Below are 57,671 nucleotides of genomic sequence, written 5' to 3' on the forward strand. Positions count from 1 at the left end.
AATGCAGCCGGGGACGCTCCGCGTTCCAACAAGATCGCAGCCTTCGGCAGCGCCTACAGGGGAAATGTGTTTATCGGCGGATGGCCGTATACGATTGCCGCAGGTCGCTGGCCCAGCCATCCAGCACCACTTTGACGTCGTCGGCAGTCAGCACCTGTTTGTCGTTCTCCAGCGGCACACCAGTGCCTTTGCGTATAACTTCGGCAATCACTTCGCCGGTCGAACCGTCCTCGAAAGACACCTCGGTGGCAACTTCACTGTCCTGATCACGGATGCCAGTCGCCGTGCTTACGCCCGCAGCGACGAGGGTGACGGGCAGCCACTCATAAAAGCGCAAACCCTGAGTGCTGGTCGCCACTTGGGTGATGGCGGGGCGCACCACCAGCGTATTCGGCCCCGGTTGATTGACCAGATGCATGACCTTGCCCAACTCCAGCCTGAGCGCGGCGTCGTAGTAGTCGGTGACCCCAGACAATGTGCTCAGCGGAATTCGCAGAGTCGGCTCGGCGCTCGGGTAAAACTGGCTCGGCGCCAGATAAACCTGCGTGTATCGACCCCGGGCGAGGGCCGGGCTGACCCACGCCAATACAGGCTGACCGGACGGTGACTGGCGCTCGCTCAACACGCTGTAGTCATGCAGAAAACCGCTGTGTTCGACCTTGTTACTGCTGCAGGCCGACAGGCTCAGGGTGGTGGCGAGGGCCAGCGACAGCGAATGCGTGCGGGTCATTAACGGGTTTCCTTGTGAGGTTGCGTGGCGATGCTATCCGAGCATTCGATGTGCAACTGGCCGTGGCTCATGATCCATTGGATCAGGTCGGCGGCGGCAATGCTGTGGACGTATTCGACCCAGTGCGCATTGGTCGGGCTGAATTGCTCGAAGTAGCGGCGCAGGACGATCCGGCTCTGATCGCTGGACACGCTCAGGCATGACTCCTGGAACACAATCGGCGTATCAGGGCCGAGCGCGGCGGTGCGCTGGCTGAGGATCAAGGGACGATTGCTGTTGTGCCCCCCGGCGCAATGGTTGTCGTTCAATAGCTTCATGCGAACCCCCTGGATTGGAATGGCCGCAGAATGCCCGCGAGGTTTTGCCAGAGAATGTCCGCTTGATGTCTGGCGGGTAGAAATGTTGCTCGATTGAAATAAATGACCCGGGCGGCGAAATGGCTTTAGATTGGCTTTTTTTGGTGCATGGATTCTGTAACTGTGAGCAGACTGCTGTTCGTCGACGACGACGTGGAAATTCTCGCGCTGCTGAAGAAGTTCTTCGTGCAGCACGCCTATGAAGTCGACGTGGCGCCGCACGGCGAGGCCATGTGGGCGGCGATCGCGCAGAACCGTCCGGACACGATCATTCTTGACCTGATGATGCCCGGCGAAAGCGGCCTGAGCCTGTGCCAAAAGGTGCGCGCGCAGCTGGGCATTCCGATCATCATGCTCACGGCCATGGCCGAGCTGAGCGATCGCATTGTCGGTCTGGAGTTGGGCGCCGACGATTACCTGACCAAACCGTTCGCCCCGCAGGAATTGCTCGCTCGCATACGTGCCTTGCAGCGCCGCGCTGGCGAACAGCGCAGCCCGGTCGAGCCTTCACGCCCGGTGATCGGTTTCGCCGGTTGGCATCTGGACATCACCTGTCGCGAATTGCGCTCGCCGGAAAACGTGATGATTCCGCTGTCCGGCGGCGAGTTCGATTTACTCGTGGTCTTCCTCGATCACCCGCAGCGCATTCTCACCCGCGAACAGTTGATCGACCTGACTCACGGCCACGGCCATGACGCCTTCGATCGCAGCATCGATGTGCAAGTCAGCCGCCTGCGCCGCAAGATCGAACCGGACAGCAAGCGCCCGGACCTGATTCGTACGGTGCGCAACGGCGGTTATCTGTTCACCGCCAAGGTCAGCCGCTGATGATCCGCCGACTGTTGCGCGGCGACACCCTGCGCCGGCACATCGCCCTGACCATCGTGGCCGCGATGGTCGCGTCTCTGGCGTTGAATGCGCTGTTCGTGCAAGTCGCCGGCATCTGGGCGCGGCCACCGATTGAACGCACCGGCCTGCTGGAACAGATTGCCGCGACCTCGCGGGTGATCGAAGCGGCCCCGGCCAACCTGCGCCCGCAACTGGCCGCCGCCGCGAGCAGCGCCATGCTGCACGTGTCGTGGCAAGCACAGCGCGCGGATTTCGATCTGCCCAATGACGGCCTTCGCCTGCCAGCGAGCAGGGTGCCGGTGCTGCAGCAACTGCTGGGCAATGATCGAAAAATCGAGGTGTTCAGCCCAGGCGACTGGCCGAACGGCAGTCCCCAGGCGCATTACGCCGCCGTCGTGCAATTGGTCGATGGCAGTTGGTTGTCATTTATCCCGCCGGAGCGCAGTTGGGGTCTGGAGTTTGGCGTGCGTATCGTGATCGTCATCGCGTTGGGACTGATTGCCACATTGCTCGTCGCCTGGGTCGCCACCCGGCAACTGGCCAATCCGTTGCAGCGTTTCACGCGTGCCGCCAGACGCTTCGGCACTGACCTGCGCGCACCGCCGATCAAACTCGAAGGCCCCGACGAAATTCGTCAGGCGATCATCGCCTTCAACACCATGCAGGCACAGATCCAGCACTTCATCGCCGAGCGCACGCACATGCTCGCGTCAATTTCCCACGACCTGCGCGCACCGCTGACACGCATGCGTTTGCGCAGTGAATTCATGGAAGACCTCGATCATCAGGGCAAATTGATTCGCGACGTTGAAGAGATGCAGTCGATGATCAACGCCGCGCTGGCGTTCTTCCGCGAAGACACGCACCGCGAGCAGACCACGGCATTCGATCTGTCGGAGCTGCTGCAAACCATCGTCGACGACTACCGCGATCAGCACATCAATGTCGATTTCGATGGCCCGGCGCATCTGGTGTACGAAGGGCGACCGCTGGGGATCAAACGGGTGATCGTCAATCTGCTGGAGAATGCGCTGAAGTATGCGCAGCGTCCGGGCATCGCATTGAAGTGTGATGAGTATTCGATCTGTATCGAGGTCAGCGACGAAGGCCCCGGTATCCCCGAAGCGGCGTTGGAGCAGGTGTTCGATCCGTTCTTTCGCCTGGAGGCTTCGCGCAACCGCGACACCGGAGGCGTAGGCTTGGGGCTGTCGGCGGCGCGGGCGATTGTGCGCGAGCAGGGCGGAGAACTGACGTTGAGCAACCGTAGCGGCCAAGGATTGCTGGCGCGGGTTGAGTTGCCGCGTAACGGATAGTTGCTGGCGTGAAATTTATTCTGTAGATTTTCATGAAATTATAAAAAGATAATTTCATGAGGTCGCGCATGTTTCAGCAATCCAGCCAGCACGTCGACAGCTATTACGCCCATAGTTGCGCGGATATTCTGAGCAACCGCGCTGTGCTGGAAGGCCAGCATGACGCTGACGTGGTGATCATCGGTGCCGGTTTCAGTGGCTTGCACACGGCGTTGCGTCTGGCGTTGGCCGGCAAACGCGTGGTGGTGCTCGAAGCCAGTCGCGTGGCGTGGGCCGCGTCGGGGCGTAACGGCGGGCAGGCGATTCTTGGTTGGTCATGTGACATGCCGCCGCTGGAAGCTGCGTTGGGCCATCAACGGGCCAGACGGCTTTGGGATGGCATGCGCTGGGCCGCCGGGGAATTACGCGACTTGCCCGGGCGGCATGGTTTCGATTGCGACTATCGTCCCGGGCATTTGTGGACTTCGGTGATGCCACGGCGGGTCAGTCTGCTCAGCGAATGGCAACACGAGGCCAGCCACAAATGGGGCCACGATGGGTTGCAGTTCATTCCCCGTGAACAACTGCCGGAATGGGTGGCCACTGATCGCTATCAGGCCGGGCTTTACGACCCTGAGGGCGCGCACCTCAATCCACTGAAACTGGCGCTGGGCCTGGCGGATGCCATCGAGCGAGCCGGCGGGCGTATCCATGAACAAAGCAAAGCGTTGAGTTATCAGGAGCAGCGCGACGGTTTCCGCGTCAACACCGAGCGCGGTGCGGTGCGCGCCGATGTGCTGGTGCTGGCGTGCAACGCTTACCTCGATGAACTCGACCCGCAACTGTCCAGCTGCATTCTGCCGGTGGGCACTTACCAAGTGGCCACCGCACCACTGACATCCGAGCAGGCCACCGCGCTGTTGCCGCGCAATGTCTGCGTGACCGACAACCAGTTCGTCCTCGATTACTTCAGGCGCACGCCGGATAACCGTCTGTTGTTCGGCGGCGGCTGTACGTATCTCGGTGGCATGCCCAAAGACATTGCGGCAGCGACCCGACCGTTTCTTGAGCGGGTGTTCCCGCAGCTCAAGGGCGTCGGTATCGAGTTTGCCTGGGGTGGGCATATCGACCTGACGATGAACCGCACACCCGATGTCGGCGGCGTGGGCAATCGATATTGGCTGCAAGGCTACTCGGGCCACGGCGTTCTGCCGACATTGGCCGCCGCGCGTGCGGTGTCCGATGCGATTCTCGGTGATGCCGATGAACTGGCGTTGTACCAGGGCCTGAGTAATGGCCGTTTCCCCGGTGGCAAACATTTCGCGGCACCGCTGGAGGCGATTGGCAAAGCCTGGTATCGCCTGCGCGACAGTATTTGATGAGACCTTTTTCGGAATCCATGGCATGAACAAGCAAGAAGAAATCGCCGCGCTGGCGATCCTCATCCACGACCTGCGCAAGCACAAGAAATGGACCCTGAAGGAACTGGCCGACAAGATCGGCCGTTCGGTGGGTTTCCTCTCGCAGGTCGAGCGCGGCTTGTCGCGGCCAACCGTGGCGGATCTCACCGCGATCAGTGAAACCTTCGGCGTGCCGACCACTTATTTCTACAGCCTGCCCAAGCCTAAAGAGCTGCCGTGGGTCACGCGCCCGGACGAGCGCCGCACGCTGTATTACGCCAACGGCATCACCGACATTCTGGTGTCGCCGCAGATTCGCGCCTCGTTCTCCATGCTCGAAAGTCATCTCGAAGCCGGCGCCAGCAGCGGTGATCGCCATCTGACCGACAGCTCGGAGCAGGGTGGTTACGTCCTCGAAGGCGAACTGACGCTGTGGCTGGGCGACGACGAAGAACCGACCACGCTGAAGGCTGGTGACAGCTTTCAATTCGACAGCCATACCCGCTGCCGCTACGGCAACCTCACCGAGCAGCTGACCCGCGTGCTCTGGGTCTACACCTGATCACAACAAAGGATGAACACGATGGACGCTGTCTGCGCTGACCTGCTCGCCGAAGTGCGTGCCTTTCGCCAACGCTACCCCGAGGTGCGTTATGTCGACCTGATTTGCCTGGACATTCCCGGGCACTTTTACGGCAAGCGTTACCCGGTAGACATGCTCGAAAAAGTCGCCGCCGGCAGCGTACTGAAGCTGCCGCAGAATTGCGTACTGTTGGGCGTGCAGGGTGGCTTGTTCCCGATTGGCGATTACTGCTTCAACGACGGCGACCCGGATGCCGTGCGCCGTCTGGTGCCGGGCACACTGAAACCGGTGACATGGGAAGCGCAGCCGCTGGGGCAGATGCTGATCACGTCGGACGGCACCGAAAAGCCGATCGAGTTCGAACCCCGTGAAGTCCTCGCGCAAGTGCTCAAGCGCCTGGCGCGCAAAGGCATTCACCCGGTGGTGGCGTTCGAACTGGAGTTCTACCTGTTCGACAAAAAGCTGCGCGATGGCTTGCCGCAATTCCCCCGCGACGACCTGACTGACGACGCCGATGATCAACCGAACCTGCACATCGAACGCCTCTCACGCTTCGCGCCGGTGCTGGATGAAATGGTCGAAGCCACACGGGCGCAGGGCATCGACGCCACGGTGATCACCGCAGAACTCGGCCCCGGTCAGTTTGAAATCAACTTCGGCCATCTCGATGACGGTTTACGTGCCGCCGACTGGGCGGCGTTGTTCTGCCGCAGCACGCGGGGCGTTGCGCTTAAACACGGCTACCGCGCCAGTTTCATGGCCAAGCCGTACTTGCAGCATCCGGGCAGTGGCATGCATGTGCATGTCAGCCTCTACGATTCGGCGGGCAATAATCTGCTAGCCGCGAATGAGCAGCAGCCGCTACGCCATGCAATCGCTGGATGCCTGGAGTTGCTGCCGCACAGCATGCCTATCTTCGCCCCGAACCAGAACTCGATGCGCCGTTTAGGCGGCACGGTGAACACCGCGACCAAAGCCAGTTGGGGTTTTGAGGATCGCGATGCGTGCCTGCGCATTCCGGAGTCGGACGCGAAGAATTTGCGCGTTGAATATCGGCTGGCGGGCGCGGATGCCAATCCGTATCTGGTGTTGGCGGCGATTCTGGTGGGGCTTGAACACGGGCTGGAGTCGGGTAAAGAACCGATCGTACCGCTGAATGAAGACCGCAACAGCGGGATCGATTTCCCCAAGGAGATGTTCGAAGCCGTGCGTGCGATGCAGCATCAGCCGCAATTGCGTGAGGGATTAGGCGCGGAGTTTGTCGATGTGTATTGCGAGAACAAACGGCAGGATCATTTGGCGTTTATGCAGGAAATCAGTGCGCGAGAATATCGCTGGTATTTGTGAGTGACGGGATCGTCACGAGGGCGTCAACAGTGGTGACGTTTGCAGCGAAACCCCCAGACATTCACCAGTTTGCGCTCCAGCGCCTTCCAGTCGGCATCAGACAAGTCGCCTAATTCAATCATCAGATGGCCATTTGCGGCTTGGAAGGTATTCATGGATTGGCGCCCGGGCGTGGAATATTGGATGGGGAGCACACAGTGATACAGGCCACTGACGTGCTTGTCAGCACTCTTGGGGCGTAGCGAGCCAAAGCGGGAAGTGTTCCAATTACGCAATTTCCCGACACTGACAGACAGGTAATCAGCAATGACCGATACGACCGATGATGCATTCTACGATCGCGCCGATGCGCATATAAACCTGTCGAACGAGCAGCTGAAAGTGTTCGAAAACCTTGGCAAAGTCAGCGCGTCGATGATGTTCGGCACCACTCGATTCAACGCCTGGGTGAGCGCGCGCAGTTTCAAGTCGGGCGAAGAAATGGCACAGGCTCGCGAAGCGATGTTGAAGTATTTCTGTGAGCAGTACCGGATGATGCTTGAGGATAACCTTGACGACCACATCAACAATTTCAGCCAGTACATGACCGCGAAAAACGTTTGACGGGTAGGGCGGGTCCTCAATCGATGAGGTACAGCCTGATCTCAATGGTCCTGATCGAAGGAGCGTTTGCAGTGAGCTGTCAAACCAGTGATATCGTGCCCGTCCACTGTTTGCACTCCAATCACGGATTGCGCCCCACCCGCATACTTGGTTTTTCAAACGCCAACTGGTAGCGTGCGCCACCTCGCTGTATTACCCGATCCTTGTCGTCATTTTGCCGGTCACTGGCAGACGTAAACGAGTCCCCGCTGCCCACTCGAGGGCGCCGACGCAGGATGCATCGGGCGATGCACAGTCATTCGCAAATGGAGTTCACAATGACGCAAAACAGTACCGTGCTGTCCGGCATCCAGCTGGATCAATTGATGGATCGTCTTGAGGTCGAGCATGAGGAGCACGGTGCCGACTATCTGCTGGACCAGTTGCGCGCCCAGCCGCTCAGGGCGGCCTCGCTGGAGTCGATTGGCCGTCTGCACGGGCTGTGGGTCAACGCCGGTGATGCTGACAGGGCCAAAGCGGTATTGGCCGACGACGGACAGGCACTGATCGAGATTACGCCTGACGACGCGCGCAACGAGCTCAAGGTCAATCTGCTGATTTACCAGCTGCGACTGGGCAACTACCTCAAAGACGAGCAGGGCCTGTTGCTGACGCTCGACACCCTCCAGCAATTGACCCACGAGCCCCTGCCGTTCGATATCGAGCAGTACCGGCGCTACCGCATTTTCGATGATCTGCAGCACGCCACCGTCGACGTCGCCCTCAAGGCTATCGAGGTGCGTCACACCTTGGCCCAGGTCAACCCGGACCGTCACGCCCTGCGGGCCTGGGACGATGCTGATCAGTACCGGCGCCGGGCGCAGGTGCTGGCCAACCATGAACGTGAGGAAGAGGCGCGCGAAGCCGCGCTGGCGGCAATTGCCGCATTGCGCACCGCTGACGAAGAGCAGGACGTCGACGCTAACGACTGGCTGTGGCTGGGCAATGCGCTGATCGAAATCGTGCCATTGCGTCTGGCGATGTTCGAGCAACCGGTGGTGCGCTTGATCGCCGAATTGTCGCTGCCCCAGCGCCGGGAATGGGAAGTGCGTCTGGCGCGTCTGGCCGCGCGCTCCCTGCAGGCTCAGGGCAACCTGGCCGGCGCATTGGCAATCTGTGAAGTGGCAACCCTGAGCCTGGAATCCAGCGGCGGTGACAACTTCGTTGATTTCCATCTGCCCTGGCTGCTGGAAAACGGCCAGATCGAAGAGGCCGGGCAACGTGCGTTCATGGAAATCTATGAAATGCGCGGCGAATTGTGGCCGGGCACGGCCTATTGGGTCCACGATCGCCTGCTCGATGCCGAGGATCAGTCCGCGTGGTGGCCGTTGTGCGTGATGCGTGCCTGTGACGATCAAACGGTGCTGGAGCAGTTCCTTTCCGGCCTGCCGTGGCGTGACGAGTCGACACCGTCGCTGGGCCCGTTGCTCGATGCTCTACATGCTGCGCGCAATGACCTTGAACAAATCGACAACGTTTTCGACCAAGCGCTGGCAGAGACCGAACGCCGCTCGCCGAACCACCCATGGATTACCCGCCTGATGGCGGTGCGCGAACATCAGGCCGGTCGCATCGACGCCAACACTCAACTGACGATGCTGCGCGAGGCCGTCTCGGCCGGCGCTATGCAGGACAACCGCAGCGTCTTCAGCCTGTTCAGTGCCCACGCCGATGTGCACGGCATTGCCGATGCCCTGCGCCAGCCTTTGCCGCCCATGGCCGCTGGCATGTACTACTACCAGTTCGCGAATGCCCTCGAGGACCTGGTCGAAACGCATGTCGAGGATCTCACGAGCGAGGAGGCCGAGCCGACCTGGTGGCGGCTGCGCGAAGTCCAAAAACTTGCCTATGAACTCGGTCAGGCCCGTATGGAGCAATGCTTCGCCAGCGGCCGCGGACATCGCTTCGATGCCTGCGCGCACCTGTACTCGATGCTGTGCAACAACCTCGCGATCAATTACCGCTGCTACAACGAACAACTCGTTGAGCAGGCCCTTGAGTTGCATACCCGCGGCATCGCCGCCAGCTCGTTCGCCGAACATTATCAGGGCATCCTCCGCAACCGCATCGAACTGAAGGATAACCAGGGCATCGCCGACGCCGCCGAACAGCTTTGGCACTACGCGGCCGACTACGGCTATAGCCGTCACGATCCAGAAGAATACATACAGGACGTCACCCGCGCCCTGTACTGGCTGGACCGCGAACGCGAGATTCCGGTCTGGCTGGAGCGCATTCTCAAATGGCAGGAAGAGCGCGAAATCAGCGACAAAGAGCTGGAGTATTCGCCGCTGTTCGCACGGATGAAAATTGCCTTTTACCTGTCGTACTGCCTGCCGGAGGCGGCCACCAGCCTGTGGTTGCGTTACGCGCAGCTCATCAACGAAGGCGACGAACCAACCCTGCTGGGCTGTGCCGGTGATGTGCTCAAGGGACTCGGGCGCAAAGAAGAGGCCGTGGCCTATTACCAGCGCGCGATCCTGCGCAGTGATCCGAACAGCCAGGTGGATCAGGGCAACAATGAAAAGTTTCGCCAGTTCATCGCCGAACTGCAGGCGCCGGCAAAATCGGCCCGCAAGGCCTGGTGGCAGATATGGAAGTGACACCTGCGCAGCGCCAGTCCGGTTACGCCCCGCGCAACGCACTCAATGCCGATCAACTCAAGCGCGGCATTGCCGAGCGCAGTAAGGCTCGCGGAGATACGCCAGAGGTGAGCAAATGGTTGCTCAACCATTTCTATCGTCATCTGGTCGGTAACTTCGAACCTGCGCGGCGCATCCTGACGTTGGAGCAGGCTGTCGAGGCATTGGGCGCCGAGCCGCCGTCCTGGGTGGCCAAACATTTAAGCGACGCCGGCAAAGCTTCGCAGCAGGCGTTCGCGCCGTTGGTCTGGGTCGATCCGCAGCAATCGCCGCTGCTGGCCGAGGAGACCTTGCTGGTGGAGTTCCTGACCTCGCGTCAGGGCACCGCGCTGGCAGGCAAGCTTGACCGGATCAACTGCCCGCAGGCACTGGCGCTGTGGCAAAAGGAGCATGCGCAAATGGCTGCGCGGGTCGAGCAGGGCTGGTGTCAGAGCCAGCCTGAGGCGTTGCTCACGCGAGTGACCACCGCTGAGCACGTATTGCAGGAGCTGCGGCCCGAGAGTGATTTGCTGCGTGCGGAAATGGCCTTTGAAAGTTACGTGATGCGCCACTGCCTGGGCCAGTTTGCCGATCGCCGCGCCTTGACCGGCGGCTACGGTGAACGCTACGCCGAAGCAGTGGAAGAGCAGCGCATGCGCGTGTTCAGTCTGCGCGACGGCCAAGGCCAGCCGCACATTACTATCAGCCTGATCGTCCAGGACGACGGTACGTTGACTGTCGAGCAGGTCAAGGGCAAGCAGAACCGGCCGCCGGTCGAGCGTTATTACCCGGACCTGCTTCAGTGTCTGAATGCCCTGGACACCGACGAGCAGACGCCCGCCGACTGCATCGCCATCGGCATTGTGCGCACCGACGCGGGCTGGCTGCGCATCGAAGAGGTCAACGACCCGACCGCCCAGACTCGGCTGGTGGCCCGCTATCCGCAATTGTACGAGCGCCTCGATGCGCCTTCGGCCATGGTCGAATGGCTGGTGGCCGGACGTCAGCCGCAGCAGTTCTTGCAGGTGGCCCCGCAAGCGGTATCGGTCAGGTACGCGACCCGGCATATTTTCAGCAAGCGCATTGAGCATCAGCCGAATGACCCGCAGTACCTGACCGAAGGTGTGCCGTGGCCGGACATGTCCTCGCGGCTGGTGGAGGAAATCCAGGCCTGGCAGGCGCGGGCAAGGTAAGGAAACCGACATGTTTTTGCTTATCACAGTGGTTGTTTCAAGCTGGTTGTTGTGGCGAGCGTTCAGACCTCGCGGCGCCTCATTGTTCAGCCCGCGCAAACACTGGTCGCTGCTGCTGGCCCGGCCCATGGTCGATGCGATGGCCGTCGAGGGTTTCTACTCCCCGGCGTGCGATCACTTCACCGAGCAATCGCAGACGATCCTGCGGGCAGCGTTGCTGCACCAGGCCGGGATCCGCAGCAACAGCAATGACGAGGCGGTGCGGGCGCACTTCAGTGCGACGCTCGATCAGCAGTGGTTTGGCCTCGATTTGCAGGCGCTGACAGCCACCGATGACCCGCGTGCGGCCATGGCTTTTGCCTGCGTGCGGGTGACGTTTCTGGTCCGGTGTGCGCTGCTTATGCGTTGGCTCGAGCCTGACCTTGCCTGGCGCGTGCTGCTGCTCAATGCGCAGCGGGCGCAGGACTGTTTCGACAGTTGGGAAGATTTCGGCAAGGCCTATCAGTCGGGGCGCAAGCAATGGGTCGCGACGTTTCGCGTCGACTCGCTGGGCGAAGCGTTTGACGAGCCGCAACTGCGTCAGCTGCTGGCGCCCGGCGGTGGGGCTTGGGCTGACGTAACCTGGCGAACGCCAGCAGCGTTGAACCCGGTTCTGGTGAGGTAACCCCGACTACTCCTTCAATGACATCGGCCTGTCCCCGCCCGGCGGCAGGCCAAACAGCTTGCGCACGCCGTTAAGAAACGCCCCATAAGGTCGCCCCAGCACGAGCATCATCACCGCCGCGCCAAGCGTGCCACGCAGCAGGCCGGCTCCTGATGCACCACTGAAGGCAATGATCGCCGCATAGATAGGCACCTGAAAACTGACGAGGGCAACACTGTCCCAGAGCACTCTGGACAACCGACCCTCACTGGCTCGCGTCATCACCCAATCGCGCCATAGGCCGTAAGGTCGCGCGACTGGAATCATCAGCACCGCGCCCAGCAGGCGCGCCTGGAGAACCTGATCCCAGGTCATGCCGGCAATGAAACGTTCATTGATGATCCCGGTGGTGGTGAAAAACAGGATCAGCGCTGTGGTGTCTGCAATAAATGCAGTCCGACGCGTTGGCTGTTGCAGGCGTTGCGGCACCTCAATTCTCCTTTCATGGCTTCAGCTTTCTTCAGTTAAACGCCGGCGCTTCATCGTGATGTGACAGCGGCTGCACCGCGAGGTGCGGAGATTCGCCGAAGTACTCGATCAGCAGTTCGGTGAGCACGCGGATCTTGCGCGCGGGATGCGGGCCTGGCGCGCGGAGGAGGTAGGCTCCGGCAGGGGGCGGTGGATGGTTGGTCATGATCGGCACGAGTGCACCCGTGGCGATGTGCTCGTGGGTGAGGCAGTCGGGCAAGTAGGCGACGCCGAGGCCGGCAGTCGCGGCCGCGGCGAGGGCAGTGCCGTTGTCAGCCTTGAAGCGTCCTTGCGGGCGGACTGTGATGACCTTGTCAGCCGCCATGAATTGCCAGGCTTCGGTGCCTTGCATGAGAGCCTGATGGGCTTGCAGTTCGTCCGGGGTTTCGGGGGCGCCGTGGGCTTTGATGTAGTCCGGGCTTGCGACGAGCTTGGTGTAGACCGGGCCGATACGCCTTGCGATCAAGTTGGAGTCCTGCAGATAACCCACGCGAATGGCGCAATCGTAGCCCTCGGTAATCAGGTCAACGAAGCGATCGCTGTAGCAGGTCTGCATGTGCAACTGAGGGTGACGGCGAGCCATTTCCGCCAGCACCGGGGCGAAGTGCGTCGGCCCGAACGACAATGGCACTGCTACTCGCAGGCGGCCACGCAGGGCGCCAGCGGGCAGGATGGTTTCCCTGGCGATATCGATTTCGCTGCAGACTCGGGCGGCGTAATCGCGGAACGTCGCGCCGGCCTCGGTGAGCGATGCGCCGCGCGTCGAGCGTGCCAGCAGTTGCACGCCCAGTTCTGCTTCAAGCCGGGCCAGCCGGCGGCTGACGATTGATTTCGAGACCCCGAGCCGCAGCGCAGCCTGTGAAATACCTCCGGCATCCGCCACTTCGACGAAGGTCTGCAGTTCTTCGATATCCATTTTTGCGTTCCCCTTGGCGCGACACAGTTCGCCTCGGGATGCTACTACTGCCGCGAATAGGGGAACAGCACAATGGGTTTTCCAGGCACGGCGTCACTCGCGTGCGTTCTGGAATCACAAACCGCACGGGCTCCGGTCGATTCACCCACGTGCGTTACCCAGACAAAAGGACCTGCAAATGGCAAGCGAAGCAATCCGCAACCCCCACACCGATCAACTGCTGACGCCCGAGAATTCAGCATTGATCGTCATCGACTATCAACCGGTTCAGGTGTCTTCGATCCGCTCGATGCCTCGCGATGAACTGGTCTTCAACATCACCAGCGTTGCGAAGGCGGCGGTCAACTACAACCTGCCGATCATCCACTCGACCGTGAATGTCGCGACCGGGCGCAACAAACCGCCGATTCAAGAGTTGCAAGCGGTGCTCGGCCATCTGCCCACCTATGACCGCACGTCGATCAACAGTTGGGAGGACACCGAGTTCAAGCAGGCAGTCAAAGCGCTCGGGCGCAAGAAACTGATCATGACCGCGCTGTGGACTGAAGCCTGTCTGACCTTCCCGGTGCTCGACGCGATCCAGGAAGGCTATGAGGTTTATGTGCCGATCGATGCGGTGGGCGGCACGTCGCTGGCCGCGCACGAGGCGGCGTTGCGCAGAATGGAACAGGCAGGTGCGAAGCTGATCAGCCGGGTGCAGATGTACTGCGAACTGCAGCGCGACTGGGCGCGAGAGGTGACCGTGCCGGGCTTTATGGGCGTGTTCGAAAACTTCGAAGGATTCAATGCTGAAAAGGCGCTGCAAGAGGCTGGCAACAAGGCCTGAGTAACGGGCCGTTGTTAAAGGTGGCGCTGGCAATCGCCGGCGCTGCCTTCATTTGGCCTGTTTCGAACGCCTGAAAATAATCTGAACCGCTGTAGGACCTGCTCGCCTAATGATTAGCTTGTGGTCAATCGCACAGGCGATGTGCCAATTCCGGCACACTCCGAGAGGTGGTCAACGTGGCTAAAGACGAAAAGAAAAGCAAAGACAAAGCTGACGCTTCGAAAGCCAGCAAGGATTTGAAGGACAAAAAGTCGTCACCTGCGAAGAAATCAGCAGCGGCTTCGGCGCTTTCGAAGTCCTCCGACAAGGACAAGAAAGACAAGAAGAAAGACGCCGAGCCGAAGAAATCTGCCAAGAAAGCCGATAGCAAGCCTGAGAAGGCCAAAGATTCGAAGAAGGCTGACAAGCCGGCTAAAAAGAAAAAGTGATCTTGAAGACAATAAAAAACCCGGCATTCGAACCGGGTTTTTTATCGCCTGTAATCGGAAAGTCAGAGCGCCGCTTTCACCTGCAAACCAAACACTAACGCATTGTCGATGTCCTGCCCGGAAAACGCGCCCGGCTCGATGATGTACTGCACATTCGGGCGCAGGGTCAGCCAAGGCGTGGCCTGATATCCGTAGCCGAGTTCGATCAATTGCTCGGCGCTGTCCAGGTTCGGGAACGCTGTGCCGTTGTTCAATGCAGCGTCTTGCAGCACGTCACGGCTGCGCGGGTTTGGCACGGCGCGTCCGTAACCCAGGGCGACGGTGTCACGCGGGCGACCTTCGAATGGTTTGTACAAAACCACCCCGGTGCCATACCACTTGCTGAACGGCGAAGCCGCTTCGCTGGCCGCCGAGTATTGGCCGAAGGCATGCAGGCTGCGGCCCTCGGACGTCGGCGAGTTCCAGACCGCCTGATCGATCAGCAAATAATGACCGCCACGACCGGACACTTCGTCGTCGCTGCCAATGCGTTTTACATCAGAGCTGTCGTAGTAGTAGCCGACTTTGTACTCACCAGGCAGCTCACCCGCATGTTTGTACACCAGCTCAATCGGCACCACGGTGCCGGTGGTGTGTTTCGGGCCAAGGTGCCAGGCGCGGCTGGAGTTGCCGTTGCTTTCCGGATCGACGTTGAACGCGGCCACGCGCAGTTGCCAAGAGGACGACAGGTCGTATTTCACCCGCACGCCCAAATGGGCATTGGGGTAGTTGGTCCAGCCGCTGCCGCCGGACATGTTCAGCGGATGGCCGCAGAAACCGGCGTTCATGAAGTTGCACAGAATGCCGCTGTCGAGGCCGCCGAGGTCGTTGCCCATGGCCATGTAACCGAGCTTCACGTTGAGCGCTGGGGTAAACAGGCTGCGCTCGTAACTCAGTTCGGTCAGGCGCGTGTACAGGCCACCGTAGTTTTCCTGGATCGGCAGACGGTTGCCGACCAGATCTTCTGAGGCGCTGTTGCCACGACGGTCGTTGATGGTCAGCTGGACCTTGCCGGCATTGTCGACGTCGTACAGTTTGCTCAGATCGAACTGCACGCCGAGTTTGATGTTCTGCGAGTAGCGCGCCGAGCGATGCAAACCGCCATCGGCGTTGTAAGCCATTTCACCGCTGTAATCACCGGTGAATTTGACGCCTTGTTCATCCATCTGGTGACGCAAGCCACCCCAGTCACCGGTGAGGGTGCTGCGGGTCAACAGATCGGAATCGTTGTCGGCCAGCGCGGGGAGGGTAGTGGTGCACGCGACGCCCAGCAACAGGCCTTTGAACAGGTCGGAACGGGAAAAACCAACAGCCGATAGCATGTAAATCTTCCTGCAGAAAACTTGAGCAATAGGGGGGAAAGCAGCGCGGCACCCGAAGGTGCCGCGCTTAAAGCAAGCGTCCGCGTTTAACGTGGACGCAGTGGTTTACGGCAGGGCGTAAGCCATCACGTAGTCGCCGCGATCGGTCGACTGACGCGCACCACCGGCGGTGATGACGATGTATTGCTTGCCGGTTTTCGGCGAAACATAGGTCATCGGGCCGCCCTGACTGCCGACCGGCAGACGTGCTTTCCAGACTTCTTCACCGTTGCCGCTGTTGAACGCACGCAGGTAGAAGTCCTGAGTGCCGGCGATGAAGATCAAACCACCTTGGGTCGACAGTGTGCCGCCGAGGGTTGGCAGACCGATCTTGATCGGCAGGTGCATGCGGATGCCCAGTGGACCGGTGTCTTCAACAGTGCCGACCGGAACCTGCCAAGCAACTTTCTGGGTCTTCATGTCAATGGCAGTCAGCGTGCCGAACGGCGGCGCCTGGCAAGGAATGCCGGCTACCGACAGGAAGCGGTTTTTGTTCACGGCGTAAGGCGTGCCTTTCAGCGGTACGGCGCCCATGCCGGTGTTCAGTGCTTCGCCACCGCCAGCGGCCTGGCCTTTGTTTTGCGACGGGATCATCTGAATCCACAGACCCAGACGCATGTCGTTAACGAAGATGAAACCGTGCACCGGGTCAGTGGAAATGCTGCCCCAGTTCATGCCACCCAGCGAACCCGGGAAGCTCAGCGATTTATCGGTGCCTGGTGCGGTGTACAGACCGTCGTAACGCATGCCTTTGAAGTCGATGCGGCAGAGCAACTGATCGTACGGAGTGGCGCCCCACATGTCCGATTCGGTCAGGTGCTGAGCACCGATTTCTGGCATGCCTACCGATTTCGGCTGAGTAGGCGAGTACGGTTCGTTCGGGATGTTCGCCGCTTTGACCGGCACTTCTTTCACGTCGGTCAGCGGTTTGCCGGTTGCACGGTCGAGCACGTAAATCTGCCCGGCCTTGGTGCCAATGACCAGCGCCGGAATGCTTTTGCCGTCTTTGGTGAAGTCGATCAGGCTCGGCTGCATCGGCAGGTCGAAGTCCCAGAGGTCGTTGTGCACGGTCTGGAATACCCAGCGTTCAGCGCCAGTCGTGGCGTCCAGCGCGAGGATCGAAGCGCCGTAGGTGTGATCGAGTTTGCTGCGCTCGACACCATAGATGTCGGTCGACGAGCTGCCCATCGGCAGGAAAACGGTGTTGGTTGCCGGATCATAGGACATCGGCGCCCAGCTGTTCGGCGTGCTGCGCACATAAGTGCTGCCGTCGGCCGGTGCGTTTTTATCCTGCGGATTGCCCGGGTCGAACGCCCAACGCATGGCGCCGGTCATCACGTCGAAACCACGGATCACGCCGCCGGGCATGTCGGTTTGCACGTTGTCAGCTACGCGACCGCCAACTACCACAGTGGTACCGGCCATCAGCGGCGCGGACGACAGCTGATAGTAGCTGTCCGGGACATCACCCAGGCCAGCCTTCAGATCTACCTGACCGTTGTTGCCGAAACCCTGGCAGAACTCGCCAGTGTCAGCATCGACCGCGATCAAACGGGCATCGATGGTGTTGGTCAGCAGACGACGCTGGCAGTTGGCGGCCGGCGCAGGCTTGGCTTCGATGATCGACGAGTTGCTCGGCTGAGCAATCGCTTTGGTGGCGTCGAAATAGGCCATGCCACGGCAACGCTGCCAGACTTTCGACTGAGCGTTGATCGCGTTCTTCCACAGCTCTTTACCGGTGTCGGCATCGAGGGCAATCAGGTTGTTGTGCGGGGTGCAGATGAACACCTTGTTGCCGACCTGGAGCGGGGTGAGCTGGTCTTCGGCGCCGTTGCCATCGCTCTCGGCGACGTCACCGGTGTGGTAGGTCCACGCGACTTTCAGCTTGTCGACGTTGCTGCGGTTGATCTGGTCCAGCGCAGCGAAGCGGCTACCGCCTTCGGTATTACCGTAGTGCGCCCAGTCCTTTTGCGCCTTGTCCGGCTCGACCGGAGTCAGGCCCGGGCCAGTGCCGGTTGCCGCCACGGTTGGATGGGCGACAAACATATTGCCGGCCGCTACAACCACGCCGACCGCCAGCACCGCAGCCACAGCGTAAGCGCCGCGACCGGCAACACCACCGTTGGCACGCTTGAGCAGCGGATAAACCAGCGCCACGACCAGGCCGATCACACTGAACATGAACAGGCGCGAGAACACCGGCCAGAACACCAGCCCGGAATCGCTCACCGCCCAGATCGCAGTTCCGACCAGGAACGCGGCAAACAGCCACGCGCCGGCAGGCTTGAAGCGCGCGATCAGCAGACCGGAAACGGCCATGACCAAGCCACCCACCAGGAAGTACCACGAGCCTCCCAGGCTGACCAACTTCACGCCGCCCGCAGCCAGCGCCAAGCCGAGCAGGGCGATGACGACGCCCAGCCCGATCAGAATGAATTTTGATATGCCCGAGAGGCGTTGACTCTGCTTCACGTTGAGTGTCCCGTTGAAATGAGGCGCGCATTATATAGTTAGGTAACTACCTAGTTAAATCACAAATTTCAACGTGAAGCGTAGTTCGAGGTTTCGGCTCGCGCCTGCAGAGGACTCAGATGTGGAAATGTCTGTCGAAATGCGCACAAGAATCGCTGTTCTGTCAGATTCATTGTGAGTTGTGACAGATATCGGAAGCCGTACATTCAGGCGTAAATCATTTGCGCCGGGTTGTAAATGCGACGAATAACCACCCGGTAGCCCGTCCCAGAGCGGTCAATGGATGCGCTGAGCTATATGGATATGCTTTTTTAATCTTGGAGTTCGCCACGATTTACCGCTCAACTGGCGCCTTTTTGATAGGTAGCTATTTATGTCCGAGCGGTATGAGGTGGTGGTTCTGGGCTTGGGCGCGATGGGCGCGGCGACGGTTTATCAGTTGGCGAAAGCGGGCGTGAACGTTGTCGGTATTGATCGTCATCACCCGCCGCACAACCTCGGTTCCAGCCATGGCGATACTCGAATCACCCGGCTTTCGGTCGGCGAGGGCGCGCAATATGTGCCGATCGTGCGCAATTCTCATCGCATCTGGCGTGAGCTGGAGGCCCTGACCGGGGAATCGCTGTTCGAGCAATCGGGGTTGCTGGTGCTGACGTCGAGCGCCGAATTCGATCCTGAAGATTCGACCGACTTCACCCTGCGCACCATCGGCCTGGCGCAGACTTACGGCATCGAGCACGAAGTCCTGTCCGCCGAACAGATTCGCCAGCGCTTCCCGCAATTCGCCAACGTGCACGATTCGGCCATCGGCTATTTCGAACCGGGTGGCGGCTTCGTGCGCCCCGAGCGCTGCATTGATGTGCAGCTCAAACTGGCCGAGCAACACGGTGCGACGCTTTATAAAGGCGAGACCGTTACCGGGATCAGCTCGAACGAGGAGGGTGTCACGGCCACCACGGACCGGCGCACGCTGTTTGCCAATAAGCTGGTGATCAGCGCGGGCAACTGGAACGGCGAGTTGCTCGGTGAGCCCTATCAGAATCTGCTCAGCGTTTACCGGCAGAAGCTGTTCTGGTTCGAGCTGGAAGAGAACGCCGGACTGGTTGGCCACTCACCGACCTTCATCTTCACCCACGGTCGCGGCGACGACAAAATCAACTACGGCTTTCCCGCGCTACCCGGCGAAAGCAGCATGAAAATCGCCACCGCGCAGTACCACACCTCAACGTCAGCGCAGGCCATCGACCGCACGGTTTCAGCGGCCGAAGCGCAGGACATGTACGAGCATCAGGTACACGATCGCATCGCCGGCGTGACCTCGACAGTGCTCAAGTCAGCGGTCTGCGCCTACACAGTGACGCCAGACCGGCATTTCATCATCGACGAGCATCCGTCGCTGCAACACACCCTGTTCGTCTCTGCGTGCTCCGGGCACGGCTTCAAACATTCCGCCGCGCTCGGCGAAGCATTTGCCCAGTGGTGCATGCGCGGCTCGAGCGACCTGGATCTGTCCTCTTTCTCCCTAAAACGCTTCGAAGGAAAACTATCGTGAAACGCTTCGCGCTCTCCGTAGCACTGCTGGTCGCCGCCATGGGCAATGCCTATGCCGAAACCCTGAAAATCGCCGTGGTGCCTGTGCCCCACGCCGAGATCCTCGAGTTCTTGAAGCCGGAGCTGGCCAAGGAAGGGGTGACGCTGGATGTCAAAGTCTTCTCTGACTACATCCAGCCCGACCGGCAGACGGATGAAGGCTTGCTTGACGCCAATTACTTCCAGAGCAAACCGTATTACGAGGCTTACAAGAAAGATCGGCCGAGCAGCGATCAAGTGCCGATCGTCGCCGTGCACATCGAACCGTTCGGTGCCTACTCGAAGAAGATCAAAAACATCAGCGAACTCAAGGACGGCGCGACCATTGCCATTCCCAACGACCCGACCAACTCCGGTCGGGCGCTGCTGCTGATCGCCAAACAAGGCCTGATCACCCTGAAGGATCCTGACAACATCATGGCCACGCGCCTGGATATCGTCAGCAATCCCAAGCATCTGAAGTTCCAGGAGCTCGAAGCGGCTATGCTGCCGCGGGTGTTGAATCAGGTCGACATGGCGTTGATCAACGCCAACTACGCGCTGGAAGCCAAACTGGTGCCGCACAAAGACGCGCTGTTTATCGAAAGTTCGGAATCGCCGTACGCCAATTATCTGTACGTGCGTCGCGACAAGGCCAACGCGCCGGCGGTGCAGAAACTCGGCGCATTGCTTAACTCACCGCAAGTGAAGCAGTTCATTCTTGAGCGTTATCACGGTGATGTGGTGCCGGCGTTCTGACGCCGTCGGGAGCCGCCAGAAATGCTGACGGCTCCCGACATCCTCAAGCGATCTCTTCAAACCTGCGCACATCGCCCAAGGAATCACGCTGCATCGACTGCAGGTTTTTTTCGATGGTTTCGCACAGGGCTTCCATCTGAATCTGATGTTCGCTGTGGCGAAAAGGGCTTTGCAGATCGGTGCCGATGCGTTCGATGGCCAGCAGCATAAAACCCACCACGGTCGAGGCCAGCGGTGTGAACCAGCCCAACGATTCCACCAGACCGACCGGGACGATCAGGCAGAACAGCGAAATAAACAGCCGTGGAAAATACACATAAGGGTAGGGCAGCGGTGTATTGGCAATCCGCTCCATGCCACCCTGGCTGTTGGACAGGTCCACCAGCGTCGATTCCAGCCGCGCCAGGCGAATGCTGTCCAGGCGCCCGGCCTTGTATTCCCGAGCGAGCAAAGTCGCGGAACCGGTGAGGATGTCATTGGCAAAGTTGTTGGTGGTGCCGCTGCGGGCAAACTCATCGGCGGGAATAAACGCGCGGACTTCCTCAGGGCAAGGCTGCCCTTGCAGATGCGCCGCGAGGCAGTTCACATAGGCGACGTGGCGGCGCAACAGGGTCGACTTGACCGGATTGACCTCGCCATCGGGATCATCCAGCAGCGTCAGCACCTGGCGGGCGAAGCTGCGTGAATTGTTGATCATCGACCCCCACAACGTGCGTGCTTCCCACCAACGGTTGTAAGCGCTGCTGTTGCGGAAACTGATCAGCACGATCAATGCCGAACCCAATAACGTCAGGGGCATCAATGGCAGATTCAGTTTGGCGTTGAGGAACAGCATGAAGTCGACGGTGACGGCGATGTCCCAGAGCAGCAGCCAGAACAACGCCCAGCCGACATAGCCCAGGGTCTTGATGATCAAACGGTATTTTCTGACGATGGCAGCTTTCAAACGGAAACCTCGTGGCGAGCGGTAAGCGTTAACGCCTTAGCTCGGACGCTGTTTTCGGGGGAAAGGTTCGGTCAATAGTCTGGCAATCGGCGTCTCGACTAGTCCGGGGTGATCATCGCTAAAGGCGTTAAACCTTACGTTCTCGCTACGCCCGGCACATCCATATTGATCTTGCGCCAGAAAGCTTCCGACAAACTGTAGACCGAGAAGGCAATCAGCCCCAACGCCATCACCATCAAGATCAGCCAGCCAGCGGGCAGATTCTGCAGCGCATCGAGCGCTTCCTTCATTCCAGGTGGATCCATGGCTTGATAGGTGGAACCGCTGACTGCCAGCAGCAATGCAATCTCGATAAACACCACGCCGCGCGCGATCAGACCAAACCGGGAGACCGGGCGGACGTAGCGCATGACGTCCTCGTCGGCCTCGAAATACTTCTCGAACGACGCTTTCCAGCCCTTGAAGATGTGAGCAATGCCCACCCCAAGCGGAATGAGGGCGATCAGGTACATCAGCCAGTTCGAGTGTTCCCAGGACAGCAGATGCGCCAGCCAGTCTTTGGTTTGTCCTGCGGAATTGCCCGAGCTTTTAATCCCGCTGATGAGCAGGCCCAATGCGAAGAACGCCAGAGCACCGTTGACCAAGCCTCCGACAAACAGCCCTGTGCGAATCACCAGACCTTTGAGTTGTTTGCCGTGATGATCGACATCGCGCGTGGCCTGCAGGACACGCCAGGCGGCGAATGCCAGCAGTCCCGCCACGACAAGTCCCACCAGAAAATAGCCGAATGGCTGGCTTAGCAACGCCTCCAGACTCTTGTGGCTGTCCTTAGGTTTGGTCGAGTCATGAGCTGCGAGCAACGCGAAGATACCGATGATCAAATACAGCATTCCCCGGGCGGCGTAGCCTCCCCGAGCGAGGATGACAAGGTTGTGTTGCGCGGACATGGGACGTATTCCTGAGAGGTCATAGGAGAGCAGACCCTTCTTGCCGGGAGGGGTTCTATGAGCTGTCAAAACACTGCAGGGGCTTAGAGATCGAGAACGTCCTGCGAGCCCTGCTCAAGTCATACTCGCTGCCCCCAGAATCGGGCCTGCACAGTGACTTCCGTCTGTCGCAGGACTTGAACCATAAGGGGCGGATTGCGTCTTAATTTTCGTGAAATCAACCCTATGGAAGCAATCATGCTTTTGAAGAATAAGAGTCTCCTTGCTGTCATGTCCTGCGCCATGATGCTTGCAGCCGCCCCATTACTCCCTGCTGACATCTCTGTCATGAACTCTGCCTACGCGAAGGACGGTGGTGGTGGCGGCGGTGGTGGCAACGGCGGCGGCAATGGTGGTGGTAACGGCGGTGGCCATGGCGGCGGTACGGGTGGCGGTCATAGCGGCTCAGATCACGGAGGCACCAACAGCAACGGCCGTGGCAATGGGCTCAGTAGTGATCATGCGGGCAAGGCCACTCGCGACCATGGCGAAAGCGGTAACCACTATGGCAGTGATCGCAATGGTGACAGCGGTCACGGCTCAACGACTTCAGGCGTCGCCCATTCCAAAGATACGCGCGGCGTGACCAAAGCGACGGCCATCTCCGACACGACACCAGGGGATCACAACTCGAAAGGGTTGAGCAAAGCCGGAACGTCGACAGCAAAGAAATCACACTGATCCGCTATTTCTCTGCAACACCCACTGTAAATAAAGAGGGCGTCTGAAAAGGCGCCCTTTTTTATGCATTCGCACAAAGGTCGCTTGTGGAATCAATTCCTCCACGCCGGATAATGAACACTGGGACAACCCTGGCTCCCGTGCGAATTGCCCGGTCGTTGGCCCAGAAATGGAATCAGTTGGTCGCCAGGGCTGAGTACCTTGAGTGACTTCTCCAGGACATCGACGCCTTGAGTGAGCAATATCTCAACCGAATTTCATGGACTCATGATCGCAGCCAGTTTCGGATGGTTTTTCGCGTAATACAGCTCTGACTCAGCGTCATCTTCCAGGAAGTGCCAGATCTTTTTTGATCGCATGGAATACATGACGATAATCAGAAATACCCCGAGATAAAGCCACATCAAACTGGTTGCGCCGGATCTGGACATGATGGCGCCCGTCATCATGAATGAAACCGAACTTCCTAGCTGACTGATCACTAATGTGGATGCCATCAGTCGTACGCGTACGCCGGATGGGATCGACATGAGCCTCTTGTCCATTCCGACCATCGTAATGCAAGCACTCGCCGCTCCGGCAAAAAACAGGCAAGTACCCAACAGCCAGATTTCGTCGGCTGGTGTCGCTGCACAGAGTGCAAACGTTAACAGTGCCCAGCATCCAAGATACTTGTTGCGCTGATTTTCTTTTTTGCTAATCAGCGGGCTTAAAAAGAACACACCTGCAACGGCTCCACCCGCGAACACCGCATTGAACAAGCCAACGCTACCTTCAGCAAGGCCGTGCGTGTGTATGAGCGCTGGAACCAGCATCGGTACGGTCGCTGTGACGGCCAGACTCAGTAGTAATCCGGAAAAGGTCAAAAACTGTTCTGGCGGTAAAACGCATTTGAGTTTAAGCGCCAACAGCATGTCATTAACAAGATCGGTTGAGGATTTTCGGGGTTGCAGGGCAGGGGCTGCGCTGACCGGTAACGCCATGCCTAAAACCACGATGACCAATCCCACGATCGACACGAATAGCAGCGAGATTTCCAGTGAATAAACCGTAATCACAATACCTGCCAACAAAGGCCCCGCAACCCGGCCGACAGTAACAACGATGCGCCGGACGCGAAATGCAGCCTGCGCACGATGTTTATCAAGGGTTTCCGCAGGATAGATGCCCAAAAGAGGCTGAATCATTCCAAATGCCGATGCAGCGATCACATCGATCAGTATCAGCGCATCAAGCGAATACCAGTTTGTGGCAAAAAAGTATCGCAAGACACTCGCAATCAATAGCGCAAAACAGCCGACCTTAAGCGCCGTACTGCGGCGCATCGATTCAGCCCGCGGCGCCAGGCACAACATTGAAATGATCGCCGCGAGCGCGAGCGCTGTTTCGTATGCCGCCAGCTCCAGCAGACTTCCTCGCTGCACGATGATCAGCGGTAGCGTGGTATTCCAGCAACCGAGGTAGATCCAAAGTAACAAGTCCAGGCAAAGATACTTTCGAAATGTACTCAAAGGGTGACTTCCTTGTTCCGCACCTTGTGTTCGGGATGTCATTCGCCCGCGCCGAATTATCCGCAACCGCTGCGCATATATCAGCTTATACCTGCGCTGACATCCGGTGATGTTCCAGCAAGAAGTCGACGAACAAGCGCACCCGCGCCGGCATCGCCGCGCCGCCGACGAACACCGCATGAATCGGTTCCTGGTCGCCGGGGTTCCAGGTTTGCAACAGCGCAATCAGGTCGCCACGCTGCAGGTCCTCGCTCACGCTAAATTCCCCGATCCGTGCAATGCCGGCGCCCACTCGCGCGAATTGTGCCAGCGCTTCACCACTGCTGCATTCGATGTTGCCACTGACCTTCAGGGAAAACGCTTTGCCATCGCGGATGAATGGCCAGTTGGGTTCGGCACGCTTGAAATTGAAGCGCAGGCAGTTGTGCTGGAGCAGGTCTTCCGGTTCCTGCGGGACGCCGTGACGCTGCAGATACTCGGGCGATGCCACCACGACCTGGCCGGTGGTGCCGATTCTGCGTGCGGTCAGCGGGCTGTCGGGCAGATGGCCGAAGCGCACCGCGACGTCGGCTTGCCCGCCAAGGATGTCGACCACTTCGTCGCCGAGGGTGAGGTCGACGACGATGTTCGGGTAGCGGGCGCTGAAGTCTGCGACCAACGGAACGATGGCCAGACGGCCATGGCCAAGGGCGGCACTGACCCGCAATCGCCCCTTGGGCACGCCTTGATCGGCGATGGCGTCTTCGACCTCGTCCATGTCGGCGAGGATACGCCGGGCGCCGCGCAGGAACGCTTCGCCCTCGGCCGTGAAGGTGATCGCTCGGGTGGTGCGCAACAGCAGGCGGGTGCCAAGCCGTTGCTCGGTGCGCGCGATGATCCTGCTGACTGCCGAAGGTGTCAGGCCCAGTGCACGCGCGGCGGCCGACAGGCTGCCTTCCTGCGCCACGGTGGTGAACACGCTCATTTCACCTGACCTGCCGTTGAAATCCACTTGTGCCTCCTAAGCAAAGGTGATTGCCAAAAATGCTATCTACCGCCTTAAAAGACGGGATCGTAGCATTGGCGGCATAGATAAGGAGCTTTCCATGCGTATCAATCCACCACTTGTTGCACTTGCCGTCGGTGCCTTCGGCATCGGCGTCACAGAGTTCGCCCCCATGGGCATGTTGCCGGGTATCGCTGCGGATCTGGGCGTTTCCATTCCCGCTGCCGGTTTGCTGGTCAGTGCATATGCGTTGGGCGTATTGCTCGGCGCACCGCTGATGACCCTGACCACCGGCAAGATTCCCCGGCGCTATCTGCTGATCGGGCTCATGGCGATTTTCACCTTGGGTAATCTGATGTCAGCCCTGGCCACCGACTACTACAGCCTCATGGTCGCCAGGGTCGTGACCTCACTGAACCACGGTGCCTTCTTTGGCGTTGGCTCCGTCGTCGCTGCCACCCTGGTCGCCCCGGAAAAACGTGCCGGGGCGGTTGCTGCTATGTTCATGGGCCTGACCCTGGCGACCATCGGCGGTGTGCCGCTGGCCGCCTGGTTTGGCGAAATGTTTGGTTGGCGCACCGCGTTCTGGGGCATTACCGGCCTCGGCGTGGTGACGATGGTCGCGTTGTGGTTCGCCTTGCCCAACGTGCGGGCGCCGCAAAGCGTCGGTGTCATGGCGGAAATTCGAGTATTGGGGCGCGGCCCCGTGCTGGCCGCGCTGTCCCTGACCGTCGTCGGCTCGAGCGCGATGTTCACCGTCTTCACCTACATCGCGCCGATCCTCAGCAGCGAGACCCATGCGTCCACCGCCTTCATCACCGCCATGCTGATGCTTTACGGTGTCGGTTTGACACTGGGCAACATGTGGGGCGGCAAGGCCGCTGACCGCTCAATCGATCGCACCCTGATCGTCTCGTTGAGCGTGCTGATTCTGGTCTTGTTGGCGTTCACCGTACTGATGCGCTGGCCGCTGCCGGCCGCCGTGGCCATCCTGATCTGGGGTATCGCCAGCTTCGCCCTGGTGCCGCCGCTACAGATGCGTGTGATGGAAGCGGCGAAGGACGCGCCCAATCTGGCCTCGGCGGTGAACATCGGCGCCTTCAACTTCGGCAATGCGATTGGTGCGGCGCTGGGCGGCGCGGTGATCAGCAGCGGGCTGGGTTATCCGGCGATCTCCCTGGCCGGCGCGGCAATGGCGGGCCTGGGACTGCTGATGGTGTTGGCGTTTGCGTGGCGCTCCAGAACGGTTGAAGCCGCCGTGGTGTAACACGTTCAACAATGCTCGGCGAGTTGTCAGTATTCGAGAGGATGAGTAAGCTGCCCCCATGAATCAGCCATCCCTATCTGCCTCCTCGCCGAGCACTCGCGGCCCCGCCGAACACGACATTCGTGACCAGATTGTCGCCGCGGCCAATGAGCACTTCAGCCAATACGGCTACGGTAAAACCACGGTTTCCGACCTGGCCAAGGCCATCGGTTTTTCCAAGGCCTACATCTATAAGTTCTTTGATTCCAAGCAAGCGATTGGCGAGGCCATTTGCGCCAACTGTCTGGGCCAAATTGCTGCGGCGGTCGAACAAGCGATTAATACCGAAGCGGTTTCAGCCACCGAGCGTTTGCGCAGGTTGGTGAAAACCGTGATCGCTACGGGTGTGGATCTGTTCTTCAACGACCGCAAGCTTTACGACATCGCGGCGTTTTCCGCTTCGGAGCGCTGGAACAGTGCGCAAGTGTATGAAGCGCAGATCAAGGGTTTTATCCTCGATATCGTGCGCCATGGTCGAGAAGCGGGGGAGTTCGAGCGCAAGACGCCGCTGGACGAGACGGTCGAGGCGATCAATCTGGCGTTGCGACCTTTCGTCAACCCGCTGCTGTTGCAACACAATCTGGATTTGATCGAACAAGCGCCCACGCTGACCACCAATCTCATCCTGCGCAGCCTCATGCCTTGACCCATCGCTGAGCAAGGTTTTCAGGCGATTCGAGTCAAACGACATCCCCTCATTACGTTTCCTGCCCACCGGCACATCAGTGCCGGGAGGGCATTGAATTTAGTTTTATGTGACCATTGACTGAATTGGTCACATGGATAATATGGTTTCGCTGTAGTGCTCGATGTTCTATTCCAGTGATCTCCATAGAGTCCAATAATGAAAAAAACAATGCTCAAGAGCCCCGTGGGCCTGGCCTTTGTGCTTGCGTCTTCCAATGTGTTTGCCGGTGGCTTTGCACTCAACGAACAAAGCATCAGCGGGATGGGCTCCGGTTTTGCCGGGCGCTCTTCTTCAGCCGAAGACGCCAGTACGATCTACGGCAACCCGGCGGGCATGGCGCGGCTTAAACAAGAGCAGGTCAGCGTGGGCGCGGCGACGCTGTTCGCCAAGTCAGATATCAGCCGGACGCGCGGTACGTTCGGCGGCAATGAAGATGGCGACATGGTGCCGACGACCACCGTACCGATGGGGTATTACGTCAAACCGATTGATGACCACTGGGCATTCGGCGTCGGATTTTATGTACCATTCGGGCTGATCACCGACTACGGCAGTGGTTTTGCCGGGCGCTATTACGCCAACAAGAGCGAAGTCACCACGCTGACTTTCCAACCGACCATCAGCTACGCCTTTAACGAAAAAGTCTCGATCGGCTTTGGTCCGACCATCAACCGTATCAGCGGCGAGATATCCGGCATGGTCCCCAATCCACTCAGCCCGGGGCGTAATGACGGCAAGCTCAAAAGCACGGGCGATGATACCGCGCTGGGCTTCAACGCCGGTGTACTGGTGCAGGCGACAGACCAGACCCGCCTGGGGCTGACCTATCACTCCAAAGTCAGTTACCACCTGGATGCGAAAACCAAGGTCACCGATGGCATCTTCAGCGTGCTGGGCGTCAGCGGCCGCAGCTATGACGCGTCGCTGGACGTGGACACGCCGGAGTCGGTGGACGTTTCGGTCACGCATCAATTCAATAACGACTGGACGCTTTATGTCGGCAGTACCTGGACGCGCTGGAGCCGCTTCAAGGAACTGACGATCGAGAACAGTGGCCTGCCGCAGTTGCTGAGTGGCCAATTGGGCACGATCAGCGAAGAGCAGAACTGGCATGACACTTGGGCTCACGCGATCGGTGCAGCCTATCAATTGAATAACCAATGGGTGCTGCGCGCCGGTTTCTCGGTTGATGAGTCACCGGCCAACAACACCAATCGGGGGCCGCGCATTCCGACGGGCGACCGCAAGGTGCTCAGCTTCGGTGCCGGCTGGACGCCCGTGGAAAATGTCACGGTCGACCTCGCTTATTCCTACCTTTGGGAGGAGAGCGTCGAGGTCAACGACACCTCGGCATCGAGAGGTGCCTACAGTGCCAGATACAAGAACAGTGCGAGCGGGCTCGGGACTTCGGTGAGCTACCGTTTTTAGGCGGGCCTGTCAGTCGATCCGTAGTCCGATGTTGCTGATGGCCAGGATGCAGTTATTTCTCAGATTGTGACTATTGACGATATTGGTCACAAGTCTGAGAATATGATGATCATCCTATTCCTCAGTAAGTGAACCTATGCGCCGGCTCCGACCTTTCCCTATTGCCGCATGCTTGTTGCCTCTTGCCCTGACCGCCTGTGGCGAATCTCCCGGCGTTGCAGATCCCCGAACTCAAGCGCCGCTGGTCAGATCCGCTGCGGTTCAAGCGTCACCCGATGTCGCTCGTTCTTTCACCGGAGTGGTCGCGGCGCGCGTTCAGGGCGACTTGGGTTTTCGCGTGTCGGGCAAAGTGCTCGAACGTCTGGTTGATACGGGGGAGGTCGTCAAGCGAGGGCAGCCGCTGATGCGTCTTGACCCGATCGACCTTGGACTGCAAGCGCGGGCGCAGCAGGCGGCGGTCATAGCGGCTCGCGCCAGCGCCAAACAGACAGCCGACGACGAGGCTCGCTATCGCAAACTGGTCGGCGTTGGCGCCATTTCGGCATCAGCCTACGACCAGTACAGAGCCGCTGCGGAGACTGCAAAGGCGCAGCTCAACGCCGCGCAGGCGCAAGCGGACGTAGCGAGTAACGCTTCAGGTTATGCGTTGCTGGTTGCTGATGCGGACGGCGTGGTAGTGGAAACACTCGCTGAACCTGGACAAGTCGTAAGCCCGGGACAACCGGTGGTTCGACTGGCGCGCGCAGGTCAGCGCGAAGCCATCGTGCATCTGCCCGAAACGTTGCGTCCGGCAGCCGGTTCCACCGCACAAGCCAGCCTCTACGGGGTCAATTCAGCGGCGGTGACGGCAAAACTGCGGCTGCTTTCGGACTCCGCGGACCGCACGACGCGCACATTCGAAGCGCGCTATGTGCTTGAGGGGCCGCTGGCCAACGCGCCGATCGGTGCGACCGTCACCCTCAGCATTGCCGAGGGCGCCTCCCAGACACAGGCGTTACAAGTCCCCATCGCCGCGATTTACGACCCGGGCAAAGGACCCGGTGTGTGGGTGATCACCGGAACACCGGCAAAGGTGGCTTGGCGAGCGGTTAAGGTGCTGGGGTTGAGCGATGATTCGGCGCGCATCGCCGGCGACCTCACTGCCGGTGAGCAGGTTGTAGCGTTGGGCGCACATCTGCTGCGCGATGGCGAAGAGGTGCGATTGCCGCAACAGAGCGAAGCCAGCGTTGCCGGGAGTCGCCCATGAGCCAGGGGCGCTTCAACCTTTCGGCCATCGCGGTTCGTGAGCGGGCGATCACCGTGTTCCTGATCTTTCTGATTGCCGTTGCAGGGACGTTGTCGTTCTTTCAACTGGGGCGTGCGGAGGATCCACCGTTTACGGTCAAACAGATGACGGTCATTACCGCGTGGCCCGGTGCGACTGCGCAAGAGATGCAGGATCAGGTCGCCGAACCCCTTGAAAAGCGCCTGCAAGAACTCAAGTGGTACGACCGCTCGGAAACCTACACTCGCCCTGGACTGGCGTTCACGATGGTGTCGTTGCTCGACAGCACGCCGCCGTCGCAAGTGCAGGAAGAGTTCTATCAAGCACGCAAGAAGCTCGACGATGAAGCCATCAGGCTGCCGGCCGGTGTTATCGGGCCGATGGTCAACGATGAGTTTTCCGACGTGACCTTCGCGCTGTTCGCCTTGAAAGCCAAGGGCGAGCCGCAGCGCTTACTGGTGCGTGATGCCGAAGCCATGCGCCAGCGTCTGCTGCATGTGCCGGGTGTGAAGAAGGTCAACATCATCGGTGAGCAAGCCGAGCGCATCTACGTTTCATTTTCCCATGACCGCTTGGCGACCCTCGGCCTGTCACCGCAGGACATCTTCGCCGCGTTGAACAGTCAGAACGTGCTGACGCCTGCCGGCTCCATCGAAACCAGTGGGCCCCAGGTGTTTCTGCGTCTCGACGGTGCTTTCGACAAGGTGCAGAAAATTCGCGATACGCCGGTCTCCGTGCAGGGGCGCACGCTCAAGCTCTCTGATGTGGCCACGGTTGAACGCGGTTACGAAGATCCCGCCACCTTTTTTGTGCGCAATAACGGCGAAGACGCGCTGCTACTGGGTGTGGTGATGCGCGAGGGCTGGAACGGTCTCGATCTGGGCAAGGCGCTGGATGCGGAAACCGCGCGGATCAATGCGGAAATACCACTGGGCATGACCCTCGCCAAAGTCACCGACCAGGCGGTCAATATCGACTCGGCGGTCGGCGAGTTCATGGTCAAGTTTTTTGTCGCGCTGCTGGTGGTCATGCTCGTGTGCTTTCTCAGCATGGGCTGGCGGGTCGGGGTGGTGGTCGCCGCGGCTGTGCCGTTGACCCTAGCGATCGTGTTCGTGGTGATGGCCGCCACCGGCAAGAACTTTGATCGCATCACCCTCGGCTCATTGATCCTCGCGCTCGGGCTGTTGGTCGATGACGCGATCATCGCCATTGAAATGATGGTGGTGAAAATGGAGGAGGGCTACGATCGCATCAAGGCATCTGCCTACGCCTGGAGCCATACAGCAGCGCCGATGCTGTCCGGTACGCTGGTGACGGCAATCGGCTTTTTGCCGAACGGTTTTGCCCAGTCCACTGCCGGCGAATACACCAGCAATATGTTCTGGATTGTCGGCATTGCGTTGATCGCGTCCTGGGTCGTCGCGGTGGCGTTCACCCCGTATCTGGGCGTGAAGTTGTTGCCGGACATCAAGAAGGTCGAAGGTGGCCACGCGGCGATCTACAATACGCCGAATTACAACCGTTTCCGCCGGCTGCTGACCGCGGTGATCGCTCGCAAATGGCTGGTGGCGGGTACGGTGGTCACGCTGTTTTTCGTTGCGGTTCCAGGCATGGGGCTGGTGAAGAAGCAGTTTTTTCCGACCTCCGACCGTCCCGAGGTGATGATCGAGGTGCAGATGCCTTACGGGACCTCGATCGAGCAGACTAGCGCCACGGCCGCCAAAGTCGAAGCCTGGTTGCAGAAGCAGGATGAGGCCAAAATCGTCACCGCCTATATCGGCCAGGGTGCGCCACGTTTCTTCCTGGCGATGGCGCCAGAATTACCCGATCCTTCTTTTGCCAAAATCGTGGTGCTCACGGACAGTCAGGAAGCACGCGAAACCCTCAAGTTACGGCTGCGCGAAGCAGTTGCCGAAGGCCTAGCGCCGGAGGCCCGTGTCAGGGCCACGCAAATTGTCTTTGGTCCTTATTCGCCGTTCCCGGTTGCCTACCGGGTGATGGGGCCTGATCCGGCGAAGCTACGCGATATCGCCGAGCAGGTTCGCGGCGTGCTGCAAGACAGCCCGATGATGAGAACAGTGAACACTGACTGGGGACCGCTGACCCCGACCTTGCATTTCAGTCTCGATCAGGACCGCCTGCAAGCAGTGGGGTTGACCTCGAATGCGGTTGCCCAGCAACTGCAGTTCCTGCTGAGCGGAGTGCCGATCACCGCGGTTCGCGAGGATATTCGTTCTGTCCAGGTCGTCGGGCGTGCGGCGGGCAATATCAGGCTCGACCCGGCGCAAATCAAGGGTTTCACCCTGGTCGGCGCGGCGGGACAACGCATCCCTTTGTCGCAGATCGGCGAGGTCGATGTGCGCATGGAGGATCCTATTCTGCGACGCCGTGACCGCACGCCAACCATCACCGTGCGTGGCGACATTGCCGAAGGTTTGCAGCCTCCGGATGTGTCGGGTGAGATCCTCAAGCAATTGCAGCCGATCATTGAAAAACTGCCTTCGGGTTACCGAATCGAGCAGGCGGGTGCCATCGAGGAGTCCGGCAAAGCGGGCAAGGCGATCTTGCCCTTGCTGCCAATCATGATCGCCATGACGTTGCTGATCATCATTGTGCAGGTGCGTTCGATCGCGGCGATGATCATGGTCTTCCTCACCTCGCCGTTAGGCTTGATTGGAGTGGTGCCGACGCTGCTGATCTTCAATCAACCGTTTGGCATCAATGCACTGGTCGGGCTGATTGCGCTGTCGGGAATCCTGATGCGCAACACGCTGATTCTGATCGGGCAGATCCATCACAACACGCTGGAAGGACTGGACCCGTTCCACGCTGTGGTCGAAGCCACGGTGCAACGTGCGCGACCGGTCCTGCTGACGGCGCTGGCGGCCATCCTGGCCTTTATTCCCCTGACACACTCGGTGTTCTGGGGCACGCTGGCTTACACCCTGATTGGCGGCACATTCGTCGGCACCATCATGACGCTGGTGTTCCTGCCGGCGATGTATTCCATCTGGTTCAAGATCCGCGCTGAGCACAAGGTTCAGACTGAAACAGTCAAACTGGCGTAGTGACAACGCCTGCAATCGAGGCCCGCTTTGGCGGGCCTTGTTGTCCCCACGTCAAAGCGTGGTGATCTGCCCATTGCGATCCAGTTCATACACCTTGTTGCCCTGCAATTTCTCTTTCAGCCACCGCTCGGCCTTGCCCAGCGGCCGCTGCCGCGCCCACAGCAAATCGACACCAATCTGCCAGTCGGTATGCGGATACGCCGAGAGCTGCAGTTCCACCAGTTCACCCTTGGCCAGTTCGCGCTGAACGAGCTGGCGGGGCAGGGTGGCCCAACCGAGCCCGGCGCGGACCATTTCCAATAACGCCAGATAGCTTTCCGCTTGCCACAACTGGGTCGAGCGCAGGTATTCGCTGCTCGGCAGTTTGCTCGCGTGGGCGCTGAAGGCCAGTCGGCGATGGACGTGCAGGTCGTCGAACGTGACGTTGTCGAGTTGCGCCAATGGGTGCTCGGGGTGGCAGACGTGCAGCATGATCAGTTTGCCCAGTTGCTGAAACGCCAGCTCCTTGGGATAGCCGGGCTGTGAGAACGCCACACCGAGTACCGCTTCGCCGCTGCTGACCAGTTCGCTAACGTCGCCGTAAACCGGATGGCGGATGATCAGGTCGACAAAGGGGAACGCGGCTTCGAAGGCTTTGAGCACCGGCATGATCGGCCCGTACGGCGTTTCAATGGCGAGCGTCAGGCTGGTTTCGACGTTGTCCGAAAGGCAATCGGCGTGGGCTTCGAAGGTCATGCAGCGTTCAAGCACGGCTTCGGCCTGCACCAGCAGCTTGTGGCCGCTGGCAGTCAGAGCGGGGCTGCGGTTAGTGCGGTCGAACAGGTCGACCCCAAGGTCGGTTTCGAGGTTGGCAATCGCCGCGCTGATGGTCGATTGAGTCTTGCCCAGTTTGCGCCCGGCGGCGGAAAACGATCCGCTTTTGACCACTTGGACGAACATCAGCAGTTGATCGAGTGAGAAGCGCAAGCGGTGGACTCCTGGGTCGAGGATGGGGGTTTAAAGCAGATAACCAATGCCAGATTCGTGCCATCGAAAAAAGCGATGGTTGCTAATTTTGTTCATCGCAATAAACGTTCAACTATGGCCCCGCGTCAAACGATCTCCGGGGCGGATCCGACTTTCAAACGCCCCTGAGCATGCCCGCGATCTCAACAGATGCCGCACCTTCAGGAGCGTGTGAAATGACCCCACAACGCATTCATCCGGTGGACGAGGTTTTGCCACTGCGACAGTTGTTCACGTTTGGCTTGCAGCATGTTCTGGTGATGTACGCGGGAGCGGTGGCGGTGCCGCTGATTCTTGGTAGCGCGATGGGGCTGACCTCGGCGCAGGTGGTGTTGCTGATCAACGCCAACCTGTTGACCTCTGGCGTGGCGACGCTGATTCAAACTCTCGGTTTCTGGAAATTCGGCGCGCGCCTGCCGCTGATTCAGGGCTGCTCGTTCATTGCCCTGGCGCCGATGATCATGATCGGCAAAGAGTTCGGACTCAGCCAGATCTTCGGGGCGGTGATTGCCGCGGGCTTTATCACCATTGCGCTAGCGCCAGTGTTCAGCCGCTTGCTACGGTTTTTCCCGCCGGTGGTGATTGGCAGCCTGATCACCATTATCGGCATCTCGCTGATGCCGGCGGCGGCGATCTGGCTGGGCGGCGGCAATCCCGACTCGGCGGATTTCGGCAATCCGGCGAACTTGTTGCTGGGTCTGGCCACGGTCAGCGTGACGCTGGTGATCTATGCCAAATGCAAGGGCTTCCTCGGCAACCTCAGCGTGCTCATCGGCTTGTTTGTCGGCAGTCTGATCGCAGCGGCTTGCGGCATGACTCACTTCAATCGGGTCAGCGAAGCCGCGTGGTTTGAGCTGAGTGCGCCGATCGCCTTCGGCGCGCCGGAATTCGCACCGGTGCCGATTCTGATCATGACCCTGGCGATGCTGGTGATCATGGCCGAGACCACCGGCAACTGCTTGGCGATCGGCAAACTGACCGGCAAACCGACCACGCAACAGACTCTCGGCAACGCGTTCCGCGCCGACGGCTTGTCGACCATGCTCGGCGGTTTGTTCAACAGCTTTCCCTACAACGCCTTCACTCAGAACACCGGTTTGATCGCGCTTTCCAACGTGAAAAGCCGCTTCGTCGTGGCCGCCGCCGGGGCAATCATGGTGCTGATGGGCCTGTTCCCCAAACTCGGCGCGTTGATCGCCGCCGTGCCGACGCCAGTGCTCGGTGGCTGCGCGATCGTGATGTTCGGCATGACCACGGTGGCGGGCATTCAAGAACTGTCACGGGTGCAATTCGAGGGGACGCGCAACGGCATCATCGTTGCGGTTTCGGTGAGTGTCGGGGTGCTGCCGATGTCCTTTCCGGCGCTGTTCGAACACGTCGGTCCGACGTTGAAACTGGTGCTCGACAGCGGGATTTTCCTCGGAGCGATCACCGCCATCACCCTCAACATCCTGCTCAACAACGAAAAAAAATCGACCGAAACCCTCGGCGCTGAACTGGCCGACTGACCTTTTGTTTTCCACTGCCCAGGAGTTACCCATGAATCAATTCACTCAGCTCATCCCGGCTGGCGTCAGCGATCTGGATCTGGCGTTGTTGCGCCAGACCATCGCCTTGTCCGAGGCATCGAAACAACGCGGTCGCCATCCGTTCGCGGCATTGGTGGCCGACCGCAACGGCAAGGTGATTGTCGAAGCGGGGAATAACTCGATGCCGCCGGAAGGCGATCCGACGCAGCACGCCGAGTTGGTGGCGGCCGCCGCAGCGGCAAAATTGCTGTCGCCGCAAGAGCTGGAACTGTGCACGCTGTACACCAGCGCCGAACCTTGCTGCATGTGCGCCGGCGCGGTGTATTGGACCGGAATCGGGCGAGTGGTTTATGCCTTGTCGGAGCATGCCTTGCTGGGATTGACGGGGGATCATCCGGAGAACCCGACGTTCTCTCTGCCGTGCCGCGAGGTGTTCGCCAAGGGGCAGCGCAAGGTCAGTGTGTTGGGGCCGATGCTGGAGGGCGAGGCGGCTGCACCGCATAAAGGCTTCTGGTCGTAAACTGCTGTCCGCGTCACAAGGTCCAGCGAGGCGGGGACGGTAAACGAGCTTGAATGCCGCGCATTCTCGGATGCGCGGCAATTCTCACGAATCCATCGCGAGACGAACCGCGCTTTTACAACGCAAACGTAGTCCCACGGGTATTCACAAACAGCGAATAGATCGAGTGACTGCTGGCCATGAACAACCGATTCCCTTCGCGCCCCCCGAAGCACAAATTCGGGCAGCGCTCAGGCAGCGAGATGTGCCCGATGGCCTTGCCCTGCGGATTGAACACGCGCACGCCGTCGAGTTTTTCCAGGTCGGCCTTGGGATCACCATTGCCGCCCCAGCCGCACCACAGGTTGCCGGCTTCGTCGCACTTGATGCCGTCGATCGCGGCATAGTCCAGCCCTTCGATGTGCTTGCGGCGTTCGCCGAGTGTGCCATCGTCCTTCACCGCGATAGCCCAGATCAGGCGATTGGGCTTGGCGCGACCTTCAACGACGTACAGTGTTTTCTCATCGGGAGAAAAGCACAGGCCGTTGGGGCCGTTGAGGTCGTCGATGACCCGCGTAACTTTTTTAGTTTCGCCGTCGATGCGGTACACGGCGTGGGGTTGGCTCGGGGTGATTTTGTGGCCCTCGTAGTTGTTGCTGGTCTGGAAGGGCGGGTCGGTGAACCAGATCGATCCGTCACTTTTGCAGACGATGTCGTTGGGCGAGTTGAAGGGTTTGCCGTCGAAGCTGTCGGCCAGCACGGTGATCGTGCCATTGGCTTCGGTGCGCGTGACGCGCCGACCTTCGCTGGTGGTGGTGGTGGAGCCTTCGCAGACAATCAGCCGCCCTTGGCGATCCCGGCACATGCCGTTGGAAAAATTCGAATGTTCGCGGTACACGGTGAAGGTGTCGGTGATTTCGTCCCAGCGCATGATGCGATTATTGGGGATGTCGCTGACCAGCAAATAGCGGCCATCACCGACCCACACCGGCCCTTCGGCCCAGCGCATACCGGTGGCAAGTTTTTCAACACTGGCGTTGAAAATACGCAGCTCAAGGAAGCTGTCGTCGAGGATGTGAATCAGCGGATCAGGGTAGCGCTGACTCAAGGGTTCGGCGGCCTCGGCGATCCGCGTCAGTGCGGTGCTGCCGACGGTGGCGAGCGTGGCGGAAACGGCGAGGGATTTTTTCAGGAAGCTGCGGCGGGTGTTGCCTTGCGCTCGGTCAGGGCTTTCAGGTCGAGCGGACAGGGATGAGTCCATGTAGCGATCTCCGTGGTTTTATTTTTATGTGGGAGACGTAGTAATACCTCGTGATAAGACATCGTACAAGTTGTTCGTTGCGCGACGCCAATGGGCGTAGGTAGCAGTGGAAGCCAGTAAGCATAATGGCCTCCACCTTAGAATTGGCAAGCGATAACGTCGTGTCCTGCGGGCAAGGACAGCTTTTAGTCAACCATCACCTCATCCAGTGCCTGCTCCAGCAGGCTGACCGTGCGCTCGACATTCTGTAGCTTCTCCAGTCCGAACAGCCCGAGGCGAAAGGTCTGGAAGTCGGCCGGCTCATCGCATTGCAGTGGCACGCCGGCGGCGATCTGCAGGCCGTGCTGGGCAAATTTCTTGCCGCTCTTGATGTCGGCATCATCGGTGTAACTCACCACCACACCTGGGGCCTGAAAGCCTTCTGCGGCGACGCTTTTGAAACCTCTGCCGGTCAACAACGCACGCACCCGATCACCCAGCGCCTGTTGTTCATCGCGAACCTTGTCGAACCCGTACGCTTGTGTCTCTTTCATCACGTCGTTGAACCGCGCGAGTGAATCGCTGGGCATCGTCGCGTGATAGGCATGTCCGCCCTGTTCGTAGGCCCGCATGATTTGCAGCCACTTTTTCAGGTCGCAGGCGAAGCTGCTGCTTTGCGTGTGTTCGATACGCTCGAGCGCCCCAGCACTGAACATTACCAGGGCACAGCAAGGGGAGGCGCTCCAGCCTTTCTGCGGGGCGCTGATCAGCAGGTCGACGGCGCATTTGTGCATATCCACCCAAATCGTGCCGGAGGCGATGCAGTCCAGCACAAACAGACCACCCACCGCATGCACGGCGTCGCCAACGGCTCGCAGGTACTCGTCGGGCAGGAGGATCCCGGATGAAGTTTCAACGTGGGGGGCGAAGACCACTTTCGGCTTCTGCGCCGCGATGGCGGCCAGCACTTCGTCCAGCGGCGGCGGGGCGTAGGCTGCCTGGCGCCCCGTCTCGACCGGCTGGGCTTTGAGCACCGTAGTGGTCGCCGGGATGTTGCCCATCTCCAGAATCTGGCTCCAGCGATAACTGAACCAGCCGTTGCGTATCACCAGACACTGTTGTCCGGTAGCGAACTGTCGCGCCACCGCTTCCATGCCGAATGTGCCGCTGCCCGGAACCACCGCCACCGCTTCGGCGTTGTAGACCTGTTTCAAGGTTTTGGAAATGTTCTTCATTGCGCCTTGAAAGGACTGCGACATGTGGTTCAGCGAGCGGTCGGTGTAGACCACTGAGTACTCGACCAATCCGTCGGGATCGATGCTCGGATAGAGCTTGGACATGGTGACTCCTTTGGCAGAGGGGTAAACATCATTGGCAAGCAAGTGTAGGCAAAGGGCAGCGATCAGCTCATTGAATTGCGCAAATGAGGTTAGAGTGCTCGGCAATGTCTCAATCGTTGCGTGAACCATGAAGCTGCCGCTGTTTATTTCTCTGGATGGGCCCAAGGGCACCGGCAAAACCACACTGCTGGAGGCTGTTACCGCTGCGCTGCGGGCGGATAAGCACAAAGTCATTCGGCTCTGCGAGAGAAAAAGCGATCCATACCGCGGCGAAACCATGGCCCTGGTCAACCAACTCGCCAGACATCCCTCGCGGGATCTGGAGTGGGCGGTGTGTCAGCGCCTTGCCGATAGCCGCCGCTGGATTTCTGAGCGGGTGCTGCCCAATCAGCCATTGAACAGCATCATCCTGATCGATCGCTGGTATCCGTCTGACGCCGCATTTCGCCATAACGTGCCGTTTGCCGAGATTCTGCAGTTGAACATCGAGCGAGGCGTGCGCGTGCCGGATCTGCATGTCGGCGTTGTCACCGCACCGGATATTTCATGGGCGAGGGCAACGGCGCGATCAAGAGGACTGGGCGGCACGGTGATTCAGAAACACGCAGAGCACGTCACCTGTAGCGAGATGTTCGAGCAGGCGGTTGTCGATCACGGCTGGGTGCTATGCCGTAACGAAGGAACCATCGAAGCCGCAACGACTCAGGTAGTTGCAGAGATCTATAAAGTGCTTGGCTGATTGTCGGATCAGCGCCGCCTGATCTAGTTTGAATGCCAGATTTCTCTGACCGGAACTCACCGTACTGACGGATCACACGCAACCCATGCTCACAAACCTCTGGTATGTCGTTCTCCCATCGTCCCAGTTGAATGATGGATTGATGCCGGTTCAATTGCTCGGTCAACCTTTCGTGGCGTTCCGCGATTACGCGGGTGTCGCTCACGTGCTGTCGGATATTTGCGTGCATCGCGGCGGCTCACTGTCCGTCGGCAGCAAGGTTGGCAACAGCGTGCAGTGTCCCTATCACGGCTGGCGGTTTGGCGCTGATGGCGTCTGCACGCAGATACCGGCGCAGCCCGACCTGCGGATTCCCGCCAAGGCCCGCGTCGATGCGTACCCAACGCTTGAGCGTTACGGTTGGATCTGGGCATTTTTAGGTGATCTGCCGGAGTCTGAGCGTCCGCCGTTGCCGACGCTCGACTGGATCGACGATCCCGCCATCCGCGTGGTCTCGGGCTACTTTGACTGGCAGGCCAGTTGGGACCGGATTATTGAAAACGGTCTGGACTTCGCGCACGCGCCGTTTGTCCATGGCTCAACCTTCGGCGATCCGGATCATCCCGAGATTGAATCGTTCGAGGTTGAAAGCGATGCGTGGAGTGGTAGCGCCCAAATGCTTATGCGCAGGCCGGCACGCAAAGGACTGCTACGGCGTAAATCCTCCACTGAGTTTGTCAGTGTGGTGACTGTTCCGGGTTTCCATTTATCCGGCCCATGCACAACGCTTGAGCTTGAGTTGCCCAACGGCTGGCGGATCTACATCGTCTCGGCGCATGTCCCGATTGACGCCAATCGCACGCGCACCTGGTGGATGATGGGCAGAACGTTTCTGCGCTCCCGATTGCTCGATCGCAGGTTCATTGCGAGCAATATCCGTATCTTCGAACAAGATCATGCCGTGCTGAAAAACGTCAGGCCCGAACGTGTGCCGGACTCTTTTCAGCAGGAGGTTTCGCTGAAATCCGACGCGCTGCAGATTGCCTTTCGCCGAGACGTACAGGCACTGGAACAGCGCGGCTGGCGCATCGATGAAGAGCGTCTTGCGCGAACCTTCACCGGGCGCAGGGCTTGTGCAGTACCCAGCCCCGAACGTCGTCAAATTCGCGCTTGGGCGATCGAGCCGATTCCGCTCGTGGATATCACCCACGAACCTGACTAGTGCTGCGAGCCAGCCTGCGCTTGGCGCAGACTGGCGCAACCCCTAGCGCGTCTCACATTGCGGCGAAGGCTCGCCGCTCAATGCATCCACCATTGGCGGATGCTTCTGCACCGCTTGACGCAAATCTTCGGTCACCCGCAGCTCCGCACCTGTCGGCGAGAACGTGGCTGCCGCTGCAAACGGCGCAGGATTGGCCGGAACCGGGCGCTTGCCACGGCGCCACAGGAAGAAGGTGACCATGCACAGATTGACCTGCGCAAATACCCAGAACAGACCATTGGCGCCGAACGAATTCATCACTGGCGAGATCATCATCGGACTGATCGCCGAGCCCAGTGAGTTGATCAGCAGCAGGCCCTGAATCATCGGCACCAACGCTTCGGCAGGCGCACGGTCAGCAGCATGGCTGACGGCAACCGGGTACAGCGCGAATACGCCGCCACCGAGCAGAAACAACATCACCGCGAGCATTGTCGAGGACAGCGGCACCAGCACGATCACCAGCGATAGCACGGTGCACGCCACTGTCAGGATCGTCAGCACCTGCAAGCGATCCTTGCGATCGGACCAGCGTCCGACCGGGTATTGCAGGAGCATCGCGCCAAGAATCGTCCAAGCCATCATGCTGCCGACTTCACCGACATTCAGACCGCTGCGTTGCAGATACAACGGCAGCAAGGTGTAAATCGCCGCGATGGTCACACCCGAACCGAAACAGCCGACCAGCCCGGTCGGCGTCACGCCCAACAGTTGCCGGGGCTTGAGCGGTTCAACCTGATCGAGCAATGGCGACACGCGCGGCAGGATCACGATCGGCAGCACTGATAATGAAGCGAGCATGCCGGCGACCATGAACGGTGCGCTGTCGCTCAACCCGGTGATTTTGCCCAGCGTTGCCTGGCCCAGCACACCGGCGCCATACAAGACGATCATGTACAACGCGAGCAAGCGCCCGCGAATCTTCGCGTCGCCCGCCAGCAGCAGCCAGCTCTCGATCACCAGAAACACGCCGACCGTGGCCCAGCCGTTGATCAGGCGCAGGGCGAACCAGCCCCAAGTGTCATAGAACAAACCCTGCAGCAGGATGGTCACGGCGATCAGCGAGGCAAAGCTGCCGTAGGCGCGGATATGGCCGATGCGCAGAATCAAACGGTCATTGAACACCGCACCCAGGGTCAGACCGATGAAGTAGGCCGATGAAACGATGCCGATCATCGTGGTCGACGCACCGGCAGCGTCCAGTCGAAGGGTGGTCAGCGAAGACAGAAAACCGTTGCCCAGCGCAACAATGAACAGCCCGAGCAGGGGCGCCAGCGCCATGGCCAGCAAACGCGGAGACATAAAAACCTCTAGAGAACGAACAGCGCAACGTGCGCCTCTGCGCATGCGATTGCCAAGCCGGGATGTGTGGTGCAGGTGCCCGCCGAACGGGCAGGGCGGTTGGGTATGTTTCGGTCACCAGATCCGGCGACTGCAAGAACGCGCGGATTCTAAGGCTTGTGCGGAATTTTCCAATGGCTGTTTGCTGCGACAGTTGGACGCAGGTCAATTAAGGCTGAGTCATAACGACAGCTCATCCTTTGCACGGCAAAAATGTTCCTTTATTGATCCTCTTGCGCTGGTTAGCCTGTGCGGTCGGTTTGCCATTTTGTGCCAGGAGTCATGATGCTGATCAAAGGTGAGCGGGCCGCCACGGCGTGTGGTTTGGTGGCGATAGTTTTGTGGAGTACCGCCGCCGGATTGATCAGGGGCGTCAGCGAGCACTTCGGTCCGCTAGGGGGCGCTGCGCTGATCTATTCGCTGGGCGCCTTGCTGTTGCTGGTGTTCCTCGGCCGCCCGCGGATTCGTTCAACATCCAGGCACTATCTGCTGCTCGGCAGCGCATTGTTCGTCGCTTATGAGGTGTGCCTGTCGTTGGCATTGGGTTTCGCCAGTGATCGGCATCAAGCCATCGAACTGGGCGTGGTCAATTACCTATGGCCATGCCTGACCGTGGTGCTGGCGATTGTCATGAACGGGCAGAAGACCCGGTGGTTCATCATTCCAGGCTCCGCGCTGGCGATTTTCGGCATCTTGTGGGTCGTCAGTGGCGAGGGGTTATCGTTGCCGGGGATTGTGCGCAATGTTCAGTCCAACCCGTTGAGCTACAGCCTGGCCCTGACCTGTGCGATTACCTTTGCCCTGTATTGCAATGTCACCCGTCGCTATGCCGGCGGGCAGAATCTGGTGGTGCTGTTTTTCGTATTGACGTCCGTCGTGCTGTGGGTGAAGTGGTACGTGAGCCAGGAACAGATACCGCCATTCACGTGGGAAAACTCCCTGGAGCTGCTGGCAGCCGGAATCGCCATGGCTGGCGGTTACGCGCTGTGGAATATCGGCATTCTGCGGGGAAACCTGACGTTGCTGGCGACCGCGTCCTACTCTGCGCCCGTGCTGTCGTCGGCGTTCGCCGCGGTGTGGCTGGGCGTGAGTTTGCAGATTCAGTTCTGGCAGGGCGCCGTGCTGGTGACGGTGGGCTCGCTACTGTGTTGGCAGGCGACCCGGCAGCACAAGGTTTCCCAAGCAACTCCGATCAAGGTCAGCGTGGGCGAAAACCCTCACTGAAACAGGCCTTAGCGGCCTGCCTTAACGGATGCTAAATTAGCGTCGCAACGCAAGTCTCCCGCAATCACGCGGGTTTATGGAGAGCAACAGCATGGAAGCCACCCCGGTACACCGTTCAGCCCCGATCCGTTACTGGGCAGTACTGGGCTTGTCACTGCTGTTCAACCCCTCAACCCCGGCCATGGCCTTTACCCCCGAGCTGCATTCGGCCTACGCGCTAAAAGCAGCACAGGCGTTTCAGCGCTGCCCGGGAGTAAAGCTCCCTGTGCAGTTGGCCGAGGCGTTGGCTAAAGGCACAGATGCAGAAGACTCAAGCCCGCTGACGATCCTTCAGCGCATCACCCACTGGCATTTCTACAACCGCAACGAAAAGCTTGAGCCATTCTGGTTCGTCGAGCGCAATCTGGACGCGATTTTCAGCAAACGCATAGAGAAGCTGAACGATCTGCTGGATAAACCTGATGCCGACCCGGTTGAAGTGTACGAGCAAGCAGGAAGGGTTTTGCATTACATACAGGACATGAGCGTCCCCGGCCATGTGGTGCCGGCTTACCACGCAAAGTTACCGGGCAATCATTCCGATCCATTTGATGAGTTCGAGAGCATTGAAGCGCTGCCAGTGTTCGACTTGTCTGACGTGCAGTGTCAGGCACTTCGTGATGAGGCGGATAAAGCCGATGCCAACCCTCGACGTTTTCTGGACGCCGCTGCCACAGCAACCTTGCAAGCGATAGAGCAGATAGACGTGGCCGGTAAACCTGTCGTCGACGGCGCATGGGAATCGTATTGGGTTTACCCCGCACGAGACGCCGATGAAGCCCGCAAAGGCTGGGGCCAATACGGTACCTGCGAATTTGCAAAGGGCAATGTCAATGCTGGGTGCAAGCGTGAGGAACAGCTTGTGGCGTTGTTCGAACAACAGTCTCGCCAGGCTCAGAGCAATTCGGTGTTGATGATCTTTTATGTGCAAAAGAAGCTGGCCGAAGCAGGCCAGAAAAACGCCAGTGCAATGGCTGATCAATAGTGGGGACTGAAATTTAGAATGCGCCGCTTAATAGCCCATGGATGTGTTGTTGTCAGTGTTGCGATGCTGTGTTCCGGCTGTACCTCCTATGCGACCGTGCCGACAATCAACGAACACGTCGGAACTGGAACACAGGAAATCATCTCCAGCTTCAGTTACGAAATAGACTCTCCCTGGAAAAACAGTCGCCTTGGCAAAGACGCCTACGCGCAGACAAAAAGCATGTTTCCACATGCACAGGATCACAGCTCCAGCCCTGTAGCCTCGAGCCTCCCTGCACTGGAAATCAAAGTCTCGGAATTTTCATTGGGTGGCGCTTGCACACAAGAGTATTTGACGGGGTTGAGTTTTGGTTTGATTCCGAGTTGGTGTACAAGGCCAGACCTGTACAAGTTTGATTTCACCCTGAATAAAGATAACGGCTTTTGCAGGCAAAGAACTTACTCAGTCAGCGCCACAACGGTTTCCCATCTCGTGATGATTCCGTTTGCGCTGTTTGAGCCCGAGAAACGACCACTGGCCATTTATCAGGCTTCGCTAAAAGATTTCCTTCAAGCCGATCAATGTTCCAAAGGCTTGTGACCGGCGCATCAGGCCTTCAAAAATCTCGCGGCGTAACTGACAAACAACAACAGGAAAACCAAGCCACCCAATGCGACCACCAGCGTACTGAGATGCGCAACCATGCCGATGAACGCTGGGCCCATGAGAATGCCGGCGTAGCCCATCGAGATGATCGCCGGAATCGCGGTGCGCTGGGGCATGCGCTGTTGTCGACCCGCCGCCGTAAACAGCACCGGGACTATGTTCGAGCATCCGATACCGACCAAGGCATAGCCCAGCAATGCCGCCTGCCAACTATCGAATACTAGCGAAACCAGCATGCCCGCCGCGGCGCAGATCCCGCCCAGCGCCACCACGCGAACACCACCCAGTCGGCTGACGATGGCGTCTCCGGTCAGGCGCCCAATGGTCATCGCCGCCGCGAAGCTCGCATAACCCAAACCGGCGTAGCTGGGTTCCATTGCGCGTTGCGAGGCGAGAAAAACCGCGCTCCAGTCGAGCATGGCGCCTTCCGTCAGGAAAACAATGAAACACAGGCTGCCCAACAGCAGCACGATCCCCCGTGGTATCGCCAACAACGGGCCGTCTCTTTCCGTGCCATAGGTCAGTAAGCCTGGCGCAGCCTTGTACAGTGCGGCGAGGATGATCGCCACCAGACAAAGTATCGACAGTAGCGGATCCAGACCCAGGCTGAGCATCGCCGTCATGGCCCCGGCACCGGCGATACCGCCGACACTGTAGAGCCCGTGGAACCCAGATTGCAGGGTTTCGCCGCTGTTCTTTTCAACAATGATCGACTGGATATTGATCGCGCAATCGAGCATGCCCATGCTGGCGCCGAACCCCAGCACCGCAAGCGTCAGCCCCGGCAGCCATGTCAGATGGCTCAGCATCGGCAGCACCGAACACAACGCGAGAGTTGAGCAGATGATCACTGGCCGGCAGCCAAAACGTGCAGTCAGGTAACCGGCAAACGGCATGGCGACGATCGAGCCGATACCAAACCCCAGCAACAACAGGCCCAGTCCACCGTCGTCCAGTCCGGTACGCGCTTTGACTAACGGCACCAGTGGCGCCCAGGCCGACATCACAATGCCGGTGATCAAAAATACAATGCGCGTCGACACGCGTTCGCCGTGGTTTGTATAAGTCGCCACGGATGATGTCGAGGTGTTCATTGAGGTGGACATCCTTATCGGTGTCTCCCGGCTTTTTTTGGCGACGAACCGGAATAACAGCTTTTCGAGACGAAAGAGTCCCTGCCAGCATCCGTCGGGATGCTGGCAGGAAGCAGGGTTAACATGAGTGAACAGAGCGCAGATCAGCCAACAGACTTCAACGGAATCGGGCCTTTGAGCCGATCCATCATGGTCGCGCAGTACCAGTCATCGAACTGACAAACGCCAGTCTCAGCCGTTTCCGAATAAGGACCCGGCTCGTACGAAGGCGAAGTCACGCCACGCTGGGTACCCTCGACCAGCGTGCGGTCCTGATCGTTGGTGGCAATCCAGACTTTGGTCAGGCGCTCGATATCGTAATCAACACCTTCCACTGCGCTGTCCGGTACCAACCATTTAGTGGTGACCAAGGTTTCGGTGGCGCTGATCGGCAGCACCCGGAAGCTCAATGCATGGTCACCGAGGAAGTGATTCCAGGTGGACGGGTAGTGGAAGTACAGCAGCGCGCCGATGTCCGCTTCAGCTGTCTTGTCCAGGCGACCGGCAACGGCCGGTTTGCCGTCCATGGTGTAGCTGACGGCGCCGGATGACAGCGGAATACGGGTCATGCGGAACTGGCCGTTGATATCCATCACCAAACGGCTTGGCAACCCGGCGCTCTCGCACTTGGACCAGTAGGCCGAGAGTTCGGGATCATCTTCACCACTGATGCCGCCCACCGACAGGTTATCGACGAACGAATGCAACAGTTCCGGGTGTGAGCCGTCGCAGTGATAGCACTCGCGATTGTTTTCGAAGACCAGTTTCCAGTTGCCTTTCTCGATGATGTTCGACTCGAACGCCACTTTGCAGTTTTCAAGATAGTGCGGCGCGATGAAAGGGCTGACGGCTTTGCGAAAACCCTCGAAGTCCGGGGCCTTGGCGGCCACGCAGACGTAAATGTAGGTATCGACGATCTCGCAGTGAACGCTTTTCAGGCTGTATTGGGATTTGTCGAAATCCTGGCCCATGTTGCCGGCGAACAACAGGTTGCCATCCAGCTCATACGTCCACTTGTGATACGGGCAAACCATCTTCGCCACTTTGCCGTGATCGGCCTCGCAGATTTTTGCGCCACGGTGACGGCAGGCGTTATGGAACGCCCGGACCTCGCCGTCTTTGCCGCGCACCACTGCAACGGGATAGTCCCCGATCTGCAGGGTGAAATACTGCCCTGGCTTGGTGATTTCAAAGGTGTGGCCGGCGAAGATCCAGTCCTTGTGCCAGATCTGCTCAAGGTCCTGACGGTAAACGCTTTCATTGCTGTAGAGAGCGCCAGGCAGCGAGTGCCAGGCTTTACGCTGTGCGATCAGGTCAAAAACGCTTTCTTTATTGTTCATTTTTATCCTCCCATAGGCGACATGGTTCTCAGCCTATATGGCCCAGGACTGACGTCACAAACGACATTTGCTGTGGGCAATTCATGCGTTGGCGTTATCGATGCAGGCCTGACTGGAGTGGTGGGACTGCGTGAAAAATCAGTTCCAAAGCAGTAATGGCGCAACTGGATTGAGCGATGTGTTTGATCGCTGTTTTCACCTCGGCACTGCGCTCTACACCGAGACCGCTGGCGAACAGATCAAATTTCTGGCTCAGCTCTTCAGCACTCAAAGCCGTTTCGGGATCGCCCCGCGCGGCGGTGACCGGACTCACCAGCACGCCGCCGTTCTTCAGGGTAATGGTCAATCGGGAGAGGATTTCGGCGGGGAATCTGGCCGAGATATCGGCGGCTTCGACGATTTCGATACGGCGGCTCAACGCCAGAATATCTTCAGCAAAAATAGCCGCCCCGGTGACTTCCTCCGGGCCGACCTTGCCCCGGACAATCAGTGCTGCCAGCGGGAAGGCCAAGGCGTACTGCGCCTGGTCAGCATCACTCGGCGTATGACCCTGTAAGCACATCGACTCGTAGAACGTTTCCACGCGAACGGTTTCAATCGAGTCGGCATCGAGCTGAGGGTTTTCCCGCTGCAGTTCGAGCATGGCGGTCAGTGCCGGTTGCGCCCAACGGCAGACCGGCCAGGGTTTGAAGTACTGACTGTCGATCTCCCAGCGTGCACCGATGTCGTTCCAGTATTCGGCGACGGTGATGTCTTCAACCGATTCTGCCGGTGCACCGGTGATGCCTTCCCGAGCCATGAGCAGGGCGTTCAAACCTGCAAATGCGCCTGCACCGTGGGCATCGCGCAGCATCGTCGGCGCTTGCACCACACGCATCATCGGGCAGCGTGCGCTGAAGTACTCAGCGATGCCCAAGGCGTGGCGGAAGGTCGGCTCATCAAAGCCCAGCAAGCGCGCGCCGGCGCAGACAACGCCCAGCGCGGAAAAACCACCCGATGCGTGATAAGTCGGCGAAGTCGCCATCAAGGCCGAACCTGCCCGCAGCGCCGTTTCATAACCGATGCACAGGGCGGTGAGCAGTTCATGGCCGCTGATCGATTGGCCTTGATGATGCAGCGCATCGGCGAGGGCGAGCAGGGCGGGAACAACGGTGGCACCGGCGTGACCCTTGGATTTGAAGTGGCCCTCATGGGCGTCGAGGCTGTCAGCGCTGAACCCGCCGGCCCAGGCGGCGCCGAGTACGTTGACGCGCTGTCCGCCAAAGATCAGGCGACTGCTATAGGCGCCCGTCGGGTAATGCTGTTCGGCAAAACGTCGCATGGCGCTGCTGGTGTCATTGCTGGCCGCACCGGCCATGACGCCGACGATATCCAGCAGACTGTCCTGCACAATTGCGCGGGTCTTGAGCGGGGCATCGAGGAAATCAAAGTCGCGACAGAATTCGAAGAGTGACATTCAACAATCCCTTCCTGTGAGTTGAGCCGAACCGATCATGGCCGGCGCGGCTCAACAATGAGCCAGGGGGAGGGTGCCGCTCTAGCAACATTTTCGTCGGGCTATTGATAACCAAATCAGCCGACGCCTGTGCGGACTGAATTAACGGCGGGGAAACTTCGCCAGAATCCATTCGCGGAAACGCCGCAGTTCATCTTCGTTTTCGGAGCTTTCGCGACAGCTCAGGTAGTGCCAACTGTTGCGCAATTGCACCTGTTGCTCGATCGGTCGCACCAGCAAGCCTTGCTGCACCAATCCCGTCACCAAGTGATTCCAGCCCAACGCAATGCCCTGATGGGTCAGGACCATGCTGATGAGCAGGTTGTAGTCGTTGGCATTGAAGATTTGCGGGCTGTTCGGCGGACGATCATCGATATCGATGGCCTGAAATGCCAGCCACACGCCCCAGTCGACATGCTCGGCGACTTGCGAGCGGCCATAGGGACTCAGATTGAGCAGGGCCGAATCGCGCACGCCTTCGATCGTCGAAATTTCCGGGTGTTTCTCCAGATACTGCGGGGTGCACACCGGGTAAATCACGTCGTGGCACAACGGGTAGCTTCTATAACCGTCACGGATGCGCGAAATCTTGGTGATGAAGATGTCCGGCTGTACACCGGGCTCCATGGTCAGAAAGTTCTGCGTGGTGATCAGGTTGAGTTCGATGTCCGGGCACTGGGCGAAGAACTCCTGCAGATGATTCGACAGCCACAGCGCGGAAAAGGCCGGCGAGCAACAGACGGTGAGGACCTTCTTGGTCGACTGGCTGCTGCGGATGCGTTCGGCAGCCTGGGCGATGTTGACGAACGAAAGTTGCGCGGCATCGAAGAACACCGCGCCGGCGGCCGTCAGTTCCACCGCCCGGCCGACCCGGGTAAACAGTTGCGCGCCCAGATAGCTTTCCAGCTCACGGATCTGCCGGCTGATCGCGGCCTGCGAAACGCACAGCGCCTCGGCCGCACGGGTAAAGCTTTCGTATTTGGCCGCGGCGACAAATGCCTTCACAGCCCTCAAGGACGGCATTTTCAGCAGGATGGTGTCAGGGTCGACATGCTTGCTCATTCGTACACTCTCCTAACCATACAGCTCCCCAACGAAGCGCGAGGAGGGTAACGGAACCGTGCGGGGAGGGCTACGCGAGCGTCGCTGTGGGGATAGACCCGGTCGCTCATGGTGCTGACGCGGCACTCGGCAATGGCTGTCGTCGCAACCGATAACCCGACGTTATCGAATTGCCCCTGTAAATGTAGTTGGATTAAGCGGGGTGATGCTAATAGATTTGAAACATCCCTTTTTCCTGGGACCTCAAAAATAATAAAAGGAAGCCCGTCGTGAAGACATCTATTCATTACCGCTGCCGCTTACAATTATTTTTGCTCGTTTGCCTGTCGCTTAATGCGAAAGACGCACGATGCGAAGGAGGCAAGGTATGACAAGTTCCGACGAGATCATCTGCGTAAAGAATGTTTTCAAAGTCTTCGGTACGCAGCCAGCACTTGCCATGAAAATGGTTAAAGAAGGTGCAACAAAAGCTGAAGTATTCAAAAAGACCGGTCAGGCGATTGGTGTTTTTGATGCCAACTTCTCGGTTCGCCGTGGTGAGATTTTCGTGATCATGGGTTTGTCCGGCTCGGGCAAATCGACCATGGTCCGATTGTTCAACCGGCTGATCGAACCGACGTCCGGGCAGATCTTTCTCAATGGCAAGGAAATCACCGGCCTGGGCGACAAGGACTTGTTGCAAGTTCGCCGCAAAGACATGGGCATGGTCTTCCAGTCCTTTGCTTTGATGCCGCACATGAGTGTCATCGACAACGTCAGCTTTGGCCTGGAAATCAGCGGCGTCAGCGAGAAAGAGCGCTATTGCCGCGCGATGGGCGCACTGGAGCAGGTCGGGCTTTCAGGGCAGGAACTGAGCTTTCCTCACCAACTCTCCGGCGGCATGCAACAACGTGTCGGCCTGGCCCGCGCGCTGGCCAATGATCCCGCCATTCTGCTGATGGACGAAGCGTTCTCGGCACTTGATCCGATGATTCGCAGCGAGATGCAGGGCGAGCTGATCAAGCTCCAGGCCGAGCAGGATCGCACGATCATTTTCATCTCCCACGATATAGAAGAAGCGGTTCGCATCGGTCACCGCATTGCGATCATGGAAGGCGGGCGCGTGGTGCAAATCGGCACGCCGCGTGAACTTCTGTGCAACCCGGTGAATAAATATGTGCGTGATTTCTTTAATGGCTTCGACACCAGTCGCATTTTGAAAGCGGGCGATATCGCGCAACAGGATTGCAATGTCGCTTATATACCGGGCGGGCAAACAACGATTAAAGCGGAAGCGTCTCTTCGCGACATCTTCCATCTGGTTGCGGCCTCGGCAACTCCCATGCCGGTAGTGGATGAAGTCGGGCTTTATAAAGGTTCGATTTCGCAGGGCCATCTTCTGAGCTGCCTGTGTAACAGCTGAACTGCGAATAATCAGAATTGATATGCCGTTTCTGAGTACGAGGTAGCATCATGTCAGACTTCAACTTTTTAGATCCCTTTCAAAGTCTCAATATTCCTTTGGGATCCTGGGTGGAAACCGCCCTTAAATATCTGGTGCATAACTTCAGGGAAGTGTTTCGCTCGATCCGCTGGCCGGTCGATCAAGTGCTGGACGGTGTGCAGTGGGGACTGCTGTCGGTTCCGCCGACGGTCTTCATCATCATTGCCGGGCTGATCAGTTGGCAGATTGGTGGCAAACGCATTGCCATTTTCAGCGTCGCCACCCTCACCGGGCTTGGACTGATCGGTGTGTGGAACGATGCCATGGTCACACTGGCCCTGGTGCTGACATCGCTGTTGTTCTGCGCCGTGATCGGCATACCGCTGGGCATCCTGTGTGCACGCAGTGATCGCACGGAAATGATCATCCGTCCGGTGCTGGATGCCATGCAGACACTGCCGGCGTTCGTCTATCTGGTGCCGGTCGTAATGCTCTTCGGCATCGGCAACGTACCCGGTGTGATTGTCACCATCATCTTTTCCGTCGCGCCGCTGGTGCGGCTGACCAACCTTGGTATTCGCCAAGTCCCTGCGGACAAGGTCGAAGCCGCCCGAGCGTTCGGCTGCACGGCTACGCAAATGCTGATGAAGGTGCAGTTGCCGTTGGCGGCGCCAACGATGATGGCCGGCCTCAACCAGACACTGATGCTGTCGCTGTCGATGGTGGTCGTCGCCTCGATGATCTCGGTGGGCGGTCTGGGTTTGATGGTGTTGAGCGGCATCGGCCGCCTCGACATGGGCCTGGCCAGCGTCGGCGGCGCGGGGCTGGTGCTGCTCGCGGTATTCCTTGACCGACTGACCCAGGCAATGGGTGAGCGCAGCAGCGATCTGGCCTCCGGTCAGCGCTGGTATGAAAGCGGCCCTGTGGGGCTGGTCATGAAACTGAAGAAAAAGAAGAACGTTGCACGTCCAGTGACGAATTGAGTTGGCCTGCTCACCCCATTAAAAATTCCAAGCGTGGTGAAACATGAAACTGACAAATCTCAAGAAAAGCGTGGTTGCGAGCCTCGTGGCTTCAGTGTTTGGCACCATGTTGTGCTCGGCGGTCTACGCGGCCGACGCCAACAAACCCGGTGCCGGTGTTTCGATTACGCCGATCTTCCCGACCATCGCCGAAGAGCGCTTCCGTGGTGAAGTGGTGATCGCCGGCCTCAAGGAACTGGGCTACGACGTCAAACAGCCAAAAGAAGTCGACTACCCGGCGATGTTTCTCGCACTGTCTTACGGCGATGCGGACTTCACCGTGCATGAATGGGAACACCTGCACCAAGCGTTTTATGAGAAGGCCGGCGGCGATGACGTGATGGTCAAGGTCGGGCAAATCATGAAGGGCGTGCTGCAGGGCTACATGATCGACAAGAAGACGGCCGAGGCTTATCAGATCAAGGATCTGTCGGACTTGAAGAAACCCGAAATCGCCAAACTCTTTGACAGCAACGGTGACGGCAAGGCTGACCTGACCGGCTGCAACCCGGGCTGGGGCTGCGAGATCATGGTCGAACACCACATGAAAGCCTATGGCTTGGGCCCAACCGTGGTCGACAACCGCGGTTCGTACTTCGCGTTGATGGCAGACACCATTGCGCGTTTCCAGCAAGGCAAACCCGTGCTGTTCTTCACCTGGGTTCCGCAGTGGATCGCCAGTGTTCTGGTAGAAGGGCGTGACGTGGTCTGGTTGCCGGTGCCTTTCACCTCGCTGCCGGATGGCAAGGAAAGCAAGGACACCTTCCATGATGGCAAGAACCTCGGTTTCCCGGTGGACACGATCAATGCCGTCATGAGCAAAGAGTTCGCCGAGAAGAACCCGGTGGCGCGCAAATTCCTCTCTGAAGTCAGCATCCCGACGGCCGCTGAAAGTGCGCAAAACCTGCGCATGCAAAACGGTGAGAAGTCGCTGGCCGACATCAAGCGTCATGCCGCGGAATGGATCAAGGCCAACCAGCAAGCCTATGACGGTTGGTTGAGTGACGCCCGGGCGGCAGCGAAGTAATCGGTTCGACCACGGTTTGGCGGCGGGCGGTGCCAGTCGCCACACCCCAAAGTTGTCGTTTCAGTGAAGGTGAGCGGGTGACGCAAGATGGAAACGTTCCAGAGTCCGTTGAAACAACAGAACATCGGCTTTCGCCCATCCACCGTGATGTCGGGCCATGAACGTGTGGTGCGGGTGGCGTTTATCCTGCTCGATCATTTTTCGTTGACGACCCTTTCAACGGCGATGGATGCCCTGGCCACTGGAAACCTGATCAACGCTGAGACGATTTACACGGTATCGACCTACTCACTTCAGGGCGGGCTGGTTGAAAGTGATATCGGCGTGTCGCTGGCCTCGCAAAGGCTGGTGGCGGAAGGCTTCAGTCATGATGCAGTGATTGTCGTAGGAGGCCAGCGTGTGAGGCTTGTCACGCAGCCCGTGCTGCGCCGAGTACTGAAGAAGTCCGCGAGCAAAGGGATCGTTGCCGGTTGCTGGAATGCCGCGTTTTATCTGGCCGATGCCGGTTTGCTGAAAGCTTGCGAGTTCGCCTGTCACAGCGACAGCGGCGGCCTGATCCATGAGTATTTCCCGCAGTTGAAAGTATCGACTCGCGAGTTTATTTGCACACAGCGCCGGGCCACTTGCGCCAACGCTCATTCGGCGCTGGATATGACCCTGGCGATCATGCAGGAACTGGGCGCGCGCAACGATGCAGCACTGGTCGATGAAATAAAACGGGTTCACCAGTCTGGACACCTTCAACCGAAGAATGCCGACAGCCTTCGCTGCTTATCGATTCCAAAGCCGTTGAACATCGCGCTCGACTTGATGGAGAAAAACATTGAGGAGCCGCTGGAAATCGATGTAATCGCCAGCCAGGTCGGCGTGTCACGCCGGCAACTGGAAAGAAGGTTTGCCCGCTATCTGAATGCGGCACCGAATCGTTACTACCTGGAACTGCGTTTGACTCGGGCCCGACAATTGATTGTGCAAAGTGATCGTTCATTGACCGATGTGGCACTGGCCACCGGGTTTGTCAGTTATCCGCACTTCTATAAACGCTTCAAGGACCTGTTCGGTTTACCGCCCATGACCTTCAGGGATTATTACTACGCCAACGACTATGTCAGTAGCGGCCGTTATGCCGTGGCGGCGAATTTTTAAACCAAACAGTCAATCGTCACTGTTTGCGCAAGTGCCAGTTTTGCAAGTTTCCGGATCAACGCCACTGCGTGCGTTTGCTTTGTGCCGCGTGCGTTTTGCAACTTCAACGATTAACGGTTCAACACTATGAAAGTCAGTTCATTACCCGCCGATGATGATAGTTGTGGCTGGTTTCATTTGAGCAAACCACGCAGTCCCGAGCCGGCGCACCGTGGGCACCGTTCCGCCCGCTGGGTGATCATCGGTGCCGGTTTCACGGGACTGGCGTGCGCGCGGCAACTGGCGTTGAATTTTCCCGACGATGAAGTGGTGCTCATCGAAGCACAGGAAGTCGGACTGGGCCCGTCGGGGCGTAATGCCGGTTTTGCCATTGATCTTCCCCATGACATTGGCGCTGAGGATTACATCGGTGACATCGCGCTTGCCCGGACCAGTTTGAAACTCAATCTGGCCGGCCAATCGATACTTCGCGAGCTGGTCGATCAACACCGCATCGACTGCCAGATGAAAGCCTGCGGCAAATATCAGGCAGCGGTAGAGAACCGCGGTATCGCCGTCCTCGATGCCTATCGCCGTGGCCTGGAAAAACTCGATCAGCCTTTTCAGATGATTGATGCCGATGAGTTGCCGGAACATCTGGGCACGCGGTTTTACCGCAAGGCGTTGTTCACGCCGGGCGCAGTGTTATTGCAACCGTCCGGACTGGTGAAAGGCCTTGCCGAGCATCTGCCATCGAACGTCACGCTGTATGAGCGCACCCCGATTCTGGAAGTGGAATACGGCGCCAAGACGATCCTCAAACACGCTCACGGCAGCATCACCGCCGACAAGCTGATTCTGGCGAACAACTCGTTCGGCATGCGCTTCGGTTTCCTGCAAGGGCGCATGTTGCCGATCTACACCTACGCCAGCATCACGCGACCGCTGACCGAAGAGGAACAGGCGCGCCTCGGTGGCAAACCGTTCTGGGGTGCCATTCCAGCCGATCCGTTCGGCACCACGGTGCGCCGCACCCCGGATAACCGCCTGCTGATCCGCAACAGTTTCACCTTCAACCCGGATGGCCGTAGCAACAGCAAATACAACGAGCGTTTCGTGCGTCGGCATAAGGCTTCATTCGATCAGCGGTTCCCGATGTTGCCGGGCGTGACGTTCGACTACACGTGGGGCGGCGCCTTGGCCATGTCGCGCAACCACAATGGCTTCTTCGGTGAACTGGCGCCCAATGTTTATGGCGCGCTGGGATGCAACGGCCTGGGTGTCACGCGCGGAACCGTCACCGGCAAGTTGCTCGCTGACTGGCTGGCGGGGCAGCGTGACCCACTGATTGACTTCCTGTTGCAGGCGCCAGGCCCCAACAGCAACCCGCCAGAACCGTTCCTTTCGCTTGGGGTGAACATGAACCTCAAGTGGGGGCAGTACCGCGCCGGGAGAGAAAGCTGAGTCTGCGTTAGCCCGTCGCGGCAGCGGTCACGCTCGTTGGCCTGCTGCTGCCCTGGAGGCTTGCGCCGCAAATAACCACGGTGTGCCCGGTATGCCGTCGGCCACTGATTGAACATTGAACCACTGGAGAAAACGCTATGAACTTTGACGGAATTTTTACCCCTGCGATTACCCCGTTGTCCGCTGATGGCCAGATCGACTATTCGGCGTTCTCCGACGTGCTCGAATACCTGATCGAGTCCAAGGTTCACGGCATCGTTATTGGCGGCTCCACCGGCGAGTATTACGCGCACACCGCCGAGGAGCGCGTGGCCGTCGCCGAGCGCGCCAAAGACGTGATCCGCGGACGTTTGCCTCTGGTCATCGGCACTGGCGGCATTCGTACTGAAGACTCGGTGTACTTCGCCGAAAAAGCCAAGTCACTGGAAGCGGATGCCATCCTGGTCGGTTCGCCACCGTATGCCTTGCCGACGCAAAAGGAAATTGCCGCCCATGTGCTCGCCGTGGACAAGGCCGCCGGGCTGCCGATCATGCTTTACAACTATCCGTCGCGGATGGGCGTGGCGATGGGCGATGAGTTTTTCGAAGCGATTGCTGGCTGCAAGAACATCGCCGCCATCAAGGAAAGCTCGGGGGAGATGAGCCGCCTGCACCGTCTGGCACATGCCCATCCGTCGATCCAGCTGTCCTGTGGCTGGGATGATCAGGCGCTGGAGTTTTTCGCCTGGGGTGCGCGCAGCTGGGTTTGCGCCGGCTCGAACTTCATCCCGCGCGAACACATTGCGCTCTACGAAGCCTGTGTACTGGAGAAGAACTTCGATAAGGGCCGGCGGATCATGTCAGCGATGTTGCCGTTGATGGATTTCCTCGAGAGCGGCAAGTTCGTGCAGTCGATCAAACATGGCAGCGAACTTAGCGGCCTGCGTGCCGGCGGTGTGCGGGCGCCACTGCAAGCGCTGGAGCCTTCCGAGAAGCAAGCGCTGGAAGGCGTGATCAAAACCCTTCAGCAAAACGTCGCGCGTATCGTCGAGGAGGCATGAAATGGCAGACCTGCTGAGTAAAGAGCAATACCTCGAACTGGCTGCGAAGCTCGAATTTCGCAATCAAGCGTTTATCAACGGCCAGTTTTGCGCCTCGCGTTCAGGCAAGACATTCACCACGACCAACCCTGCTACCGAACAGGTATTGACCGAGATTGCCGCGTGTAATGCCGATGATGTCGACGAGGCCGTAGCGGCGGCCAAGGAAGCCTTTGACGACGCACGCTGGCATTCACTGGCGCCGTCCGCACGCAAATCGGTATTGCAGCGCTTTGCCCAATTGCTGGAGGACAA

Annotated in this window: 52 protein-coding genes (1 of these 52 running past the window's edge); 33 read left to right on the plus strand and 19 right to left on the minus strand. The window is 59.1% G+C overall.

Annotated features, from left to right (window positions below):
- Positions 1-70 precede the first annotated feature (70 nt).
- Both PMI23_RS21155 and PMI23_RS21160 read right to left on the minus strand, forming a co-directional pair.
- Positions 71-730, minus strand: a complete 660-nt coding sequence (locus PMI23_RS21155; protein ID WP_007913298.1) for a DUF3313 domain-containing protein — start codon at positions 728-730, stop codon at positions 71-73.
- Positions 730-1,047, minus strand: a complete 318-nt coding sequence (locus PMI23_RS21160; RefSeq protein ID WP_007913297.1) for a hypothetical protein — start codon at positions 1,045-1,047, stop codon at positions 730-732. The genes PMI23_RS21155 and PMI23_RS21160 overlap by 1 nt, the downstream gene beginning before the upstream one ends.
- Before the next feature lie 147 nt (positions 1,048-1,194).
- Between PMI23_RS21160 and PMI23_RS21165 the strand changes: the two genes are divergently transcribed.
- The 5 genes from PMI23_RS21165 to PMI23_RS21185 all read left to right on the plus strand — a co-directional run bounded on the left by PMI23_RS21165 (position 1,195) and on the right by PMI23_RS21185 (position 6,557).
- Positions 1,195-1,914 (plus strand): response regulator, encoded by a 720-nt coding sequence (locus PMI23_RS21165; RefSeq protein ID WP_007913296.1) that lies wholly within the window; start codon positions 1,195-1,197, stop codon positions 1,912-1,914.
- Positions 1,914-3,248, plus strand: a complete 1,335-nt coding sequence (locus PMI23_RS21170) for an ATP-binding protein (RefSeq protein WP_007913295.1) — start codon at positions 1,914-1,916, stop codon at positions 3,246-3,248. The genes PMI23_RS21165 and PMI23_RS21170 overlap by 1 nt, the downstream gene beginning before the upstream one ends.
- A gap of 68 nt (positions 3,249-3,316) precedes the next feature.
- Positions 3,317-4,606, plus strand: coding sequence for an NAD(P)/FAD-dependent oxidoreductase (locus PMI23_RS21175; RefSeq protein WP_007913294.1), 1,290 nt, complete (start codon positions 3,317-3,319; stop codon positions 4,604-4,606).
- A gap of 25 nt (positions 4,607-4,631) precedes the next feature.
- Positions 4,632-5,189, plus strand: coding sequence for a helix-turn-helix domain-containing protein (locus tag PMI23_RS21180; protein WP_007913292.1), 558 nt, complete (start codon positions 4,632-4,634; stop codon positions 5,187-5,189).
- Positions 5,190-5,210: 21 nt separating this feature from the next.
- Positions 5,211-6,557: a glutamine synthetase family protein gene (locus tag PMI23_RS21185; RefSeq protein WP_007913290.1), complete on the plus strand. Its 1,347-nt coding sequence runs from the start codon at positions 5,211-5,213 to the stop codon at positions 6,555-6,557.
- Positions 6,558-6,580: 23 nt separating this feature from the next.
- Here PMI23_RS21185 and PMI23_RS30185 read toward each other — a convergent pair whose 3' ends face one another.
- The gene (locus tag PMI23_RS30185) at positions 6,581-6,712 is read right to left on the minus strand and encodes a hypothetical protein (protein ID WP_256588341.1); all 132 of its coding nucleotides are present in this window, start codon (positions 6,710-6,712) and stop codon (positions 6,581-6,583) included.
- 151 nt (positions 6,713-6,863) lie between these two features.
- On the opposite strand from PMI23_RS30185, the gene PMI23_RS21190 reads away from it, so the two are divergent.
- The 4 genes from PMI23_RS21190 (at position 6,864) to PMI23_RS21205 (ending at position 11,677) form a co-directional block, all read left to right on the plus strand.
- Positions 6,864-7,160 (plus strand): DUF3144 domain-containing protein, encoded by a 297-nt coding sequence (locus PMI23_RS21190; RefSeq protein ID WP_007913288.1) that lies wholly within the window; start codon positions 6,864-6,866, stop codon positions 7,158-7,160.
- 317 nt (positions 7,161-7,477) lie between these two features.
- Positions 7,478-9,802, plus strand: a complete 2,325-nt coding sequence (locus PMI23_RS21195; RefSeq protein ID WP_007913286.1) for a hypothetical protein — start codon at positions 7,478-7,480, stop codon at positions 9,800-9,802.
- Positions 9,793-11,013 carry a hypothetical protein gene (locus PMI23_RS21200; protein WP_007913284.1) on the plus strand — a complete coding sequence of 407 codons (1,221 nt, stop codon included), beginning with the start codon at positions 9,793-9,795 and terminating at the stop codon, positions 11,011-11,013. The genes PMI23_RS21195 and PMI23_RS21200 overlap by 10 nt, the downstream gene beginning before the upstream one ends.
- 10 nt (positions 11,014-11,023) lie before the next feature.
- Positions 11,024-11,677: a DUF1266 domain-containing protein gene (locus PMI23_RS21205; RefSeq protein WP_007913282.1), complete on the plus strand. Its 654-nt coding sequence runs from the start codon at positions 11,024-11,026 to the stop codon at positions 11,675-11,677.
- Between the two features lie 6 nt (positions 11,678-11,683).
- On the opposite strand, the gene alaE is transcribed toward PMI23_RS21205, so the two are convergent.
- Positions 11,684-12,145 (minus strand): L-alanine exporter AlaE, encoded by a 462-nt coding sequence (gene alaE / locus PMI23_RS21210; RefSeq protein ID WP_007913280.1) that lies wholly within the window; start codon positions 12,143-12,145, stop codon positions 11,684-11,686.
- A gap of 31 nt (positions 12,146-12,176) precedes the next feature.
- Positions 12,177-13,100, minus strand: coding sequence for a LysR family transcriptional regulator (locus tag PMI23_RS21215; RefSeq protein WP_007913278.1), 924 nt, complete (start codon positions 13,098-13,100; stop codon positions 12,177-12,179).
- Between the two features lie 178 nt (positions 13,101-13,278).
- Here PMI23_RS21215 and PMI23_RS21220 point away from each other — a divergent pair, with 178 nt between their 5' ends.
- Both PMI23_RS21220 and PMI23_RS21225 read left to right on the plus strand, forming a co-directional pair.
- Positions 13,279-13,926: a hydrolase gene (locus PMI23_RS21220; RefSeq protein WP_007913276.1), complete on the plus strand. Its 648-nt coding sequence runs from the start codon at positions 13,279-13,281 to the stop codon at positions 13,924-13,926.
- A 176-nt stretch (positions 13,927-14,102) separates the two neighbouring features.
- Positions 14,103-14,354, plus strand: coding sequence for a hypothetical protein (locus tag PMI23_RS21225; RefSeq protein ID WP_007913274.1), 252 nt, complete (start codon positions 14,103-14,105; stop codon positions 14,352-14,354).
- A 62-nt stretch (positions 14,355-14,416) separates the two neighbouring features.
- On the opposite strand, the gene PMI23_RS21230 is transcribed toward PMI23_RS21225, so the two are convergent.
- Together PMI23_RS21230 and PMI23_RS21235 are read right to left on the minus strand one after the other, a co-directional pair.
- Entirely contained in the window at positions 14,417-15,715 is a 1,299-nt protein-coding gene (locus PMI23_RS21230) for a carbohydrate porin (RefSeq protein WP_007913271.1), read from the minus strand.
- A gap of 105 nt (positions 15,716-15,820) precedes the next feature.
- Positions 15,821-18,226, minus strand: a complete 2,406-nt coding sequence (locus PMI23_RS21235) for a glucose/quinate/shikimate family membrane-bound PQQ-dependent dehydrogenase (protein WP_007913269.1) — start codon at positions 18,224-18,226, stop codon at positions 15,821-15,823.
- Between the two features lie 373 nt (positions 18,227-18,599).
- Between PMI23_RS21235 and solA the strand changes: the two genes are divergently transcribed.
- On the plus strand, positions 18,600-19,778 hold the full coding sequence (solA, locus tag PMI23_RS21240; RefSeq protein ID WP_007913267.1) for an N-methyl-L-tryptophan oxidase: 1,179 nt from the start codon (positions 18,600-18,602) through the stop codon (positions 19,776-19,778).
- Positions 19,779-19,816: 38 nt separating this feature from the next.
- The gene (locus PMI23_RS21245; protein ID WP_042704999.1) at positions 19,817-20,554 is read left to right on the plus strand and encodes a MetQ/NlpA family ABC transporter substrate-binding protein; all 738 of its coding nucleotides are present in this window, start codon (positions 19,817-19,819) and stop codon (positions 20,552-20,554) included.
- Between the two features lie 43 nt (positions 20,555-20,597).
- Here the strand turns inward: PMI23_RS21245 and PMI23_RS21250 are convergent, their stop codons facing one another.
- Together PMI23_RS21250 and PMI23_RS21255 are read right to left on the minus strand one after the other, a co-directional pair.
- Positions 20,598-21,500 (minus strand): bestrophin family protein, encoded by a 903-nt coding sequence (locus tag PMI23_RS21250; RefSeq protein ID WP_007913263.1) that lies wholly within the window; start codon positions 21,498-21,500, stop codon positions 20,598-20,600.
- Between the two features lie 134 nt (positions 21,501-21,634).
- Positions 21,635-22,447, minus strand: a complete 813-nt coding sequence (locus tag PMI23_RS21255; RefSeq protein WP_007913262.1) for a DUF1206 domain-containing protein — start codon at positions 22,445-22,447, stop codon at positions 21,635-21,637.
- A 237-nt stretch (positions 22,448-22,684) separates the two neighbouring features.
- On the opposite strand from PMI23_RS21255, the gene PMI23_RS21260 reads away from it, so the two are divergent.
- Positions 22,685-23,167, plus strand: coding sequence for a hypothetical protein (locus tag PMI23_RS21260; RefSeq protein WP_007913261.1), 483 nt, complete (start codon positions 22,685-22,687; stop codon positions 23,165-23,167).
- 257 nt (positions 23,168-23,424) lie between these two features.
- Here PMI23_RS21260 and PMI23_RS21265 read toward each other — a convergent pair whose 3' ends face one another.
- A complete protein-coding gene (locus PMI23_RS21265; protein WP_007913260.1) occupies positions 23,425-24,678 on the minus strand; it encodes an MFS transporter in 1,254 nt (417 codons plus the stop codon).
- Between the two features lie 85 nt (positions 24,679-24,763).
- Positions 24,764-25,669: a LysR family transcriptional regulator gene (locus PMI23_RS21270; protein WP_007913259.1), complete on the minus strand. Its 906-nt coding sequence runs from the start codon at positions 25,667-25,669 to the stop codon at positions 24,764-24,766.
- A 94-nt stretch (positions 25,670-25,763) separates the two neighbouring features.
- On the opposite strand from PMI23_RS21270, the gene PMI23_RS21275 reads away from it, so the two are divergent.
- The 5 genes from PMI23_RS21275 to PMI23_RS21295 all read left to right on the plus strand — a co-directional run bounded on the left by PMI23_RS21275 (position 25,764) and on the right by PMI23_RS21295 (position 33,417).
- A complete protein-coding gene (locus PMI23_RS21275) occupies positions 25,764-26,930 on the plus strand; it encodes an MFS transporter (RefSeq protein ID WP_007913258.1) in 1,167 nt (388 codons plus the stop codon).
- A gap of 58 nt (positions 26,931-26,988) precedes the next feature.
- A complete protein-coding gene (locus tag PMI23_RS21280; RefSeq protein ID WP_007913256.1) occupies positions 26,989-27,615 on the plus strand; it encodes a TetR/AcrR family transcriptional regulator in 627 nt (208 codons plus the stop codon).
- Between the two features lie 198 nt (positions 27,616-27,813).
- A complete protein-coding gene (locus PMI23_RS21285; protein WP_007913255.1) occupies positions 27,814-29,085 on the plus strand; it encodes an OmpP1/FadL family transporter in 1,272 nt (423 codons plus the stop codon).
- 136 nt (positions 29,086-29,221) lie between these two features.
- Positions 29,222-30,331, plus strand: a complete 1,110-nt coding sequence (locus tag PMI23_RS21290; RefSeq protein ID WP_042704998.1) for an efflux RND transporter periplasmic adaptor subunit — start codon at positions 29,222-29,224, stop codon at positions 30,329-30,331.
- Complete coding sequence (locus PMI23_RS21295) at positions 30,328-33,417, plus strand: efflux RND transporter permease subunit (protein WP_007913253.1); 3,090 nt, start codon at positions 30,328-30,330, stop codon at positions 33,415-33,417. Before PMI23_RS21290 ends, PMI23_RS21295 begins: the two co-directional genes overlap by 4 nt.
- A 51-nt stretch (positions 33,418-33,468) precedes the next feature.
- On the opposite strand, the gene PMI23_RS21300 is transcribed toward PMI23_RS21295, so the two are convergent.
- Positions 33,469-34,383 carry a LysR family transcriptional regulator gene (locus tag PMI23_RS21300; RefSeq protein ID WP_007913252.1) on the minus strand — a complete coding sequence of 305 codons (915 nt, stop codon included), beginning with the start codon at positions 34,381-34,383 and terminating at the stop codon, positions 33,469-33,471.
- 215 nt (positions 34,384-34,598) lie between these two features.
- On the opposite strand from PMI23_RS21300, the gene PMI23_RS21305 reads away from it, so the two are divergent.
- Both PMI23_RS21305 and PMI23_RS21310 read left to right on the plus strand, forming a co-directional pair.
- Entirely contained in the window at positions 34,599-35,930 is a 1,332-nt protein-coding gene (locus PMI23_RS21305; protein WP_007913251.1) for a nucleobase:cation symporter-2 family protein, read from the plus strand.
- Between the two features lie 31 nt (positions 35,931-35,961).
- Positions 35,962-36,471, plus strand: a complete 510-nt coding sequence (locus PMI23_RS21310; RefSeq protein WP_007913250.1) for a nucleoside deaminase — start codon at positions 35,962-35,964, stop codon at positions 36,469-36,471.
- A 115-nt stretch (positions 36,472-36,586) separates the two neighbouring features.
- Here PMI23_RS21310 and PMI23_RS21315 read toward each other — a convergent pair whose 3' ends face one another.
- Positions 36,587-37,711, minus strand: a complete 1,125-nt coding sequence (locus PMI23_RS21315) for an SMP-30/gluconolactonase/LRE family protein (RefSeq protein WP_007913249.1) — start codon at positions 37,709-37,711, stop codon at positions 36,587-36,589.
- A gap of 185 nt (positions 37,712-37,896) precedes the next feature.
- Entirely contained in the window at positions 37,897-39,030 is a 1,134-nt protein-coding gene (locus tag PMI23_RS21320) for an aminotransferase class V-fold PLP-dependent enzyme (protein WP_007913248.1), read from the minus strand.
- Positions 39,031-39,157: 127 nt separating this feature from the next.
- Between PMI23_RS21320 and PMI23_RS21325 the strand changes: the two genes are divergently transcribed.
- Together PMI23_RS21325 and PMI23_RS21330 are read left to right on the plus strand one after the other, a co-directional pair.
- Entirely contained in the window at positions 39,158-39,769 is a 612-nt protein-coding gene (locus tag PMI23_RS21325; RefSeq protein WP_007913237.1) for a dTMP kinase, read from the plus strand.
- 85 nt (positions 39,770-39,854) lie between these two features.
- Positions 39,855-40,970, plus strand: coding sequence for an aromatic ring-hydroxylating dioxygenase subunit alpha (locus tag PMI23_RS21330; protein WP_007913235.1), 1,116 nt, complete (start codon positions 39,855-39,857; stop codon positions 40,968-40,970).
- Positions 40,971-41,012: 42 nt separating this feature from the next.
- Here the strand turns inward: PMI23_RS21330 and PMI23_RS21335 are convergent, their stop codons facing one another.
- Entirely contained in the window at positions 41,013-42,356 is a 1,344-nt protein-coding gene (locus PMI23_RS21335; protein ID WP_338010055.1) for an MFS transporter, read from the minus strand.
- Positions 42,357-42,635: 279 nt separating this feature from the next.
- Between PMI23_RS21335 and yddG the strand changes: the two genes are divergently transcribed.
- From yddG to PMI23_RS21350, 3 genes are all read left to right on the plus strand, one after another.
- Entirely contained in the window at positions 42,636-43,574 is a 939-nt protein-coding gene (gene yddG, locus PMI23_RS21340) for an aromatic amino acid DMT transporter YddG (protein ID WP_007913223.1), read from the plus strand.
- Between the two features lie 91 nt (positions 43,575-43,665).
- On the plus strand, positions 43,666-44,598 hold the full coding sequence (locus tag PMI23_RS21345; protein WP_007913222.1) for a hypothetical protein: 933 nt from the start codon (positions 43,666-43,668) through the stop codon (positions 44,596-44,598).
- Positions 44,599-44,616: 18 nt separating this feature from the next.
- Positions 44,617-45,180 carry a hypothetical protein gene (locus tag PMI23_RS21350; RefSeq protein ID WP_007913221.1) on the plus strand — a complete coding sequence of 188 codons (564 nt, stop codon included), beginning with the start codon at positions 44,617-44,619 and terminating at the stop codon, positions 45,178-45,180.
- An 8-nt stretch (positions 45,181-45,188) separates the two neighbouring features.
- Here the strand turns inward: PMI23_RS21350 and PMI23_RS21355 are convergent, their stop codons facing one another.
- The 4 genes from PMI23_RS21355 to PMI23_RS21370 form a co-directional block, all read right to left on the minus strand.
- The gene (locus PMI23_RS21355; RefSeq protein ID WP_007913220.1) at positions 45,189-46,340 is read right to left on the minus strand and encodes an MFS transporter; all 1,152 of its coding nucleotides are present in this window, start codon (positions 46,338-46,340) and stop codon (positions 45,189-45,191) included.
- Positions 46,341-46,483: 143 nt separating this feature from the next.
- Positions 46,484-47,719, minus strand: a complete 1,236-nt coding sequence (locus PMI23_RS21360) for an aromatic ring-hydroxylating oxygenase subunit alpha (RefSeq protein WP_007913219.1) — start codon at positions 47,717-47,719, stop codon at positions 46,484-46,486.
- A gap of 94 nt (positions 47,720-47,813) precedes the next feature.
- Entirely contained in the window at positions 47,814-49,175 is a 1,362-nt protein-coding gene (locus PMI23_RS21365; RefSeq protein WP_007913218.1) for an MmgE/PrpD family protein, read from the minus strand.
- 141 nt (positions 49,176-49,316) lie between these two features.
- Positions 49,317-50,276: a LysR family transcriptional regulator gene (locus tag PMI23_RS21370; RefSeq protein ID WP_007913217.1), complete on the minus strand. Its 960-nt coding sequence runs from the start codon at positions 50,274-50,276 to the stop codon at positions 49,317-49,319.
- 367 nt (positions 50,277-50,643) lie between these two features.
- Here PMI23_RS21370 and PMI23_RS21375 point away from each other — a divergent pair, with 367 nt between their 5' ends.
- The 7 genes from PMI23_RS21375 to PMI23_RS21405 form a co-directional block, all read left to right on the plus strand.
- Positions 50,644-51,678: a quaternary amine ABC transporter ATP-binding protein gene (locus tag PMI23_RS21375; RefSeq protein WP_007913216.1), complete on the plus strand. Its 1,035-nt coding sequence runs from the start codon at positions 50,644-50,646 to the stop codon at positions 51,676-51,678.
- 50 nt (positions 51,679-51,728) lie between these two features.
- Positions 51,729-52,682 carry a glycine betaine/L-proline ABC transporter permease ProW gene (gene proW, locus PMI23_RS21380; RefSeq protein WP_007913213.1) on the plus strand — a complete coding sequence of 318 codons (954 nt, stop codon included), beginning with the start codon at positions 51,729-51,731 and terminating at the stop codon, positions 52,680-52,682.
- A gap of 43 nt (positions 52,683-52,725) precedes the next feature.
- Positions 52,726-53,748, plus strand: coding sequence for a glycine betaine/L-proline ABC transporter substrate-binding protein ProX (gene proX, locus PMI23_RS21385; protein ID WP_007913212.1), 1,023 nt, complete (start codon positions 52,726-52,728; stop codon positions 53,746-53,748).
- Between the two features lie 87 nt (positions 53,749-53,835).
- The gene (locus PMI23_RS21390) at positions 53,836-54,894 is read left to right on the plus strand and encodes a GlxA family transcriptional regulator (RefSeq protein ID WP_007913211.1); all 1,059 of its coding nucleotides are present in this window, start codon (positions 53,836-53,838) and stop codon (positions 54,892-54,894) included.
- A 126-nt stretch (positions 54,895-55,020) separates the two neighbouring features.
- Positions 55,021-56,337, plus strand: a complete 1,317-nt coding sequence (locus PMI23_RS21395; protein WP_007913210.1) for an NAD(P)/FAD-dependent oxidoreductase — start codon at positions 55,021-55,023, stop codon at positions 56,335-56,337.
- A 137-nt stretch (positions 56,338-56,474) separates the two neighbouring features.
- Positions 56,475-57,377: a dihydrodipicolinate synthase family protein gene (locus PMI23_RS21400; RefSeq protein WP_007913209.1), complete on the plus strand. Its 903-nt coding sequence runs from the start codon at positions 56,475-56,477 to the stop codon at positions 57,375-57,377.
- Position 57,378: 1 nt separating this feature from the next.
- A protein-coding gene (locus PMI23_RS21405; protein WP_007913208.1) for an aldehyde dehydrogenase crosses the window boundary here: on the plus strand, positions 57,379-57,671 show its start. 1,198 nt of this gene lie beyond the right edge of the window; only the first 293 of its 1,491 coding nucleotides appear in the window; the start codon lies at positions 57,379-57,381; the stop codon falls past the right edge of the window.

It is taken from the genome of Pseudomonas sp. GM24 (assembly GCF_000282235.1).
GTDB lineage: Bacteria > Pseudomonadota > Gammaproteobacteria > Pseudomonadales > Pseudomonadaceae > Aquipseudomonas.

Bases quoted from the DNA above. Each gene is read 5' to 3' on its own strand.
- PMI23_RS21395 (WP_007913210.1), top strand. From the start codon at position 55,021: ATGAAAGTCAGTTCATTACCCGCCGATGATGATAGTTGTGGCTGGTTT.
- PMI23_RS21215 (WP_007913278.1), bottom strand. From the start codon at position 13,100: ATGGATATCGAAGAACTGCAGACCTTCGTCGAAGTGGCGGATGCCGGA.
- PMI23_RS21255 (WP_007913262.1), bottom strand. From the start codon at position 22,447: ATGTCCGCGCAACACAACCTTGTCATCCTCGCTCGGGGAGGCTACGCC.
- PMI23_RS21315 (WP_007913249.1), bottom strand. From the start codon at position 37,711: ATGGACTCATCCCTGTCCGCTCGACCTGAAAGCCCTGACCGAGCGCAA.
- PMI23_RS21190 (WP_007913288.1), top strand. From the start codon at position 6,864: ATGACCGATACGACCGATGATGCATTCTACGATCGCGCCGATGCGCAT.
- proX (WP_007913212.1), top strand. From the start codon at position 52,726: ATGAAACTGACAAATCTCAAGAAAAGCGTGGTTGCGAGCCTCGTGGCT.
- PMI23_RS21180 (WP_007913292.1), top strand. From the start codon at position 4,632: ATGAACAAGCAAGAAGAAATCGCCGCGCTGGCGATCCTCATCCACGAC.
- PMI23_RS21290 (WP_042704998.1), top strand. From the start codon at position 29,222: ATGCGCCGGCTCCGACCTTTCCCTATTGCCGCATGCTTGTTGCCTCTT.
- PMI23_RS21320 (WP_007913248.1), bottom strand. From the start codon at position 39,030: ATGTCCAAGCTCTATCCGAGCATCGATCCCGACGGATTGGTCGAGTAC.
- PMI23_RS21230 (WP_007913271.1), bottom strand. From the start codon at position 15,715: ATGCTATCGGCTGTTGGTTTTTCCCGTTCCGACCTGTTCAAAGGCCTG.
- PMI23_RS21365 (WP_007913218.1), bottom strand. From the start codon at position 49,175: ATGTCACTCTTCGAATTCTGTCGCGACTTTGATTTCCTCGATGCCCCG.
- PMI23_RS21220 (WP_007913276.1), top strand. From the start codon at position 13,279: ATGGCAAGCGAAGCAATCCGCAACCCCCACACCGATCAACTGCTGACG.
- PMI23_RS21155 (WP_007913298.1), bottom strand. From the start codon at position 730: ATGACCCGCACGCATTCGCTGTCGCTGGCCCTCGCCACCACCCTGAGC.
- PMI23_RS21200 (WP_007913284.1), top strand. From the start codon at position 9,793: ATGGAAGTGACACCTGCGCAGCGCCAGTCCGGTTACGCCCCGCGCAAC.
- PMI23_RS21175 (WP_007913294.1), top strand. From the start codon at position 3,317: ATGTTTCAGCAATCCAGCCAGCACGTCGACAGCTATTACGCCCATAGT.
- PMI23_RS21310 (WP_007913250.1), top strand. From the start codon at position 35,962: ATGAATCAATTCACTCAGCTCATCCCGGCTGGCGTCAGCGATCTGGAT.
- PMI23_RS21330 (WP_007913235.1), top strand. From the start codon at position 39,855: ATGCTCACAAACCTCTGGTATGTCGTTCTCCCATCGTCCCAGTTGAAT.
- PMI23_RS21370 (WP_007913217.1), bottom strand. From the start codon at position 50,276: ATGAGCAAGCATGTCGACCCTGACACCATCCTGCTGAAAATGCCGTCC.
- PMI23_RS21260 (WP_007913261.1), top strand. From the start codon at position 22,685: ATGCTTTTGAAGAATAAGAGTCTCCTTGCTGTCATGTCCTGCGCCATG.
- PMI23_RS21400 (WP_007913209.1), top strand. From the start codon at position 56,475: ATGAACTTTGACGGAATTTTTACCCCTGCGATTACCCCGTTGTCCGCT.
- PMI23_RS30185 (WP_256588341.1), bottom strand. From the start codon at position 6,712: ATGAATACCTTCCAAGCCGCAAATGGCCATCTGATGATTGAATTAGGC.
- PMI23_RS21185 (WP_007913290.1), top strand. From the start codon at position 5,211: ATGGACGCTGTCTGCGCTGACCTGCTCGCCGAAGTGCGTGCCTTTCGC.
- PMI23_RS21350 (WP_007913221.1), top strand. From the start codon at position 44,617: ATGCGCCGCTTAATAGCCCATGGATGTGTTGTTGTCAGTGTTGCGATG.
- PMI23_RS21305 (WP_007913251.1), top strand. From the start codon at position 34,599: ATGACCCCACAACGCATTCATCCGGTGGACGAGGTTTTGCCACTGCGA.
- PMI23_RS21325 (WP_007913237.1), top strand. From the start codon at position 39,158: ATGAAGCTGCCGCTGTTTATTTCTCTGGATGGGCCCAAGGGCACCGGC.
- PMI23_RS21345 (WP_007913222.1), top strand. From the start codon at position 43,666: ATGGAAGCCACCCCGGTACACCGTTCAGCCCCGATCCGTTACTGGGCA.
- PMI23_RS21205 (WP_007913282.1), top strand. From the start codon at position 11,024: ATGTTTTTGCTTATCACAGTGGTTGTTTCAAGCTGGTTGTTGTGGCGA.
- PMI23_RS21280 (WP_007913256.1), top strand. From the start codon at position 26,989: ATGAATCAGCCATCCCTATCTGCCTCCTCGCCGAGCACTCGCGGCCCC.
- solA (WP_007913267.1), top strand. From the start codon at position 18,600: ATGTCCGAGCGGTATGAGGTGGTGGTTCTGGGCTTGGGCGCGATGGGC.
- PMI23_RS21285 (WP_007913255.1), top strand. From the start codon at position 27,814: ATGAAAAAAACAATGCTCAAGAGCCCCGTGGGCCTGGCCTTTGTGCTT.
- PMI23_RS21355 (WP_007913220.1), bottom strand. From the start codon at position 46,340: ATGAACACCTCGACATCATCCGTGGCGACTTATACAAACCACGGCGAA.
- yddG (WP_007913223.1), top strand. From the start codon at position 42,636: ATGCTGATCAAAGGTGAGCGGGCCGCCACGGCGTGTGGTTTGGTGGCG.
- PMI23_RS21295 (WP_007913253.1), top strand. From the start codon at position 30,328: ATGAGCCAGGGGCGCTTCAACCTTTCGGCCATCGCGGTTCGTGAGCGG.
- PMI23_RS21375 (WP_007913216.1), top strand. From the start codon at position 50,644: ATGACAAGTTCCGACGAGATCATCTGCGTAAAGAATGTTTTCAAAGTC.
- PMI23_RS21165 (WP_007913296.1), top strand. From the start codon at position 1,195: ATGGATTCTGTAACTGTGAGCAGACTGCTGTTCGTCGACGACGACGTG.
- PMI23_RS21245 (WP_042704999.1), top strand. From the start codon at position 19,817: ATGGGCAATGCCTATGCCGAAACCCTGAAAATCGCCGTGGTGCCTGTG.
- PMI23_RS21275 (WP_007913258.1), top strand. From the start codon at position 25,764: ATGCGTATCAATCCACCACTTGTTGCACTTGCCGTCGGTGCCTTCGGC.
- PMI23_RS21360 (WP_007913219.1), bottom strand. From the start codon at position 47,719: ATGAACAATAAAGAAAGCGTTTTTGACCTGATCGCACAGCGTAAAGCC.
- PMI23_RS21160 (WP_007913297.1), bottom strand. From the start codon at position 1,047: ATGAAGCTATTGAACGACAACCATTGCGCCGGGGGGCACAACAGCAAT.
- PMI23_RS21170 (WP_007913295.1), top strand. From the start codon at position 1,914: ATGATCCGCCGACTGTTGCGCGGCGACACCCTGCGCCGGCACATCGCC.
- PMI23_RS21335 (WP_338010055.1), bottom strand. From the start codon at position 42,356: ATGCGCAGAGGCGCACGTTGCGCTGTTCGTTCTCTAGAGGTTTTTATG.
- PMI23_RS21390 (WP_007913211.1), top strand. From the start codon at position 53,836: ATGGAAACGTTCCAGAGTCCGTTGAAACAACAGAACATCGGCTTTCGC.
- proW (WP_007913213.1), top strand. From the start codon at position 51,729: ATGTCAGACTTCAACTTTTTAGATCCCTTTCAAAGTCTCAATATTCCT.
- PMI23_RS21195 (WP_007913286.1), top strand. From the start codon at position 7,478: ATGACGCAAAACAGTACCGTGCTGTCCGGCATCCAGCTGGATCAATTG.